We start from the raw sequence: 54,876 nt of genomic DNA, 5'->3' as shown, positions 1-54,876 counted from the left end.
AGGTGGTGTTGGTAGATCGTTGATTTCATTGACTTTCCTGTTCACTTTCAAATCTGCGATTCGTGGCGTCAAACCGTGGTCGGTTTCATCCATTGGTGCCAGTTATCGATGCATTTGGCCGCGAAGGCAGGATTTGGTCAGCATAGCGGTCAACCGGGAAGCGAAACACACCCCGCAAGTTGATGCTCTCCAGCCTGGTGGGCGCAATCTTCCCGATCAGTTCCGGTGGAATGACCTGGCGGCGGTTCGACCAGCGATCCAGGACCGCCTGCATCTGTGAGGTATTCCACGCCATCACGATGTTGGCCATCAGGCTCAACGCATCGGCCACAGCCTGCATTTCATCGACACGTTTGGCCTGCGCCGGGCTGATCCGGCCGGTATAAATGGCGCGCTTGAGGGCGTTAACAGCCTCGCCCCGATTGAGCACCCGGCGCAACTCGTTCCTGAAAGCGTCCTTGACAAAGTAGTCAGCCAAAAACGCCGTACGCAGCAACCGCCCCAATTGCACGCCAGCCTCATAGATTGGATCGCCCTGGGCGGCAGAACCGAACCGCGCAAGAGCTGCCACCGCACTGGCATGTCCGCTCATGACCGAGGCTGCCAGGTGCACCAGACTATCCCAATGCTTTTCGATCAAAGCGACGTCGACATTGGCTTCGCACACCGCAGCGATTTCTGCGGGCACTTTGGTGCCGCGTGGCACAAAGAGGTGGCGCTGTTTGAGTTCCTTCAACCGCGGGCAAAGATCAAAACCAAGCAAACGGGCATGTGACATGGCAAAGTCGGTGTAGCCATGGGTATCCACAGCAAGCTGGCTGGTCTCCAGCTTTTCTTGGCGGATGACACCTTCAATGGCCACGCCCGCCTGGCGCTCATTGAGCACAAAGGGCTGCGCATGGAAGATGCCCCACCGGTCTTTTACATGGGAGTAGATTCCAATGGAAGGTGTGTTGCGCCGAGGATCAAGCCGGGCTTGCCACACCCGTTTGGTGGTCTCCATGCTCATCATGTCAGAAGATGCCAAATCGGACCGCCCCCAGGTGGCGGCAATCGGGTGTCGCTGCATGAATTCCAGCACAGCCTGGCAGGCCTGGCTCAGACGCCGTTCGTCCCGCGCCCAGCGCATGGCCTGGCGAATGCTGGTGGCAGACAATTGCGGAATCATGCGCGCGCATTCGACCGCAGTCAGACTGGTGCCGTGGGCCATGATGCCGGCATAGACCATCAGCAGCTCGTCGGTAGAGCGCGGCTCACGTCCGAGCATGATCCAGCTAAAGCGCACCTGGGCGTCAACGGCCAGAATCACTTCCGGCAATTGAACCTCACCGATGCGGTGATCCAAAGCCGCGCGCAGCTTGGTCACTTCTGGGTCTTCGTCCTCTGCGGGCAATGGCGACAAATGGAGTTCATCATCCACGCGCAGTACGCCACTGCGGGCTGCAGCGGCCACCGCATCGACACCGGCAGTTACTCTGGCCAGCAAAGGCTTCAAGAAAGTGGCAGCCTTGCTGGGTAACGATAGACGGGCATAGTGTTTCTTGGACTCTGCCTGCCAACGCTCGTCCGTGAAGAACAAGCGCGCACGACCCCGAAAGCTCAGGCTGTGCTCAATCCAGACCGAGCCATTGCGCACCGCGCGGCGCAGGGCAAACAGGGTGGCCACCTCCAACGCCTGAAACGCCCGTTCCCGGTCTGGGCTGGAGATCGAAACCTGCCAGATCATTCCCAGACTTGGTGCCACCACTTCAACTGGCAGCTTTCTGGATCCTTTGAGATATAAAGCTTGCAGCTTGGCAAGGTACTCGATGGCAGGATGCTCGCCGGTGGCCTGCCAGGGCAGCTTTGCAATGGCGACGAGCAACGACCGCACGGGGCGAATTCCATCAATCAATCCCTCGCGGACCAGGGAGGCCCTGCTCGGTGGTTTGCGTTTCTGGGTTTCGGTGATCAAGGCTTCAAGACGGGCACGCAACTCAGCATCTGGCACCGCACCTTGCGCGCTCAAGGCAACAAGTTCGCCGAGCAGCGTTTTGTACATTGCGGCCCAATTGACGGTAGCGGGGACATCGGCGGCAGCCTGACGCCACAGATCGGCGATCCGGCGCTGCACCATAAGGATCAACTGGTCTGTGGTGGTGAACAGGCAATACCGAAGAAAGCATGCGACCTCCACGGTGCGCGCTGGCTCTTTGATCTTGGCTCCGGCTGAGGGCGGCCTGGAGACAAGTCGGCGCGCGTAGCGGCGCAAGATGAGATCGGGGATGTCTGCCAGGTGCTTATGAACGTCCAGCGTGTAAAGCAGGTCGATGCGCTCCAGTACCTCGCTGATTTGGCGGGTTGAGTGTTTCGCCGGTGCAGCCCATAGCCAACTCTGCTGGGTTTGTCCATCTGGGCGCAGCTCTGAAACTGAGGCTCGCCAGCGATCAAGTGTTGCTGGATCAACGCTGGCGGCGATGGCGGTGCCTGTTTCAACTTCAAGCTGGGCAAGTGCCGCCGCAATCAGTGTCCGAATTGCCCGCTCGTGCACGATCACCAGCTTGTTCTTGTACAGCCATTGACGCGCCCGCACGAGTACTGGAATTACCCGAAAGGCACCGAGCAAACGCCCACTCATGCGCAGGAAACCAATATGGAGCGCCAGACCAAGCTTGTGGGAATCACCTCGGCGTGCATTGATTGCGTCGCGCTCGGCACCATCGAAGGTGAAAAATGCCTTCATCTCGAAGTCGCTGATATCGCGGGGGAGCCCACGCATCCCCAAAAACGTTGTGTGCCAACCCTGCATCGTGAACCTCAAAAGTGGGAGGCCACCATACCCGTTTACAAAGCGAACAGGAAAGTCAATGAAATCAACGGTCTACCCAGACCACCCCCGCGCCAGTGCTAGCTTTGCGTACCGTCACTTATTGCACTGAAAACGAGGAGACCCCGATCCTGAAGATTGCTTGCGCCTTGAACTTGGAGGAGTCGACGAGGACATTGACGGACTGGGCCGCGTCCACGAAGGCTCGATTCATCGCTGACTCCTCGGGCGTCAGCATGCCGATGCCCCCGGTCGCGGAGATCCCGTGGACGCCCAGGAAGGCCGCTCTGACCGTGATGTCCTCGAATGCACCTGTTTCGAGGCGGCCCACACTCGTCATCTTCTGAAAGTCCACGGTGCCCTGCAGGAGATGGACAGTGGCGTTTCTGCTCTTGGCCAGCTCCATGGCGACGGTCAGTCCGTTGGTGACGACATGAAGGTGGTGATGACCTCGCAGAGCTTCCGCGAGGTGCCTGCACGTGGTACCGCCGTTGATGAGGATGCAGTCGCCGTCCGACACTGATTGCGCGGCCAGCTCCGCGATGGCTCGTTTCTCGCGGTAGTTTTCCCTCTCGCGCTCCGCGTAGCTAACACTCTCGTACCGCGCCCAACCCTCTGCATACACCTCATTGCCGGGAATCGCGCCCCCTCGCGTGCGGGCCAGCACGCCACGCTCCTGCAATTCGATGAGGTCACGGCGGACAGTGATCGGCGATGTCTGAAAACGCTCCGCCAGCACGCTGACTTCGACGACGCCGCCCCCTTGCAAAAGGGCGACGATTTCTTTCTGGCGAGCTGCTTTGAGCATCTGTTTTCTTGCATTTCAGGACGGTTGACGCGCCACGCGCGCACGGGATCGATGCGGAAACTGTACCGCCCGTATTTGTCATGAGTTTGACTCATCATGTTCGTAGCATTCAGGACATGAACACTAACGATCAAATACGAACAGTCGTCTTTGATGTCGATGGAACCCTTTTCGACACCTTGCCCACCCTCGCAGCCGCGGCCAATGAGGTGCTTGTGCTCGCCGGATTGCAGGCCGTCGAGCCGCAGCATCTTCGTCCTGCCTTGAGCCAGGGCATCACCGCCCTCTTCCAGAGCGCGCTCCGGCTTCAGGCGGCGTCTGTGCCGCTCGCGCTGGCCTCGCGACTCGAAGATGCCTTCGCGCACCGCTACGCATCGCACTGGCTGCACCAGGCCGTGGTGTACGACGGCGCTCTCGATCTGCTGTCGATGCTTCGTTCGCAGCGCATCGCCCTGGGCATCTGCACGAACCGCGATCAAGACTCCACACGCACGCTGCTGGACAAGGCAGCACTGACCGGCTTCTTCGACGCGATCGTGGGCCTGGGCGACACCGAGCATCCCAAGCCGGACGCCGCGCCGTTGCACCTCGCACTGACCCAGTTGGGCGCGACGCCGCAGACAGCGCTCTTCGTCGGGGACTCCGGCATCGACGCGGCATGCGCTCAGGCGGCTGGCGTACCGCTGGCGGCTCACCTGGGCGGCTACGCCGCGGACCCTGACGACTTGCGCCCCTGCACCGTGGCGTTTTCAGACTACGCAGAATTCCACAGCTGGATGGCCGCCCGGACATCGACTCAGTCAACGACGGAGACGAATCACCATGTCTGACATCCAGATCTCGGGCCTGACCAAACGCTACGGCAACGCGGCCGTTCTTCAGGAACTCGACCTGACCGTGCGCGACGGCGAGTTCCTCACCTTGCTGGGCGCGTCCGGTTGCGGCAAGTCCACCTTGCTGAAGCTGATCGCCGGCCTGGACACGCCCGACACCGGCACGATCCGCATGGGAGACCGCGACCTGCTCGCCCTGTCACCCAGCGCACGGGACTGCGCGATGGTGTTCCAGTCCTATGCGCTGTACCCGCACATGACCGTGCGCGAGAACATCTCGATGCCGCTGGTGATGCGCGGCCTGGGGTTCTGGGGTCGCCTGCCGGGGGCACGCCTGGTATCCCCCGGGGTGCGCCGCCGGCTCGCCGACATCCATGCCAGCGCACATGAAGTGGCCCGGCGACTCACCATCGACGGGTTACTCGATCGTAAGCCGGCGCACCTGTCGGGCGGCCAGCGCCAACGCGTCGCCCTGGCGCGCGCGATGGTTCGCCACCCCTCCGTGTTCCTGTTCGACGAGCCCCTTTCTAATCTGGACGCCAACCTTCGCCATGCGCTGCGTGCCGAGATCCGGCAGCTTCACGACCAGTTGGGCGTGACGTTCATCTACGTCACGCACGATCAGCACGAAGCCATGTCCATGTCGGACCGTGTGGCGGTCATGCGCGAAGGCCGCATCCTTCAGGTGGCGCCACCCGAAGATCTGTACATGCGGCCACAAAGCCTCGAGGTGGCTCGATTCGTCGGCGCACCGCGGATCAACGTCGTGCCGGGCGACATCCTCGCCAATGGCGAGATCCATTGCCTGGCGCAACGCATCGCAGATACCGCGGGGAACGGCGGGCCCTGCCGTGTCGCCTTCCGGCCGCAGGCTGTCACCTTGGCAAAGGCGCCGGGCCTCACCGTGCGCGGCGTGGTTGGCCATGTGGAATACGCGGGTGCCGAATTGATGGCCACGCTGACCCTGCCGAGCCAGGGGGAAGCCTGCATCGTCTGCCTCCCGGCTGGCACGGCAGCGCACGCAGGGGCCGAGTTCGAGGTCACGGTCCCGTGGGAAGCCCTGCATGTCTTCGACGCCGGCGGCCAGCGCATGTCGATCGGTCGATGCGACACCCTGAAGCGAGTGGCCTGAAAGCCGAGCATGCGCGCCCATCCTCTTTCCACCGTTTCACTTCTCGCGCCCGCGGGCCTTCTTGCGACGCTTCTGCTGTTCATACCCGTCCTTGCCGTATTTCTGATGTCGCTGACCGATTGGCAGTTCGGCGCCACCACCCTGAACTGGGTCGGCCTGCAGAACTACGCCGAACTCTGGTCGGACGCGGTGTTCCGCAAGTCTGTGGCCAACACCCTTGTCTACCTCGTCCTGGTCACCGGGGGATCGATCACGCTGGGCCTGAGCCTCGCCTTGTTGATCGAATCCGATCGATCGGGACGCGGCTTCTACCGCACAGCCTTTTTCATGCCGGCCGCATCGACGCTGATCGCAATGGCGTTCGTGTGGGAGTTCCTGCTGCATCCGAGCGCCGGGCTCGTCAATCACCTGCTCCAGCAGGTCGGCGTCGCACCCCAGAACTGGCTCAACGACCGCCACCTCGCGCTGTACTCGCTCGCCGCGATCGGCATCTGGCAGATGTCGGGGCTTGCCCTGGTGTTCTTCCTGGCCGGGCTGCAAGGAATCCCCCGCGACGTGCGCGATGCGGCGGAACTCGACGGCATCGAGCGCCCCTTCGATCGATTCCGCTTCGTCACCTGGCCGTTGCTGGGCCCCACCACCCTGTTCGTCATCACCGTGTGCGCCATCCGCGCCCTGCAGGTCTTCGACACCGTGCATGTGCTCACGAAGGGCGGGCCGAACAAGGCCACCGAGGTGCTGCTCCACACGATCTACACCGAAGGTTTCAGCTTCTTCCGCATGGGCTACGCCAGCGCCATGACGGTCGTCTTCATTGCAGGCATCTTCCTCTTGACCCAGATCCAGCACGCCGCGCTGGAGCGCAGGACGCACTACGCATGAAACGTCTTTCCCCTTCCTTTCGGATTCTTCGCCACGTGGTGCTGATGGTCGTGGCCCTGGTCTTCCTGATGCCGTTCATCTGGATGGTGCTGACCTCGCTCAAGCCTGCCGACGAAATCTTCGGCAGCGAGATTCATCTTTTTCCGACGCGCTTCGCTGCAGTGGAGAACTACACCCTCGCGCTAACCAAGGTCCCCTTGCTGCGCTACCTGTGGAATGGCGTGCTCGTCTGCGCGGGCATCCTGGTGCTGCAGATCCTGGTGGCACTGCCTGCCGCCTACGCCTTTGCCAAGCTGTCGTTCCGTGGCAAGCCGTGGGCTTGGCGCTTGGTGATGCTGGCGCTCATGGTGCCATACCAAGCCACGGCCATCCCCCTCTACGTAATGCTGTATCACGCCGGTCTGCTCGACTCGATGGCCGCGCTCATCCTGCCTTTCAGCGTGTCCGCGTTCGGCATCTTCCTGATGCGGCAGTTCTTTCGCACCGTGCCCGACGACCTGATCCACGCCGCGCGGCTCGACGGCATGGGTGAGTTGGAGATCGTCTGGCGCGTGATGCTGCCCACGGCCATGCCTGCCTTGCTGGCGTTCTCGATCTTCTCGGTGGTCTGGCATTGGAACGACTACTTCTGGCCACTGCTGGTCATCAATTCACCCCATCTGGCGACGCCGCCGTTGGGAACCATGTTCTTCCGCAATGAGGAAGCAGGCAGCGCGTTCGGTCCGCTGATGGCCGGCACGGTGCTGATCACGGCGCCGCTGGTGCTGTTGTTCGTCGTCGCGCAAAAGCGCTTCATCGAAGGTGTGACGCTCACCGGCGTCAAAGGTTAAACCGCAAGGAATCAAGCAATGAAACAACTGTTTAAGAAAACCGCCGCACTGGCCGTGTTAATGACCACCGGCCTGGCACAGGCTCAGCAACCGACTGAGATCGTGATCGACTACGCGTACGCTGATCTCTTCAAAGAGGTCCATGAATCAATCGCAAAAGACTTCATGGCGAAGTTCCCCCAGTACAAGGTCACGTTCCGTGCGCCCACGTCTGACTACGAGGTCGCGGCACAACAGGTTCTGCGCCAGGCCGTCACGGGCCAGCTCCCCGATGTGTCTTATCAGGGCCTCCATCGTCTGCGCGTGTTTGCCGACCGTGGGCTCGCTGTCGACCTGACGCCCTTCATCAAGGCGGAGAAGGGCTGGGCGGGGATGGGTTACGACCAAGCGTTGCTTTCACTGGGGCAAGTCAAGGGTCAGCAGGTCGGCATCGGCTTCGCGCTGTCTACACCCGTCATCTACTACAACGCCGACCTGATGCGCAAGGCGGGCGTGGAGCCCGATCGCTTTCCCATGAACTGGGATGCCATCATGAACGCGGCCAAAAAGTCGAAGGCGGCAACGCCCGGCACCGAGAGCCTTCACGTCGAGTGGGACATCACGGGCAACTGGATGTGGCAGGCGCTGGTCTTCAGCAACGGCGGCACCATGTTGACCGCCGACGAGAAGAAGGTGGCCTTCGACGGCCCCGCAGGCAAGGCCGCCATCCAGACACTAGAACAGCTCGTCAAGCAGGGTGAGATGCGCAACATCTCCTATTCGGCCGCCTCGCAGGACTTCGTGAGCGGCAAGCTCGCGGTACTGGCGACAACCACTGCGCGCCTGGGCAGCATCACGAAGCAGGTGGGAGGCAAGTTCGAGATTCGTACCGCCCGCATGCCCGTTGCCAAGGACGGCCGACTGCCGGCCGGCGGCAATGCAGCGATGATGTTTTCCAAGGATCCTGCCAAGCAGGCCGCTGCTTGGGAATACATCAAGTTCGCCACCGGCCCGCTGGGCGCGACGACCATGGTCAAGGCAACCGGCTACTTCCCGGCCAACACGTTGCCAGCGACCGACCCGAACCTGCTTGCGCCCTTCTACAAGGCAAACCCCAATCATCTGACCGCCATCGCGCAGATGCCGGTACTCACCGGCACGTACGCGTTTCCGGGTGACAACGGCTTCAAGATTACCGACGTAATCAAGGATCACCTCCAGACCGTGGTTTCGCAAGAGGTGCAACCCGCCGTTGCCCTTAGCGAGATGAGCAAGGCCGTCCAGGCATTGCTGCCGCGCTGAGTGCAAGGCACGACCATGCACAAGTTCATCCACATCACGGACATTCATCTTGTCGAGCAGGGTCGCGCCCTCTACGGCCATGACCCCGGCAAACGGTTCGAGCGCTGCATCGACAGCGTGATCGCCGAGCACGCGGACGCAGCGTCTTGCGTGATCACGGGCGACCTCGCACATGTCGGGCACCCGGACGCCTACCGCCAGCTGTCGGAGCAATGCGCGCGGTTGCCAATGCCGGTTCATCTGATTCTCGGCAACCACGACAGCCGGACCAACTTCCGCGAGCGCTTCCCACAGGTGCCGGTGGACAGCAATGGGTTCGTCCAGTACGAGCAGGCCATCGGGAGGTTCAGGGGTCTGTTTCTGGATACCAACGAACCGGGAACGCATTGCGGCGTCTTCTGCGAGCAACGGGCAAACTGGCTTTCCCAGCGCTTGGCGGAGGATGATTCACCGGTGCTCCTGTTCATGCATCATCCGGCATTCCACCTTGGCATCCCGGTCGCGGATCGAATCGGATTGGTCGACAACGAATGGTTGCTGACAGCACTGAAGGGCCACGCGCATCGCATCAAGCACCTGTTCTTCGGCCACATCCACCGGCCCATCTCGGGCACCTGGCGCGGCATCCCGTTCTCGACATTGCGCGGAACCAACCACCAGGTGGCGCTGCACCTTCGGGAATCGGAAGACATCCCGGGCAGCTTCGAGCCGCCACAGTACGGCGTCGTGCTGCTCGACGAGGATTCGGTGCTCGTGCACCTGCATGACTTTCTCGATCGCAGCGAGCGATTCTGGTTGGGCGCATAGCCCAAATACAGGGCCGGCATGCTCAGCGTCAACGGCCAGCAACCGAAGCTGGCGCCTTGGACGTTGCAGTGCGCCAGCGCACAGACCCACGCTTCATGGCTTTGTAAAACCGCGTTGAAGCATCTCAACCAACGAAAGAAGTCCATGAAGAAAACTCTCCTGTTCGCAGCGCTCGGCATTGCCGGCATGCTCACGACACTGACCGCCGCTACCGCCCAGGTCGCAGGTTCCACGACCACCATCGGTGTCACCATCACCGAGACCGATCACCTCGCACTTGGATGGAGCGTGAAGAAGGGGATTCTCGGCAAGACGGTCTACAACGATGCAGGCACCAAGATCGGAAAGGTGCAAGACCTGATCATCGACCCCGAGCGCAACGTGTCGTACGTCATCATCGGTGCGGGTGGGTTCGTGGGCCTGGGACAGCACGACGTGGCCGTGCCGATCGCGCAGATTCGCGACGAGGCCGGCAAGATCGTGATGCCGGGCGCCACCAAGGAGGCACTGAAGGCGTTGGCGCCCTTCAACTAGGGGTCTCCTCGTTTTCAGTGCAATAAGTGACGGTACGCAAAGCTAGCACTGGCGCGGGGGTGGTCTGGGTAGACCGTTGATTTCATTGACTTTCCTGTTCGCTTTGTAAACGGGTATGGTGGCCTCCCACTTTTGAGGTTCACGATGCAGGGTTGGCACACAACGTTTTTGGGGATGCGTGGGCTCCCCCGCGATATCAGCGACTTCGAGATGAAGGCATTTTTCACCTTCGATGGTGCCGAGCGCGACGCAATCAATGCACGCCGAGGTGATTCCCACAAGCTTGGTCTGGCGCTCCATATTGGTTTCCTGCGCATGAGTGGGCGTTTGCTCGGTGCCTTTCGGGTAATTCCAGTAGCCTTGTGGCGCCACCTTGGCAACGAGCTTGGCATTGCAGCACCAGAAGTCGCCTCGCTGAGAGCCATGTATGAACGCGGGCGCACGCTATTCGATCACCAACAAGTAGCCTGCACGGTCCTTGGATTCCAGTGGATGAGCGAGCACCAGCGCCGCTCACTGGTACGTGAACTGCGCGACGAAGTGGCGCGCTGCGCCGACCGCGATCAGCTACTCGTGCGGGCGCGTCAATGGCTGTACAAGGGGTCTCCTCGTTTTCAGTGCAATAAGTGACGGTACGAAAAGCTAGCACTGGCGCGGAGGTGGTGTTGGTAGATCGTTGATTTCATTGACTTTCCTGTTCACTTTCAAATCTGCGATTCGTGGCGTCAAACCGTGGTCGGTTTCATCCATTGGTGCCAGTTATCGATGCATTTGGCCGCGAAGGCAGGATTTGGTCAGCATAGCGGTCAACCGGGAAGCGAAACACACCCCGCAAGTTGATGCTCTCCAGCCTGGTGGGCGCAATCTTCCCGATCAGTTGGTAATCCCCCCGAAAAACCAAAGTTCCCAGAAGTAGAATTTTCCAAGAAGGAAGTTCTACGTGAAGAAGTCGAGATTTACCGACAGCCAGATCATGGCTGCCTTGAAGCGAGTTGAGGCCGGTCTGGCGGTGCCAGAGATCTGCCGGGAGGTGGGGATCAGTACCGCTACTTTTTACAAGTGGCGTGCCAAGTTCGGCGGTATGGACACCTCCATGATGGCCCGCATGAAGGAGCTTGAAGACGAGAACCGGCGCCTCAGGAAGATGTATCTGGAGGAGAAGCTCAAGGCTGAAATCGCCAACGAGTACCTCGCAAAAAAGTAACACGGCCATCTCGTCGGCGCGAGATGGCCAAGGAAGTCGTGCAGCAGCGTGCCGTCGCCATACGAGTCGCCTGTGCGGTGTTCTCGATCAGTGAATCCTGCTACCGCTACGAGTGCAAACAAAACGCCGAGAACGAGGAGATTGCCAACTGGCTGATGCGCCTGACGGACAACCACCGCAACTGGGGATTCGGCCTGTGCTACCTGTACCTGCGCAACGTGAAGAATTTTGGCTGGAACCACAAACGGGTCTACCGCATTTACCGCGAGCTGGAGCTCAACCTGCGCATCAAGCCACGCAAGCGGCTGATGCGGGAGAAGCCGCAACCATTGGCCGTGCCGCAGGCTATCAATCAGGTCTGGTCCATGGACTTCATGCACGACAGGCTGGAGGACGGCAGGAATCTGCGCTTGTTCAACGTGATCGACGACTTCAACCGTGAGGCGCTTGGCATTGAGGTGGACTTCTCGCTGCCCAGTGAGCGGGTGATCCGGGCGCTGAAGCAGATCATTGCCTGGCGAGGCAAGCCGCTGGTGATTCGTTGCGACAACGGGCCGGAGAACATCAGCGGCACCATTCAGAACTGGGCCAGTGAATGGGGCATCCAGATCGAATACATCCAGCCTGGTAAGCCGCAGCAAAACGCCTACGTTGAGCGGTTCAACCGGACGGTGCGATACGAATGGTTATCCCAGTATCACTGGTCAAGCCTTGAAGAGGTTCAGGACTTCGCCACGCAATGGATGTGGTCCTACAATCACGACCGCCCGAACATGGCCCTGGGCGGATTCACCCCAAAGCAGCATCTGGCCATGGCTGCATAACCGTTCTACTTCTGCGGACTGTGGAAATTGGGGGGATTACCAGTTCCGGTGGAATGACCTGGCGGCGGTTCGACCAGCGATCCAGGACCGCCTGCATCTGTGAGGTATTCCACGCCATCACGATGTTGGCCATCAGGCTCAACGCATCGGCCACAGCCTGCATTTCATCGACACGTTTGGCCTGCGCCGGGCTGATCCGGCCGGTATAAATGGCGCGCTTGAGGGCGTTAACAGCCTCGCCCCGATTGAGCACCCGGCGCAACTCGTTCCTGAAAGCGTCCTTGACAAAGTAGTCAGCCAAAAACGCCGTACGCAGCAACCGCCCCAATTGCACGCCAGCCTCATAGATTGGATCGCCCTGGGCGGCAGAACCGAACCGCGCAAGAGCTGCCACCGCACTGGCATGTCCGCTCATGACCGAGGCTGCCAGGTGCACCAGACTATCCCAATGCTTTTCGATCAAAGCGACGTCGACATTGGCTTCGCACACCGCAGCGATTTCTGCGGGCACTTTGGTGCCGCGTGGCACAAAGAGGTGGCGCTGTTTGAGTTCCTTCAACCGCGGGCAAAGATCAAAACCAAGCAAACGGGCATGTGACATGGCAAAGTCGGTGTAGCCATGGGTATCCACAGCAAGCTGGCTGGTCTCCAGCTTTTCTTGGCGGATGACACCTTCAATGGCCACGCCCGCCTGGCGCTCATTGAGCACAAAGGGCTGCGCATGGAAGATGCCCCACCGGTCTTTTACATGGGAGTAGATTCCAATGGAAGGTGTGTTGCGCCGAGGATCAAGCCGGGCTTGCCACACCCGTTTGGTGGTCTCCATGCTCATCATGTCAGAAGATGCCAAATCGGACCGCCCCCAGGTGGCGGCAATCGGGTGTCGCTGCATGAATTCCAGCACAGCCTGGCAGGCCTGGCTCAGACGCCGTTCGTCCCGCGCCCAGCGCATGGCCTGGCGAATGCTGGTGGCAGACAATTGCGGAATCATGCGCGCGCATTCGACCGCAGTCAGACTGGTGCCGTGGGCCATGATGCCGGCATAGACCATCAGCAGCTCGTCGGTAGAGCGCGGCTCACGTCCGAGCATGATCCAGCTAAAGCGCACCTGGGCGTCAACCCTGCATCGTGAACCTCAAAAGTGGGAGGCCACCATACCCGTTTACAAAGCGAACAGGAAAGTCAATGAAATCAACGGTCTACCCAGACCACCCCCGCGCCAGTGCTAGCTTTGCGTACCGTCACTTATTGCACTGAAAACGAGGAGACCCCTACCTCCTCTCCGCTATCCAACGACGAACCTCCTCTGCACGCCATGCAGTGATTCCGGGTGAGATAGGAACAGGCGCAGGAAACAGGCCTGCATTGACTTGGCGCCAAAGAGTCGACTTGGAGAACGGGATAAAGTGAAGCAACAGTTTCTGTCGCACAAAGCCGCTGGTAGGCAGCACCAGCGATTCACCATGTTGCTCGGATGTAAGGCCGGGCGGTAAAGATGACGTGTCTTGCATGATCATTCCTTTCCTGGATAGACGTCCAAGAGGCGAGGGCATGACCAGCTCTGTCGCAGCGGATGTGGTCTGAAAGAAATCCGCTGCCGAGGAACGCAGAACTTCCTTTCCCTTCAGCCGGCGTTCCAATCGGCTAGAGGATGATGTGTACACCGACGTGCAGTCGCGCATCGAAGCGCCACGTCAGAATGGCAGGGTCACGTTGCCGCAACGGCCCAAAATCTGAGACCGAGTTCTATGCTAAGTGTTTCTAAATTGAACCAGCAGGCAGGTAACGACTGCGACGCGTACGGCAAGCCGGACAGAAGATGAGCGACGATGCGATCGCACACCCTTCAATGAAACTCTACTCCGCACTTGCCTGCTGTGCGTCTTGGGCCGAACGCCTCGCGAACAATCGACGGCGCAAGCGCGTGTTTTCGCGTGGAGATGCAGTAGTACTACACGGAACGTGCTGAGACGGCGTCATCCTCGGGCATCTCTACCGTCTGAGTGCCATCGGCGAAGCCCCTGCTTGCACTATCCTCAGCGCCGGGAACTGCCTTCGCGCTACCACCATCGACTTCGTTGCCGGAAAGTTGCGCCACATCCGCGGCAATAGACACGACCGCGCTCTTTCGAGCGTCCAGAGCGTTCATCTCCCGTCGCAACCGGCCAGCAAGGTTTCGCGCGCCGTTCGCTACGTCACGCACGCGGCGCTTGAGCGCAGCCCGCTCGATGTCGACTGCCTGCGTGGTGATGACCTCATGGATTTCCAGGGTCTGCAGCAAAGGCATCAGTTGATCAAGCTTGCCCAAGATCTCCAGATATCTGCGGCTACTCGAAGACAACACACCGACCTCCAACTCCAAGGCAATCGTGTCATATGTAGCGACACTGGTAATGCCGTTGGCCTTGAAGAGCGCCTCCGCGCCATCAATAGCCTGGTTCAGTTGCTCGGCAACTTTGTCCATCTGCTCGCGAATGAGCCCTTCTACTTTCGCGACATCTTCATGATTGAGCTTGGTTCGCGAGATCACCGAGATGAAATGGATGCCCAGCTGAAAGGTATTGAAGTACCGGATGAACAGGCGCTTCCCCTCGGCGCTCGCAAAGCTGGCCTTAATTTTCAGGCTCGCAGCCTCCACTCGCCGGAAGTCGGCTTTGGTTTCCCGGGCAAGGATGCGGGCATTGACACCCCCCTGGTCGTGCTTGACGAAATCGAGGTCAGCCATAGTCATCTTCTCCTGGTACAACGAGCTTCGGAGAAATGATCGGCAAGACCTTGGCGCATCGCCACGCGAAACGGCCACGAAGTCAGGCTGCTTTCGGCATCGGGGCAGACTGATGGCGCTTCGGGCATTGACGCATAAGGGTTCGGCCTCTACCGTGGGAGGCATGCAGTAGCTGGCCCTGCACCCCTGGCAAGCCCTGGAGTTCCGTCGGCACGGTCTGAGCGCGACATGCTCTGGATCGCTGTCTCTACCCAATGCTTCCCGTCGGCGGCTTTCGAGGCCAGCCTGGGGGCAGTCACGCCCTCGGCCTGGCGCCGAAAGCTTTCTCCCTGCCGGTCGCTGGCGCACCGGCCCCATGGCACATCGATCCGTGCCCAAGCCAGCCTTGAAATCCCCGATCCGCCACACGGATCCGTTCATCCATCCACCCCCTGGGGGCTAACAGCCCCCAGACAGGCGCGTTGGCTCCTGCCGCTATCCCAAGGAGCCAACCATGCTGAGCCACAGCATCTCATCCGAGATCCGTCCTTGCCCGCCGATCGGAATCATGTCCGAAAGCGAGCACGCCGAGCGACCGGTCTTCCAGGTCCTGCTCGAACGACTGCAGACGGGGAATGCACACATCGTCCCGGCTGCAACTGCTGCGGCGATGCTCGACGCCACAGACGACAGAGCTCCCGTCGAATGGAGCGAGGAGGACATCGTGCTGCTGCACTGGCGGTTGCTCAAGGAGATCGGTCGACTGGCCGATCCCGAGACACCGCTCGAAGAGAAGTTCGACACGCTGCGCTGGGTGTTCACCGAGCGCGAGAAGGATCGCAAGCCGTTCAGCTTCGTGTCCTGCCTTCGCGTGGTGGGCTGCAGCCCTTTGTCGCCCCTGCCGTACTGCGGCTTGGTCGACGTCGAAGAAGTCCGGGACGTCATCCGCTGCGCCATGCACAGCTGGCTACGCGAAACCCTGATGCGCTACCCAAGCTGGGTGCGCGAGGCCATCGTTGACCACCCCGAATGGGTCGAGTCCCGACTTGCCCGCAACCCTCAGTGGATCAACGAAGCGATAAGGCGCACCGCACTCGAGGGCGATCTGTTCGCCTGACTGCTCCGGCCTGACACCCCCAACCGAGGGAGCGCTCCCCGCCCCACTCTGCAACCTTGAAAGGAGTCCACCAATGACCGATTGGAGGGACGTTCTCTGCCTCCTGGCGATCTTCGTGGCCTACGGCTTGACCGGCCACCTGGACTACCAGGATGCCATCGCCATGGAAGAAGCCATGCGCGAGGAAACGCTACCGCCCTGCTTTGTGCCGCCCGGTACCACGGCAGAGCACGCGCCCCTGTTTTTCGTCGATCCGATGCCGGTGCGCCGTAGCGCACCGGCATCCATCTCTGCACCAGCCTGCGTGCCGGACCACGAATGAGGAGTCGAACCATGCAACACACCGCACATCAGCCGCGTCGCGTGGAGGCCCTGCTTCCGGTGCGCGATCTCGGCGACATCGAGTTCCTCGTGAAGGAAAGCGAAATCCTGACCGGCCGCGCCGGCCGGGGCTTCGTGATCGCCGGCGCCGACCGCCTGGTCTACCGGGTGCACTGGCACCTGCTGGGCTTCAAGGTCGAGCGCCTGGACGCGCGCGGCCAAGTCCTGGACTGTCGGCACTTGTTGCCCTGGGAGTTCGAGGAACACGGCCTCGCCCAGGCGCTGGCCTGCGGCCAGCTGTTCACAGCATCGGTGCCCCGCGACACGAGCGGACGCGCCTGATACCCACCACCCCGTCAGCGGGCCGCCCTCGTGGGAGGTTCACTGGCATTCAGGAGATCTCCATGAAGATCCAGGTTCACATCAACGAAGAAGGCGCACTACGCAACCAGCGCTACGCCTTCACCGACCGCTTCACGCTGGTCAGCGAGCTGCTGCAGAACGCCCGCCGTGCGGGCGCGCTGCACATCGTCATCGACCACCAGGTCGATAAGCAGATGTTGCGCGTGCAAGACGACGGGCTCGGCATCGAAGACTTCCAGAAGCTGCTGAGCTTCCATGAGTCCGGCTGGGACGGCGACACCATCGCCCAGGAACATCCCTTCGGGATCGGATTCACGAAGTGCCTGTACGCCGCGGCGCGCGTCGTGGTCCTTTCGGGCGACCGGTGCGTGGACATCGACACGGTCGCCGCGCTGCGGCGCGAAGCGTTCGAGGTCCAGACCGCGACACAGGCGATCAGCGGGACCGTCATCGAACTGCACGGCGTCGACATCGCCGACCTGGCGCAGCGTATGGAGGAGCTGTGCGAGGGCTTCCCCGTCGACGTGGTCTTCAATGGCCAGTCGCTGGAACGGCGCTACGCCGAGGATCGCCTGCCGTTCATGGCCACGCCGATCGGCGCCGTGCACGTCGCGGGCAACCGCAGCGGCAAGGCCGCGCGGAACTCGCTGGTATTCCTCCAGGGCTTCTGCGTCAAGCGGCCCACGTACTACAGCGCGGGCGAGATCAATGTCGTCCACCTGGATCCGCAGCAGTTCATGGCTCGCCTGCCCGACAGGGACACGCTGATTGACGCAGACCAGCAGTTGCGCCGGGTCGAGGCCCAGTTCAAGCAGTCCTGGCGGACGGTGCTGGAGGTGGCCCGCACGCAGTTGGAGACATCGTGCAGGCCGGCATCGCCATCTCGAACTCCGAGGTCGGGCAGGGCACCCTGTCGGTGCAGCCCCTGCTGTTCCGGCTCGTGTGCCGCAATGGTCTGATCGTGGCGGACCGCACCTTGCGCAAGACCCATGTGGGCCGCGCACTGGCGCTGGAAGATGAAGGTGTCACGGTCTACCAGGACGACACCCTGCTCGCCGACGACAAGGCGTTCTTCCTCAAGGTGCGCGATGTGGTCCAGGCAGCCGTGTCCGACGTGACCTTCCGGCAGGCCGCCGCCAAGATGCAGCGGACCATGGGCATCCAGATCGTTGGCAATCCTGTGCAGAGCGTGGAGGTGCTGGCCCAGCGCTACACGCTCAACGATGCGGAGCGCTCGGGCGTGCTGCGTCATCTGGTGGCAGGAGGTGACCTGTCGGGCTATGGCCTAGTCAACGCGGTGACCCACTACAGCCAGGAGGTCGAGGACTACGACCGAGCCACCGAGTTCGAGGTGCTGGGCGGCAAGCTCATCGAGTTGTCGGCATCCGAGTGGAAGCCACTGGCCGAAGCCGCCTGATAAACGTGTCGCGGCTGCAGGAGGGGCAATCCCTCCTGCAATCCGCCATTGATCTGAACGACTTTCCGTCAGAACAACTGCACGCTGATCCCGCCATGAACCTTGCCAAGCAGACTGACGCCCGAACGCTTGGCCGCAGCGGCCCCTGTCCATTCATGATCCCGGTAGGCCTTGTTGTCGCATTGGAGCACGATGCTCTTGTCAATCCGCTGGTCAACGCGGCGGATAAGAACTTCGTTGTCGCGGGTGAACGCGTATATCCCATTGCCTTCGATACGGGTGATGGCCGTGTTCACAAACACGATGTCCCCAGTCCGCAAGCGTGGTGCCATCTCGTCGCCAAGCACACGGATCGGAATTCCCAGTTCACCCCGCCACACCAGAGAATCGGTGATCGCGCGAATGCAGTTGGCCATTTGGACAATTGGAGTGCCGTGATCGGAATCGCGCACCTCGCGATGAAGGACACCGATGATCTCGTCCGCGCTGCACCCCAGGCCAACGCACAGTCGCGCAAAGGATTCGAGATCCGGCAACCCGGGCTCCTGGATGTCAAACCAACGACGCACGCTCTGCGCCGCCCGCTGCGTGATGCCGGCCACAAAGGAAACCTCCTTCGCGGCGGGTATGCCCATGGCCACTAGTCTGGCATGCAGGCGGTCGCGCACACCAGGAACCAGGTCGAGATCACCCTCCTCTTCGGCATTGCGGCCTGCATGCCCAGCCCTGGCACGTTGTCCACCTACAAGCCCGTTCCTTCGAGGGGGACGCACATGCCTTGCGGGGTAGCGCGCCGGAGTTTTTGTGGATGTCACGCTTGTCTCCTTGCCTATCGGAAACCGCGTGTTGTACTGCTACTTTTGTTACCGGATGTGCGCGATTGCGAAATCAGTCGCCATAGCCGTCATTTGTCCGTGGCGAGTTCAGCCAGTCGTCCGTTAGCAGCTTTTGATGTGGGGTTTTCCATAACCCGCAGCATATGCTGTACCCCAAAAAGCCCCATCAACCCGATCCGAGGACGTCGTGAAACATCGTTGAGCCACCCAACAGGGATATGAGGAACCGATCATGCGCCACCTGCATCTGTCCGATGTGCAATCCACCAACCTGCAATTGCTCCACGTGATCCTCGTGGGGGCGCAGCGAGACTTGGTGGAGACCTGCCGCAAATTCCATCTGCACACCACCCAGGCCGAGCGCCTGCGTACGATGCAGCCCTCCGAGATCTGGTCTCTCGTGCATGCGGTCGGCGACACCTCGCTGTTCGTGCCCAGGAACGACTTTCTCGCCTTGATCGACTCGCCGCCCGCATTGGCCGGCACGCTCGCAGCAGTGCGCCCGCCCTTCCCTCCTTCGCTGCATCCCATTCAGGTGCCCCGCTGAATGCCGGGAACCAAAGTCGGCCAGCGCCTGCGGATGCTGGCGCTGGCCCGAGACTGCGCCAGCCTAGGAGCGCGCATCCGGACCATTCATCACCTCACCGGCCTGCGTCCGCAGGAGCTGTTGCACCTGCTTTTCAGCGGGCAAGTACTTCCGCCACGCGGCCGGGCACCGGACTCCCGTGAGTGGTATCACGGCGCGAACCTGCTGCACCGGATCGAAGCGTCCGTCATCGTCGCCAACTTCCGTCGGCTGCGCCAACTGGGATGCCCTGCGGCCGAAGCCCTCGTGGAGGCGTACCGCTATTACCAGTCGATGCATCGGCAGCCGTTGCGAATCAGCTTCGATCGCGCCTTCGACCTTGCTGCCCATACTGAAGGGCTATGGATAGCAAAGGCGGCGAGCTTTCAGCTGGCATCGTGCCCCCGTTGCGGCAGCGAGTTCCTCGACACGCTTGGCGGCATGGATACGGCATCACGATCCTGCCCGTTCTGCCAGTTGCTGGACCGGTATGACCGGGATCCAAGATTGATCACGTCGTATGTCGTGCCACCCCCAATTTCCGCGGACATCATCGTTCACCTCGCCCCAATTCGTGGTGCATCCCCATCTCCCGATGGCGAAATCCCCGTCACTCCGGCCCCATTGCCACCGGCCAAGCCATAGCCATCCCTGAACAATGGATCTCCATCCGCCCGCACAGGCACGGAGATTCTTCGATGGCTCCAAGCCCTTCGCCACCAAGTACCGCAGCGCATTCGTTTTCATCCTCGGATCCCGGCTTCGAGGCACTGCCGCTGATCCAGGTCCTCGCGCTCCACCAGGGACTGCTGGCACGCATCAAGCTATGCTTCGGTGCGGATCGCGCGACCTTCGAACGCGATCTGCTGCCGCTGATCCAAGGATACGCAGGCTTCGTGCATCTGCTCCCCGCGACGGCAGGCAACTACTTCCACACGCCAGGTGGCCTGCTGCAACTCGGACTGGAGGCTGCCTTCTTCAGCCTGCAGGGCACCGATGCCCACATCTTCTCAGGCCGCTCGACGATTTCCGAGCGCCGCGAGTTGGAGCCGCGCTGGCGCGTCGCAACCTTCATCGGCGGCCTGTGCTGCGAACTGCATCGGGTGCTGTCGCACTTGATCGTGACCACTGCCGATGGCGAGGAATGGCCTGCATTCCTGGGAGGACTCCCTCGGGTGGACTATCCACGGTATGCCGTCAAATCCGCGATACCACGGTGCTTGGCATCGTGCTCATGTCCACGCACGTCGAAGGCATCGACCAACATACCTTCGCCCTTGCCAACGCATCGGAGTCCACGGGCCCGTCTGGCCCACGCACGGGACACGGGAGTCGATGACATGCTCGTCCGCCGCTACGAAATGCCATGGCGCCCCGCTTTCGAGGCACACGCCGGCCTATCCTGGCTGGCCACGGCCTGCTACTTCACTGGCGTGGCCGCCACGGGAGCACTGCCACTACTTCCATCGCTGGCGCTCGCGGGTGCCTGCGCGACCATGGCGCTGCGCCGCTTCGGCCAGGCCGCGCACGTGCTGCGCCTGCGCGGTTCACTGAGCGGTCGGCGTATCCAGGTCATTAGCACGCGCCAGCTCGCGCGCCTGAACGAAGATCCTGCCCAGGTATTCCTCGGCTTCGGCTTCGAATGGCAACCGGTTCATGCGCAGCGCCTGTACGAACTCTCGAAGGTGGACTACCGTGAGTTCGCCGTCCCGCATTGGCTGCAGCGCCTGCTCGGTCAGGGGCAGGCCGCCCAGCCCGACGCCGAGATCGGTCTTCCGTACATCCACGGAGTGGAGCCCGTCGAACACCCGCTGCATCGGCCACTGCAGAACTTCGAAGGTGGGACCTTGCTGGTGGGCACCACGCAATCCGGCAAAGGCGTGGCGCTGGCCAACCTGATCACCCAGGCCGTGCGCCGGGGCGACGTCGTGATCGTGATTGACCCGAAGAACAGCCGACGGCTCAAGCGCATCGTCGAACGCGCCTGCGCGGACTACCGCGAGCCGGACACCTTCATGGAATTTCACCCCGCCTTCCCCGACCGAGGCGTACGGCTGGACTTCACGTTCAACTGGCAGAAGCCGACCGAGATCGCGTCGCGCATCCAGTCGATCATGCCGCCGGACACCGCCGGCGCATTCTCGGCCTTCGGGTGGGATGCGGTGAATGTCGTAGTACAGGGTCTCGTCGAGCTCGAAGAGCGCCCCAACCTCATCAAACTCACCAAGTACATCGAAGGCGGCATCGAGCCGGTCCTCGAAGCATCGCTGCGGCGCTTCTACGAGCAACTGCTCGGCAACGGCTGGCGCGACCAGCCCGAGATGCGCAAGCTGCTGCACGACGCGCACAAGGGCAACATGCGCCGCCCCTCGGAAGCGGCCAGCGCTGACCTGATGGCATTCGTCGCCTACTACGAGCACCACGTGTCCCAGAACCAGCGCAACAAGACGCTCGACGCCCAGGTCCGCACGTTTCGCCACAACAGGGAGCACTATCAAAAGATCACGGCCAACCTGTTGCCGGTCCTTTCGATGCTCACCTCCGGCGACCTGGGCCGCAGCCTGTCACCGGACCCGTTCGATGCGAACGACGAACGCCCGATCATGAACTTCGAGAAAATCGAACGCGGCGGCCACGTCCTCTACATGTGTCTGGATTCGCTGCCGGACCCTTCGGTGGCCTCCGCCATCGGTGCGCTGGCCCTGGCCGACCAGGCCGCCCGCGCGGGCATGCGCTACAACCTCGGCACCTACCAGCGCATCTCGCTGTTCGTGGACGAGGTCTCGAACGTCATCAACCAGCCGCTGATCGAGATCCTCAACAAGGGTGCCGAGGGCGGCATCTTCACGACCTGCGCGATGCAGACCCTGGCCGACCTGGCCAAGCGCCTCGGCAGCGAGGACGCTGCGCGCATGGCGGTTGGAAACCTGAACAACCTGATCGCCCTGCGCACCAAAGACCGGCCGACGCAGGACTTCGTCACCGAGACCTTCGGCAAGACTGCCATCCATACGCTGCGCGTCGGCCTGAGCCACGGCGCCGACGCGCACCTGGGAGATTTCTCGTCGAGCTACTCGACCCAGCTCACCGAGAGCTTCGAGGAGGTGGTGCCCGCCGAAGTGCTGGGCAAGCTGCCCAACCTGCAGTATTTCGCATCGGTGTCTGGCGGACGCATCATCAAGGGCCGCTTTCCGATCATCGACCCCGATGCCGATGACCGCGTCGAAGAGGTTGCCGCATGATCAGGGCGGTCGCGGTGGTCTCCCTGGTGCTGCTGCTCGTGCTGGTGCTCTACGTGCCTGCGGCGCATCCGCCCGAGCGATTCCTGGGTCAGTTGCGCAGCGAGCACGAGGCGGCCGTCGCGTTCTGGGGTCCGGAGCCTGCCTACCGCATGCTGGACCGGGCGATGCGCCTGCAGTCCGGTGCGGCCGAGGCCAGCCCGCTACCAGCGGCGAGAGACATGCCTCGAACACCCGGCATCAACGGCGCGGTGGCGATCGAGATGGCCTCTGTCAACCAGCGCCTGTTCAACAATGCGTACTTCCGCTCGGTGGACGCCCTGCTCATGCTCGCAAGCTACCGCCTGTCGAGCCTGCTCGAATGGCTGCCGTGGCTTCTTCCCCTGGTGCTGGTCGCGGGCACCGACGGCGCGCTGGTGCGCGTCATCCGGGCCAAGGAATTCCTGCAGCACGACCCCGAGATGTTCGCCGTGTGGTGCTCGCTGCTGATCATCACCGCCTGCGCCAACGTCGTCGCCTTTGTCTTGCCGGTGCAACTGCACCCGACATCGCTGGCGGGGTTTCCCATCGCGATGGCCGTGCTGCTGGGCCGCGCCATCGCCCACTTCCACCAGCGCGCCTGAGCGGAGCGGCGCCCGCTACAACTCCGCCTCTGCCATCAGTTCGGTGACCGTCATGTCCATCGCGCGCGCAATGCGCACGATGGAGACGAGGCCGGCATTCTGGACTCCGCGCTCGATGCTGCTCATGTAGGAACGGTCCACGGCGCTGATGTGCGCGAGATCCTCCTGGGAGATGCCTCGCGCGCGCCGACTTCGGCGAATGGCATCGCCCAGTGCGGTGAGCACAGGGTCGCGGGCGTGCCGTGGCGAGGAAATAGGCATTTCCGCATAGTGGATTTATGATGGCAATCGCACCACGGACGATCACCCACAGGATTTTTGGCAAATCTTCCTGGCGCATGGGTTTCATCCTCGAATCACATCATCCTTGCGAAGGCCCAAGCATGAACACTGCCGGCATCGGCCGCCTGCGGGAACTGGCCGAGACCATTGCCGTCCTCTCGTTGTCGCATCTGCAACCCGCCACGCGCGCGAAGCTGCAGGCCAATGCCCTGTCCGTGAACGCCTATCCCACCGAATTCGGCGGGCTGGTTCATGTGGGAACGACGCCGCACCGCGTGCCGGTCGAGCACGATCTGGCCGTGATCGGTGAGCTGGCGACGCAGGCGGGAATCGAATGGCTGCTCTTCGACGCGGAGGCCCCGATCCTCGACGAGCTGCCGCTGTTCGGGCCGCAACCGCCCGAGGCCTGACCGCGCGACGCGGCACGCGCCAAGAGGGCCCTCCGTCTTCACGCACCGGCCACTCCGGGTGTCGTGGGACGCTGATTGCGAAACACCCCTCAGAAGAGCGGCATTGCGAGGCGACGTCCGCGCCATCCGCTCCTACTCTACGTCCATGCGCCCATGAGCGTGTTCATTGCACTCCGGGACACAAGGACCGACGCCATGCTGACTGCCATGCCGAACATTCACCTTCCAGACCTGCCATCCGCGGGCGGGATTGACGCCACCGACGTGGTCGAAACCCGCCTGTGGACGGAAGAACACAACTGGCTGTATGCGCTGCTGCGCAGCGGCGACAACGTATCGCCCACTTTCCGCATCCCGGATCTGCTCAGTGCCTGCGTGGCCATCGTCTTCACCCGTGACGACGCCGCCGAACGCATCTTCGGCTTTCTCGGGACGGATCTGGTCATGCGCTCGCCGACCACGCCGCGTCGGCGCGAATCGCTATGGCGGCCCCAGTACGAGTTGCTGCACGACCTGCAGTGTTCGCCGGTGAACAAGCATCCGAACCCCAAGTTCGGACTCGACCAGATCACCACCGCCTGCGTGGCGCTGTGCCAGCAGGATGATCCATCCGGAGCAGCAGTACTTGGCCAGGCGCGCCGCAACATGGTGGAGCGCCATCTGGTTCAGCGCGCGCCGCGACATCGGCGCTGACCCCGCGGCGCCACGCCGCCCACCCGCACCGACCCCGCCGGGCTGAGGCTCCCGCCAGCCGCCTCCCCCGCCCCACCCGCACATGACCCTGACCGGCCCCGCCGGTCCTCACCCCGTGCCCGCCCTGCGCTCGTCCAGTGGCGGGTTGGTCCTGAACACCCAGGGGGTCTTCGATGCGTCAGGTTCTCGTTTTCGTGGGGACGATCGCGTGTGCCATGCCGGTGCTGGCGACGCCGTGCTGGGACACCGCGGCCCAGCGCTACGGCGTGGCGCCGGAGTTGCTCTACGCCGTTGCCCGTACCGAGTCGAACTTGAACCCGAAGGCGGTGAACCGCGGCCACGCGCAGCGCACTGGCAGCTACGACATCGGCCTGATGCAGATCAACAGCCGACATCTGCCCAAGCTGGCCGGCTTCGGTATCCGCGAGGCGGACCTCTACGACCCGTGCATCAACCTGCAGGTGGGCGCATGGCTGATGGCCGACAGCTTCGCCCGCCACGGCGTCACATGGAATGCCGTGGGTGCCTACAACGCAGCTTGCAGCCAGCTCAAGGGCGACGCCTGCACCAAGGCGCGCGCCACGTACGCCTGGAAGGTGTACCGGCACCTGCCAGCGGCGCGTCAGAGCGGCACGCCGCTGCCTGTCCGGTCGGCTACGGCCCCGTCGCAGCACCGCGGCCTGCATGTGAGGGTCGCGCCATGAAGCGCAGGACGCACATGCCATGGTGGCGCCCGAGCGGGGCCGCATCGTGCCTGGCCATCGCGGCGTGCGCGGCGACACCGCCCGCGTCGATCGACCCGCCCGCGCCGAAAGCGACCACCGCACAGGCACGGTTGGCGCAGCGCGGGCATGGCGTCGAGGCGGCATTCGCACTGTGCCATGGCGACGCCTGTCCGCAACGCACGCCCAAGACCCTGGCGTCGGTCTCTGCACATCCCACCACCGCGGCCGAGCCGGCAGTACCTCCCTTGCCGAGGAACGCCGGCGTGGAGTCCGACGAACGCCCCCCGCCGCTCATCGCATCGACCTCCTCGAAGGCACCCGAAGCACCGGTCTTCGAGCAGGTCTCCGTGCACTTCCCGTTCGCCAGCGCGCAGCTGGGACCGAGCGCCCGCGCGGCGCTGCGCGAGGTAGCGCCCCGGCTGGCCCAGGCGAGAGAAATCACACTCAGCGGCCGCACCGACAGCACCGGCCCTGCGGCCACGAACGACGGCCTCGCCAAGGCCCGAGCCCAGGCGGTACTTCGTCAACTCCTGGCCCTGTCGCCCGCCATCGCACCGCGCGTGAGCGTCGACGCGCAAGGCGCGTGCTGTTACGCCGAACCCAACAACAGCCCGGCAGGCCGGGCAAACAACCGCCGCGTCGAGATCCGCTACCGCATCGACGGTGACGACCCGCCCTGAGCGGTCGACAGCCTTTACCAGCAGTGGACCCCGATCCACCACCCCGCCCACGCGCCGACCCGTACTGACACCCGATCCCACCCGTCGTCTCGTCCTTTTTGCTGGAGCCCTTTCCATGAGCACTGCCATCCTGTCCACTCCCTCCCCGGCCGTCCTGCGCTCGCCCGCAAGAAAACTCGCCGGCTTCTTCTGCCTGATGGTCATCGCCCTCGTCGGCCTGGCCATCGCATTCCCGAGCCACGCGCTGGATCTCGTGGCCTTCACGGGCATTACGGGTCCGTTGACCAGCGCACTGACGCAGATCGCCGAACTCGGTCCGGGCATCAAGGCGCTCGTCGGGTTCGTCGGCTTCGTCGTCGCGCTGATCTCGCTCTCCGCGCTGCGCAATTTCGGGCCCGTGCTTTTTTATGTCGGCCTGGCCATTTTTGCGGCGGTGGGCTTGGTGATCGCCGGCGCGATCATGGGCGCGGTCGTCTGAGCCCCGGCGCGTCGATATCCCGGAGGCCCACATGCAAGCGGACACCTATATCCCGCGGCGCCTGGACGATCAATGGAAGATCGGCTTCTGGGATGTCGACGTCGCCGTGCCCATCGTCCTGGCGTTCTTCATCGGCTACCTGTCCTCGAACAAGGCGGCGTTCGCCGCCTGCATGGCCGCAGGCATCGCCGTCTCGCGCTGGATCTCGCGCCTGAAAGCGGACAAGCACCCCGCCTTCGCGCTGCACTGGCTCTACTGGCATTTGCCGACGAATCCCGCGACGTCGATGCGCGCGACGCCGCCGTCGCACATCCGCCGCATGGTCGGCTGAGCCGGAGTACCACCATGGACTTCGACCGACTCTCCGGTGATCTCAAGGATCTGCGCCGTCGCAACCGGGGCCTCGCCTTGGCCGTCGGGGCACTGGCCACGGGCGTGGTGCTCGCGCTCGTCGTCATCATCAACCTGTTGGGCACGGTGCGCACGGTGGTCGTGCCGCCATCGCTCAACAAAACCTTCTGGGTCAGCGGCGACAAGGCATCGAGCGAGTACCTGGACCAGATGGGCAGCTTTGTCGCCTGGCTGATCCTGGATGTCACTCCCAGCACCATCGATTGGAAGAAGGACATCCTGCTCGGCTACGTCGATCCCGCGCAATACGGCGCGCTCAAGACGCGGCAGGAGGTGGAGGCAGAGCGCCTCAAGCGGATCAACGCCTCCACGGCCTTCGCGCCACAACAACTCGTGTCCAGCGAGGACACCCAGTCGCTGGTCGTGCGCGGACGCCTGCGCACCCTCGTCAACGGCTACGAGACCGCGAACGACCTCAAGGCCTACCGCATCGACTTCGGCCACGCCGGAGCACGCATGCACGTCATCGGATTCAAGGAGGTGCCCTATGCGGTCAAGTGACATCGCATTCACGCCGCCGCGCCTGGTCGGCCCCGCGCCCGCCGGACTCCGGCCCGCCCAGTCCAGGCTCGCCGCCGCAAAACCATCGCCCCTGCGCGGCGCGCCGCCGCGTCGGCACTGGGATGGTCTGTCCCCGGCGGCGCGGCGCATCCTCGCCGTCACGGCCCTGTCCTTCGGACTGCAGGCGCATGCGCTGCAGGTCGTGGAGGCCAGTGACGGCGTGGCCGTCGAGGCTATTGTTTCCCTGAAGGAACCCACACGCATCCGCATCGAGGGCACGCCGATCACGGACGTGTTCGGCAACATCCATTCGAGCCATTGCGGCGGCTCGCCCTTGCCGACCGCCACGGCTTCCCCTGGGGTGCCCTCCACCACGCCCGGCCTGGCCGCGCCGACCGCCCTGATGCCCTCCACGGTCAACCCGTCCGGCGACGTCATCGTCGAATGCGACCGCGACAAGGGCGAGGTCTACATCCGCCCGGTCGGCGATGCGACGCGGCCGATCAACCTCTTCGTGTCCTCGGCCGCGGCCACCTACACGCTGCTGCTGCGGCGTTCGGACACGCCCGCCGACACCATCGTCATCCGCGACAAGACGCCCCGAGCCCTGCGCCCGGCCACGCCCGACGCGGCGCCGTCCGGCCCGGCCCCCAGCCACGTGCGCGCGATGAAGGCGCTGCTGGTGGCTATGGCTTCGGACCGCGTGCCGCCGGACGTCCGGGTCGAGGAGACCTACCGCCCCATCCAGCTCTGGGCCGACGCGCGCTTCACGCTGCTGCGCCAGTACGAGGGCCGCGGCCTGACCGGCGAGAAGTACACGCTGCAGAACACCAGCACGGTGCCGATGGTGCTGGCCGAGCAGGAGTTCGACCGCCCGGACAGCCGCGCCGGCGGCGAGATCGTCGGCATCGGCATCGAGTACCACAACCTGCGGCCGGGCGAGACCACCAGCGTCTACGTGATCCGGCGGGGAGGCACGCGATGAGCACGCCTTCCATGCCACCGGGCGGGCGCCCGCCCGGCTATGCCGTGCGCGGGCTGCTGGATCACCTCTCACCGCGCCAGCGGCAGTACGCCCTGCTGGCCGCCATCCTGGGCGGCGGCATCGGCCTGCTGTGGCTGATCTTCAGTTTCTCAGCAACGAACCACCAGCCGCACGGCCGCGCCGCCCAAACGCAGCCCAGCGACGTCACCAACATCGGCGTGCTGCCGCCCGGCGGCCAGGTGAATCCGGTGGACCAGTGGGTCGGCACTGCGGGCCGCAAGCTGGCCCAGTACGAAACCGAGCGCGAAGAACAAAGCCGCCTCAACAAGGAGCGGCAGGCCTTCGAAGGCCGGACGATGCAGCGCTTCGCCGAATTAGAGCAGCGCCTGACCGCGAGCCAGCAGGCAGCCGCGCCGAAGCCCGCCGCACTATCGCCACCGACGCCCGCGGCTCCGGAACCCAGCCCCACGGCCATGCCGCCCGCGGCCAGCCTGCCGCCCGCGCCGCCTCCTGGTGCCGCCAGCGTGGGCGCAATGCCGGCCGGACCGCCCAGCCTGCAGCCCCCTTCGCCGCCCGCGCCACCCGTGCCCGTGATCTCGCGGGTGACGCTGGCGGACCGATCCCCCCCGGCAGGCACCGGAGGTAGCGGCAGAGATGGCACGCCCGCCGCGTCGTCCAGCGCGCCCAGGACCGTCGCCACCTTCCTGCCTGTCAGCTTCACGCGAGGCATCCTGCTCGGCGGCCTGGACGCCCCCACGGGCGGGCAGTCGCAATCGAATCCGCACCCGGTGCTGATCCGGCTCTCCGACAACAGCGTGCTGCCCAACCAATTCCGCGGCGAGTACCGCGAGTGCTTCGTCATCGCGGCCGGCTACGGCGACATCAGCTCGGAACGCGCCTACCTGCGCACCGAGAACCTGTCGTGCGTGCGCGCGGACGGCGCGACGCTCGAAGTGCGCATCCAGGGCAGCGTCTACGGCGAGGACGGCAAGGTCGGGATGCGCGGCAGACTGGTGACCAAACAGGGGCAGATGCTGGCGAATGCGCTCCTGGCCGGGGTGGTCAGCGGCATCGGCCAGGGCCTATCCACCGCCAACACCACCTACAGCACCTCGGCACTCGGGACCATCGCGAGCGCGGACGGCAATGCCGATGCGTACCGCGCGGGCCTCGGGCAAGGCGTGGGCAAGGCCTTGGACCGCCTTGCCCAGTACTACATCAAGCTGGCCGAGAACACCTTCCCCGTCATCGAAGTGGACGCCGGCCGCCAGATCGACGTCGTGATCACCAAGGGCGTGCGCATCGACGTGCCGATGACCGCCATGGCCGAACAGGCCACCCGCCGAACCACTTCTCCCGAAACCCGCTACCTGGAGGTCACCGATGATGGCAACTACTGAACCGGTGCGCGCGCAGCACTCCCGTTTCGCCGCAAGGCATCTCCCGGCGGCGCTGTGCGCGGTGTTGCTGGCCGTCGGCATCCCCGGCCAAGCCGCGACGTCCGACGAATCCCGGCTGCTCTCCGTGCTACGCAAGGCCCATCCCGGTACCCAGTTCACGGAAGTGGCGCGCACGGAGGTCGAGGGCCTCTACGAGGTCTGGATGAACGGCAACGTGGCCTACGTCACGGCCGCCAACCCGCGCTTCTTCGTGTTCGGCCGCCTCTTCGACACGGCCAGCATGCGCGACATCACGGGCCCCAGGATCGCACAGCGCAGCGCTGCCCAAGGTGCTCAACTCCAGTCGGAGTCGACGTCGGCAGCACCCGTCTCGATCGACCAGTTGCCGCTGAACGACGCGATCAAGACCGTGCGCGGCAATGGCCAGCGCAAGGTCGCGGTCTTCAGCGATCCGAACTGCATCTACTGCAAGCAGCTCGAACCAGAGCTCGCCGGCATCGACAACGTCACCGTCTATACCTTCCTCGTGCCCTTCCAGGGAGAGGCCCGTCCGGTTGCGATCTGGTGCGCCGCCGACCGCGAGCGCGCCTGGCGGTATTGGATGCTGCAGGCGGACGCAAGCATGCTGCAGTCGGCAGCGAACTGCGAGCATCCGATCGCGCGCAACCTCGAGTTGGCCCGCAGGCTCGGCGTGCAAGGAACACCCACGTTGATCTGGGCCGACGGCGCGCGCACCAATGGCTACGTCGGCCGCCAGGTTCTGGAAGCCAGGCTCGCGGAAGCCGCCAAGGTCGCATCGCAATCGGCCGCCTCGGGGAAACGGCCATGAGCACAACAACACTGCGCCTCTGCGCCATGGCCCTGCTCTTGCCGCTGGCCGCCTGCGTCAACATGTCCGGGCTCAGCGGCGGGTCCAAATACGCCTGCACGGCACCCGAGGGCGTGGCCTGCGACTCGGTGTCGGGCACCTACGCCAACGCGCTGCACGAGAACCTGCCCAGTCAGCGGACGTTGGGCACCGCCGCGGCCAATTCGGCAGCGCCCCCGTCGAGGGGCGCTGCGCCGGCCGCATCGGCTCCGGGTCGGATGCCGTTCGCGGCTCCCGCGACAGGGAGCGCGCTGGTCGGCATCGGGGACGCGCCCGCCCTGGAACTGCGCTCCCAGGCACGTGTCCTGCGGCTGTGGACCAAGCCCTGGGAGGACGCCGACGGCGACCTGTGGGACCAGGGCTACGTCTACGTCCAGGTGGACACCGGGCGCTGGCAGATCGACCACGTCCGCCAGCGCATCCGCGACCAGTACGCGCCGCTGCGCCCACCGCCCGCGGCCCCCTCCCCCGCCCCATCCTCGTCCGGCCAGGTACCCACCGAGACCGACGCGCCCGCCCCCTCCGAGGGCGCGGTGCAGCGGCCCACGTCCCTCAATCCCTTCCCTTCGCTCAGTCGGCCCCCGGCGGGCCTGGGCACCCATCCGCAGTGAGGCCACCATGCGCATACCCTCCACCGAAGCCCCGTCCGGCGAGTTCCGCGCGGCGCCGCTGTTCCCCTTCGCACTGCCAGCGGACACACCGGCAGAACAGTTCGCCGGCTGGCTGCCCTACTCGGCCTACCTCGCCGAAGAGAAGCTCTTCGTGAACCGCGAAGGCATGGGCTTCCTTCTGGAAGTGATGCCGCAGTCGGGCGCCGACGAGCGCATGGCCGAAGTGCTGGTCTCGCTCTACGCCAACTGCCCGCCGGACACGGGCCTGCAGTTCCACCTGTTCGCCTCGCCGCACATCCGCCACCAGCTGCGCCAGTACACCAACCTGCGCGTGGAGGACGAGGACCAGGCCGAGAAGGCCCGCCCCTTCGGGCGGCCCGTGCCCAACGAGAACCTGTTCCGGAAGCTCGCGCGCCAGCGCGTGCAGCATCTGCTGCGCGGCACGCAGACCTCGCTCACCGCAGGCTTCCACTACACCTTGCGGGACTTCCGGCTGATGCTGAGCGTGTCCTTCCCCGGCGATGCAGGGGACCTGAACAGCCGCGAGGCGCTGCTGACGCTGCGCGACTCGATGGCCGCCACGCTGCGCGCAGCCATGCTACCCAGCCGCGTGTGCGACGCGGCCGACCTCATCAACTGGTGCGCCCTCTTCACGAACCCCGACCGCATCGCGCATTCGGACGCCGAAGACCTGCAGTTCGATGACGATCGGTGGCTGCACTACGACGACGGCCGGGAGATCCGCGACCAGATCGTGGACTTCGACACCATCCAAGACCCGCATCCTTCGGGCATCACGCTCTGGAAGGAAACCAGCGCCGAGGTGCTGGAAGCACGCTTCTATTCGATCAAGAGCTTCCCGGAGCGATTCGCGCTATGGCAGATGGGCTCGCTGATCGGCGACCTCATGCAGCCGGCGCTGCAGTACAGCGCGCCCTTCCTCATCACGCTGGGCGTGCACATCCTGGACCCCAACGCCACCAAGTCCATCGTCACCGCGAACCACGTGCGCGCGACGCAGAACGCCAAAAGCAAGATGGCGGACGTGATGCCGGATGTGAGGAAAAAGCTCGACGACTGGTCCGCTGCGGCCAACGCCATCGACACCGGAGGCAGCCTCGTGAGCCTGTACCACCAGCTCGCGATCTTCACCCACCCGGACAAGTCCGCCTCGGCGCACGAGGCTGCCAACGCGATCTGGCGCGCGCGGGGTTTTCAACTCAATTCCGACGCCTACATGCACAGGCAGGCCTTGCTCGCGAGCCTGCCCATGACGCTGACGCCTAGGATGCACAAGGACCTCGGCAAGATGCGCCGCGTCACGCGCAAGACCATGTCGAACGCGATCCACATGGCGCCGCTCATCGCGGAATGGCGCGGCACGCGCACACCGGCGCTGGTCTTCGGCGGCCGCCGCGGCCAGGTCATGACGCTCGACCTCTACGACAACGATCTCGGGAACTACAACTTCGCCATCATCGGCGCCCCCGGCAGCGGCAAGTCGGTGCTGATGAACGAGCTGGCCTGGTCCTACCGCGCGATCGGCGCGAAGGTCTGGATGCTGGACCTGGGCCGCAGTTTCGAGAAGCTCTGCAGAAAGGCGCAGGGCACCTACATCGAGTTCCGCGCGGATTCCAAGATCTGCCTGAACCCGTTCACGATCGTGCACGACATAAACGAGGACATCGACATGCTCGTGCCGGGCATCGCCAAGATGTGCTCGATGCAGCACACGCTGGAGGAGGTGCAGTACAAGGCGATCTCCGCGATGGTTCTCAAGCTCTGGCGCGAACACGGCCAGGACCTCACGATCACCGGCCTGCGCGACGCCTTCAAGACCGGGACCATCGAGGAGCTCGGCGTCAACGGCGACCAGCGCATCCGGGACCTGGCGATCATGCTCAACCCCTACGCCAAGGGCGGGCAGTACGAGCGCTTCTTCGAGGGCCGTTCCAACGTCGATTTCAGCAACGATTTCATCGTCATCGAGAATGAGGAACTCAAGCGCCGCCCCGATCTTCATGCGGTAGTCAACATCCTCCTGCTGCACCAGATCACCGGGGAGATGTACCTCACGCGCAACCGGCGCAAGGTGCTTTTCATCGACGAGCTGAAACAGCAGTTGGGGGACATCGGCGCCGACGATCCCGTCAAGGCGGCCGTGGTGGAGGAGGCAGCACGCCGTGCGCGCAAGTACGGGGGCGCGCTCGGCACTGCAACCCAAAGCGCCGACGACTACTACGGCAGCGCCCAGATGGAAGCGGCGTTCAACTGTTCCGACTGGGTGTTCCTGCTGCGGCAGAAGCCCGAATCCATCGAGATGCTCGATCGCAAGGGGCGCCTGTCGATGGACGAGCCCAAGAAGCGCTTGCTGAATTCCCTGCGCACGGAAGCCGGGGCATATTCCGAGCTGTACATTTCCTCGCCCGTCGGCGAAGGCGTCGCCCGCAACATCCTCGACCCGGCAACCCATCTGCTGTTCTCCAACAAGCTGGAGGACAACGCCCCGATTGACGAACTGCGCGCCCAGGGCCTGTCGATCGACGAGGCCATCACCGAACTGCTGCGGCAGCGGGGGTACGCGCTATGAGGGCGCTCCTGCTGCATGCGCTCGTCGCCGCGCTACTCGCCGCTGCCGGCATCGCCGCCTACGACCGCTGGGTGCTGCGGCCCACACTCGTCGTCGGCGTGGTGGACCTGTCGGAGGTCTACCGCGCCAAGGAAGCCGAGTTCACGCAGATGCTCACGAGCACCGGCACCGAGGCCGAACGCGAACAGGCGCTCGCACTGGCTCGCCGCTTCTCGCAGCGCCTGCCCGCAGCGCTGGAGGAATTGCCGCGCGAGTGCGGCTGCCTGGTGGTGATCAAGAGCGCGATCGCCGGTGCGCCCAACAGCCGCGACCTCACGCCGGTGCTACGCAGAAAGGTAGACCAGCCATGACCGAACCCGTCTCCACCAATGCGGCCATCCAGACGTCTGGCTGGTGGCATCTCCACGTCCGATCCTTCGCCGAGTTCCTGCGCCACATACGGCGGCGCTGGTATCTCTACCTGCCGGTATTCGCGATCTGGGGCTTCGCCTACGTGCGCCTGTTCGTCGACCCAACGCCGCGCGTGCCGCTGCTCGTGAACTGGACACCAAGCCTGCCGTACCACGTGGCGCTGATGCAGTTCCAGCAGCGGCCCGTGCGACGCGGCGACCTGATCGTCTTCGCCTTTGCTGGCGAGGCACAGGCGCACTACCGCGGCCTGCGTGGCCAGCCTTTCTTCAAGCGGGTGCGCGGCGTGCCTGGCGACGTGGTCACGGTTTCGGATCGCACCGTCTTCGTCAACGGCGAGGCCGTGGGCCGGGCCAAGACCCACGCCTACGACGGCCATCCGCTCGCGCCCATCGCCCCGGTGGTGATCCCGCCGGGCCACTACTACGTCCAGGGCATCGGGCTCCACAGCTTCGATTCGCGCTATGCCGAGAGCGGACTGGTACGCGATGGGCAGGTGCTGGGCATCGTCCAGCCGATCTTCTGAGGAGTCGGACATGCCCCGCAAATCCAGCATCGCCCCCCGTGTCGGCGCCAGCCTCGGCCTCCTGCTGGCTATTCTGGCGGCGGCCTCGAATCCCGGGCGGGCCCAGACCAGCCCGGCCTTCGGTCCGGTGAGCACGCCTTCCACGGCCGCGCCTGCCGATGACATGCCGCTGGCCGACTACCTCGGCCTGCTGCGGCAGATCGCCCCGGCCGCCGAGCAGGGAGCCCGCACCTACCTCGCCGCCGCGCAACTGCGCTGCGGCCGCGCGCCGACCACGGCCGAGCTGCGGCAGGCCCTGTCCGAGGGTGACGGCCACCCGGCGCTGATGGGGCTGATTCGCGCCGCCCACCAGCAGGACAAGGCGGCGCGGGACCGGTGGATCGCACAGATCCCGTGCCCGCGGGGAGCTGCGCGATGAAGCGCACCGCCTCTTTCGCCATCGCCCTGCTGGCCGGAACCGGCCTGCCCACGCTCGCCACCGACCTCGGCACCCTGGGGCCGACCTACGAGATCGCCGAGTCCCACCTTCTTCGCATGATCGAGGAGCGCCTTCGGGACAAGGAACGCTCGGGCGAACTGGCCCGCATCGAGCAGGAGGCGCGCGCCCGCGGCACCGACATCGTCAGGAATCCCGTGCCGGTAGCCGGCGTGCGAACCACCGCCGCGCCGCGCACCTTCTACTTCAATCCCACGTACACGCTCGACCGCAACCTCCTGGGCGCCCAGGGCGAGCTGCTGTTCGCCGCTGGCACGAAGGCCAATCCGCTGGACATCGTGTCCCTCTCGCGCCACCTGCTGTTCTTCGACGCACGCGACAGCCGCCAAGTCCGCCGCGCACGCGAGCTGATGGCGCACTACCAGGGCAAGGTGAAGCCAATCCTGACCGGCGGCTCCTACCTGGATCTCATGAAGTCCTGGCGCGTCCCCGTCTACTACGACCAGCAGGGGATGCTCACGCGGCGCCTGGGCATCACACAGGTGCCCGCCCTCGTCTCGCAGGAGGGCAAGCGGCTGCGCATCGACGAAATGGAGGTAACGCAATGAAGCACCCCTGGTTCACCTCCTTGCTCCGATGGCTCGCCGGGCTGGCCCTGGCTGCAGGCGGCGCTGCCGCAGGCGCGACCACCTGCACCGGCAAGTTCCCCAACCCCATCACGGACATCTGCTGGAGCTGCATCCTGCCGCTGAGCATCGGCAGCGCCCGCATCGGCGACTTCGGTTCACAGGAAGACATCGAAAACCCCGGCAGCCCGCTTTGCACCTGCGGCGTCAACCCAGTGATCGGCCTGTCGGTCGGCTTCTGGGAGCCGGCCCGGCATGTAGAGGCGGTGCGCAAGCCCTTCTGCCTGACCTCGCTCGGCGGCATCGACCTCAATCCCGGCATCCCGGCACCGGAGGCCGCGCGGTTCACACGATCCGAGGGCGATGGCGACGGTGGCAGTTTCTACCAGGCCCATTTCTACGTAAACCCCGTCCTCTACTACCTGGAGGTGGTTACCGATTTCCCCTGCCTGGAAAAGGGCAGCTTCGACCTGGCCTACCTCACGGAGGTCGACCCGCTCTGGGCCGACGACGAACTCACGCTGATCATCAACCCGGACGCCGTGCTGTTCGCCAACCCGGTGGCCATCGCGGCCTGCGCCGCGGACTGCGTGGCGGCCTCGCTGGGCTTCGGGATCCGGGAGATGTTCTGGTGCGCCGGCTGCCAGGGCGGCCTTTATCCCATGAACGGCCATGTTCCGTACCACTTGGGCGGCGTGCGCACCGCCGCGCTGATGGCACAGCGACTGACGGCCAAGATGCACCGCGAGCTGATCGCCTGGGGCTGGCACGGCACGCCGGGCCTGTGCGGCCCGTACTTCCTGCCCGTCATGGACAAGGCCGCCTACAAGACCCAGCTCACCCACCCGATCCCGTCCACGTCGAAGGAAGTCGGCAAGTGCTGCCAGCCCTTCGGCCGCCAGACCGTCACCTGGGGCGCCGGCAAGGAGTACCCGGTACGAGGCGAGGACTTCAGCTTCATCTTGTTCAGAAAGAGGAACTGCTGTGTGGGCTACTGACCTTCTCTCGCGACACCCGACCGCCCCGGCCTTGGCGCTGGCGCTGGCGCTGCACGCGACGGCGGCAACGGCCGCCGGACCCGACATCACCGAGGCCGACCTCGAGCGCGTGCGCCGCGAGCAGCCCACCGTCACCGAGCAGGACATCGAGCAGGCGCGGCGCAGGCATCGCGCGCCGGGCGAGGCCGAGCTGAAAGCGGCACCCGTGCCGTCGGCGCCGGCCATCGAGGCCCTGCCCCAGCCGACGACGCGCACGCCGATAGACCTCGAAGCGCTGGCGCGGGGCTACGCCTCGCAGGCCGACGCGATGCAGGCCGCCGAAGGGCTGGCGCGCGGGCCGGGCCTGTTCGTCTTCGTGAGCCTGTCGATGCCACGGCCCGCCCTGCAGCGCCTGATCGACCAGGCCGCGCGCGCCCGCGCCTCGGTCATCCTACGCGGCCTCGTCAAGGGATCGCTGCGCGAAACCGTGGCGCAACTGCAGCCGCTCATCGGCACGCGCCAGGTCGCGGTGCAGATCGACCCCCCGGCATTCGACCGTTTTTCCATCGTGCGCGTGCCCAGCTTCGTGCTCGTGCGCGACGGCACGCGGCCGGTGTCCTGCGCCAGCGGCACCTGCGCGCCACCCGAGGCCTTCCTGCGCACGGCGGGCGACGTGAGTCTGGACTACGCGCTGGAGCACATGGTGCGCACCGCCCCGGCATTCCAGGGCGATGCCGCAGGTTTCCTGCAGCGGCTAAAGGAGTAGGAGCCCGCCATGCGCCCCGCCCTCGTCCTCCTCCTGCGCCGTGCCGTGGTCTGGTTCACGCTGGCCTGCTTCGTCACGACGCAGACGGCCGCGCAAACCGGACCGCATGCCGAGGGCACAGCCGCAGGCCAGGCCGCCAACCCGGTGATCCGCGGCACGATCAACGCCCCCGACGCCTCAGCGGTGGTGCCGGGCTACACCACGACGCCGCCCGAGCGCGGCTACTACGGCCAGCCCAACCTCTCGGGCCAGACCAGCGCCCGGCTCGCGGCCTGCGCGACCACCCCGAACGATCCTGTGTGCCAGGCGCTGCTGGGCGCGCGGGCCTCGGCCAACACACCGCGCGAGCCCGTCTCGCCCTACGACCCGGCTGTCCTCGACGCGCGCCGCGTGGCGGCCAACCCCTCGACGGCCCTGGAGGACATCGCGAGCTACTACAGTGGTTGCCAAGTGGACACCGTGGCCACGCCCGCGACGGAGACCCGCGTGTGCCGGCAGTACAGCGGCGCGACCGCCCAGTCGTGCGCCCGCACGCTGTCTGTGTCGATCTCGCGCACCAGCAGTTGTCCGCCGGGCGAGTGGTTCGCCCAGGCTGCCTCCGGCAGCGTCGCACTGGCCGTGCAGTGCAAGCCGGACCAGCCGGCCTCGGGGCAGCGCTTCCGGGTGACCAGTGCCGGTGTGCCGGTGGCCTTCTTCGACGTCGATGTGGGCTCGGGACTGGTGTTCCCTCAGATGGTGGCCCCCCTGCCCAACCCCGCGTGGCCGCCGGGCGGTCAGAACGGGGTCTGGGTCGTCAACAACCGCTGTGAAGGCGATGCCTGCCGGCTGACCGGCTTCATCGCGCAGGAGTACCGCCAGGTATGCACGGGCGGCGGCGGCGATGCGGGCGACATGAGCTGCACCAACGAACGCCCGTTCCTGGAGGTGTATGGCGCCTGCCCAGCGAGCACACAGAGCGGCGATCGGATCGCCCACACGACCGGCTCGGGCGGTGATGCCGGGGACATCCAGACCACCTACCTCGACGAGGGCCGCTGCTATGCCCCCAGCACCGATCCGAACGACGCGCCGGGCCAGGACGTCACGGGCACCTACTCAGCCTCTTACTGGCGGTTTAGCAGCAACCGCCCCATCGTGGGCTTCCGGCTGAACGCGTTGTACGGCCCGATCCCGCAGATGACGCTGAGCTTCGAGCGGCCCCACACCACGGTGACCGAGTCGGACCAATGGGATGACCAGTGCCCCGCACTCGACAGCGACGGCCGCTGCGCCGTCACCAGCGCGGCGCGCTGCGTCGACGGGCCGGCCACCAAGGTGATCGACGGGGCTTCGGTCACGCGCGCGTGCTGGCGCTACGAGACCTCGCTCTCCTGCCAGAACGGGACGCCCACCGACGAGTGCGCGTCAGTGGCCGCGGCAGGCTGCACGCCATCGGGAACCGTCTGCCGCCAGATGAACCCGGCCACGGGCACCTGCGAAATCGCGGAGAACACCTACAGCTGCCCGGTGGCCCCGGGCTCGGCGGTGACGGCGCGCAACTGCCCGACCGACGTCTTCTGCATCGCGGGCAGCTGCTTCAACACCACGTACACCAACGACGCCGACTTCGCGAGGGCCATGTCCTTCCTGGAAGCGGGACGCGAGGCGGGGGTCTACCTCGATACGGACAACCTCCAGGTGTTCCGGGGCGAAGCCAACCGATGCCGCGACCGCCTGCTCAACAACTGCTGCACGTCGGACGCCTCGGGCCGGGGCATGAGCAACCAGAGCCTGTTCGGGGTGGGTTCGCGACTGGTTTTCGATGTGTTGATGAATTCCGGCAACCGCGACTTCCTCTACCACGGAATGCAGGCGCTGCTGATGAGCGGCGGATTCTCAGGCAGCTTTACCACCTATGGCGTCACGGTGGCTATCAATGGCACGGCCCTGCCTGCCGGCTCGTCGGTGCTCTATGCCGGAGAGAGCGTGGTGGTGGCCTTCGACCCATGGAGCCTGGTCATCGCGATCGTCATCTACGTGGTGATGTCTGCGATCTCCTGCGACGAAGAGGAAGGCAAGCTGGCGATGAAGGAAGGCGCACGGCTGTGCCATACGGTCGGCACCTACTGCTCATCCTGCATCCGCATCCTGGGCAAATGCGTCTCCTGCATCACGCACACCACGACCAAGTGCTGCTTCAACTCGGTCCTGGCCAGGATCATCAATGAGCAGGGTCGGCTGCAGGTCGCGAAGTGGTGGGGCACGGCCGAAGCGCCGGACTGTTCGGGCTTCACGATCGCGCAGTTGCAGAGCCTGAACTTCGCGCAGATGGATCTCACCGAGTTCTACGCGTCGATCGTGCCAAACCTTCCTAGCGCAGGAGCGATGCAAGGCGGCGCCGTCGGTCGCGCGAACAACTGCTACTACGGCGAAGGAAGATGCCAATGAAGAATACCGCCACCCGCGCCAGATCCCGCTTCGCAGGTATCGTCCTGGTCCTCCTTCTCGCCACACGAGCGCATGCCGAGCCGATCCGCACGCCCGTGACCGATGCACGGCCCGTCCTGCTGGCAGCCTTGCAGTCCACGGACGGGACAGCCCACGGCGTACTCATCGGCAAAGTGGCGGATGCGATCACCCGGCATTTCCAGGCCACCTCGCCGATCTACATCGATGTGTCCACCGTGAAGCGCTACCGGGAGACGGGCTGCAGCCGGCTCAAGGTGCTCTTCTGGCAGGAGGACGTAAAGCTGCCCGACGTTGCGGTGCCGCGCAAGCAGACCATCGAATTCGGTATCAACTACTGCCTCGACGGCCTGCCGCCGAAGTCGCTGCTGTGAGGACGCCATGATGAGCTGCCCCACTTACGCGTGCCTGCGGTTGTTGCCGGTCCTGGCACTGGCAATGGCGCTGGTCACGGGCGCGGCCCAGGAAGCAGCCCCTGCCGCTGGGCAGGTCGAGCCCCGCTCCTACTGGTCCGACCGCTGGCGCGGCTGGCACTTCTACGAAGACCCTCCGCTGGAGGAGCCCGCGCCGCCACGCGCGCAGGCCGTCCCGGCAAGGCCAATCAAACCGGCAGATCCGCCCCGCCCGCCCGAGCTGGTGGAATTCGAGCGGCTGCAAAAGTCCCTCGAAGACCTGCGCAACATCGCGATCATGCGACCGACCGAGTCCAACGTGCGGCGCTACATGGAGCTGGAGATGCAGGTGGTGAACCGCGCCTCCTACTTCGCCGACGTGGCGCAGCGCGTGGCCTGGGCCACGCCCGAACTCGATCCGACATTGCAGGGCCGGCCCGTCAACGCCCAGGCGCTGGAAGTCTTCGAACGCCAGCAGCGGACCGACCGCTCCGCCTCGGTCGCCGCGCTGGGCCGCGACCACGTGCTCATCTTCTTCTACCGCAGCGACTGCCCCTACTGCCACGCCTTCGCGCCCACCCTGCAGGCATTCGAGGCGCGCCACGGCATCCAGGTCGTACCCGTGAGCGTGGACGGCGGCCCGATGCCGGGCTTCCCGCGCGCCCGCCCCAACAACGGCATCGCCACGGCTCTGCAGGTGACCCAGGTGCCGGCCGTGTTCCTGGCCCAGCCTGCCACCGGAAAGATCACCCCGATCGGCTCCGGCGTGCTCTCCGAGTCGCAGCTGCTCGAGCGCATTGCCATCGTCTCCTCGCCCACGGGCGAGGCCATGCTGCCCGGCGCGACCCAGCACCTGGCCCTGCCATAGGAGGTTTCCATGTCCCGTCCCTCCCGCCCCATCCATGCCCGCAAGGCCGTCGCGCTGGCCGCTGCCCTGGTCGTGCTATCCGCCTCGCTGCCCGCGCGCGCCGACCTCAACAGCGAGGTCAACGACATGTTCAACAACCTGGGCGCCATCGGCAACTACACCGCACCGGGAGCATTTCGCGGGCAGACCTACAACACCTACACCGGCGGCTCGCTCATGATGCGATCGCCCAACAAGGTCTATCAGCTCGCGGCGATCCAGTTTCCGAGCGTGAAGGCGGGCTGCGGCGGGATCGACGTGTTCGGCGGCTCGTTCTCGCACATCTCCGCACAGGAGTTCAAAAACCTCTTGCGCAACATCACGGCCGCGCTGCCCGGCATTGCGTTCCAGCTCGCGCTTGAGGCCGTGTCCCCACTCCTCGGGGGCCTGACCAAGTGGGCGAAGGGGCTGGAGACCTGGATCAACAATGCCCGCATCAATTCTTGCGAGACCGCGAAGGCGATCGTCAGCAGCGCGGCCGAGGCTGTGGGCTACAGCTCGCAGGAAACCTGCTCGGACCTGGCGATGGAGATGGGCCTGGAGAGCGACCGGGACGCTGCCCGCCGCCGCTGCTCGACCGACCGGCCCAGCATCCTGTCTTCCGCCCGCTCATCGGGCGATGCCAATGTGCGCAACAAGGCGCCTTTCGTGGGCAACCTGACCTGGAAGGCGCTGCAGTACACCGGCTCCTCCCTCGACGACGCGGGGCGTGAATTGATCATGAGCATGGTCGGCACCGTCATCTATTACCCCGAGGAATCGGGACGCGACCCGGAGCCGATCGCCCCGACCCTGACGTCGATCAGCCAGTTGCTCTACGGCCAGGCCGCCGGATCGGGCAACAACGTCATCCAGCACCTGCTGCGCTGCAATGACTATTCGGCCTGCGACGTCGTCTCGACCAACACCGCCTACGACCACGTGCCCTTCACGGCGCGCGTGGAGACCATGATGCGCTCGATCGCCGACCGCATCGCCACCCGCACGGCCATCCCCAACAACTCCGCCGAGGTCGGTTTCGTCAACCAGACCACCGAGCCGGTCTACAAGATGCTCTCGGTGGGCACCAGCATCCCGGGCTCGGGCCTGGCCGATAGTCTGATCGGCCAGTACCGCGACGTGATCGCGGCGGACTATGCCTATGTCTTTCTCGAAAGGAACCTGCGCCTGGGCATGGCGGCCCTGGCGAAGGACTACACGCTGCAGCAGACGCAGCGCGACCAAGCCAACCAGATCCGCCAGCGGGCCCAGGCCATCCTGCTGCTGATCTCCCAGGAAAAAAACCTCTTGTACGCGAAGGTCGGCTCCTACCGCGCTGTCGCCAGCCATCTGGAGCAGTTGGAGCGCCAATTGCGCTCGAGCATGCCCCAGCATGTGATGGACATGCTGGGCCAGCAGGCGGCCCACCTGTCGCGTTGACGCCGATGGTAGGGCACGGCCATGTGGGAGATCTACGCCTACCAGAACGCGGACAGCCTGTTCGGGGTATTCAACGCGTCCGCCGCGATTCACGCCTCCGGCGACTACGCCTCAGCCGTCGCGGCGGTGGCCTTCTGCGGCTTCGTCGCCGCGCTCATCGCCTACGCGTTTGCCCCTGAAAAGCTCCAAGGCTGGAAGTGGCTCGCCTCCGTGGTGCTGGTCTTCGGCATCCTGATCGTGCCCAAGGTCACCGTGGGCATCGTCGACAAGACCGGCGGCTCGCCGGTCAAGGTCGTGGACAACGTGCCCTTCGGGGTGGCGCTGCTGGGCAGCCTGACCAGCACCATCGGACACACCCTCACCGGGCTATTCGAGACCGCCTTCCAGGTGATCCCTGGAGCGGGGGCCTTGCCGTCGGAGCTCTCATACCAGCAGAACGGTTTGATGTTCGGCAACCGCCTCGTCAGGGAGACCGGCAACGTGGTGTTCCAGGATCCCGCCTTCCGCACGGACCTCGTGAACTTCATTCACAACTGCGCGATGTACGACCTGATCGACGGCTCGCTCGATCCGGCCACCTTCTCCGCCTCCGACGATGTCTGGCCGCTGATGGCCTCACCCAACCCTGCGCGGTTCAGCACGCTCACGGGCGCAGGCGGAGCCGTGGGCGTGGACACCTGCCCGAACGTGTACCAGAGCCTCAATGGCCGGCTGCCGGCACAGTTGCAGCGCATCCAGGGGCGCCTGGCCTTCCAGCTCAACCCGACGCTGCCCGGCACCGCGGCGGCGGCCGCGATCGCAGGCCAGATCCAGCAGGCCTACCTCAAGAACAGCATCGCCAACGCATCGGCCACCGCCGCGGACATCATCCGGCAAAACGCCATGCTCAACGCGCTGGAGGACACCGGCAAGATCGTCGGGCAGAAGGTCAACGACCCGGCCTCCATGGTGCTGGCCGTGGGGCGGGCCCAGGCCGTAGCCCAGATGAACGCTTCATGGCTGAACTACGGCAAGGTGGCCGAGCAGGCGCTGCCCGTCTTCCGCAACGTGATCGAAGCGGTGACCTACGCAATGTTCCCGCTGTTCGTGCTCCTGCTGCTGCTCACCAGCGGCCGCGAGACGATGATGGCGTTCAAGGGATATGCGTCGATCCTGATCTGGATCCAGCTCTGGCCGCCGCTGTATGCCATCCTCAACTACATGGCCTCGATCTACGCGGCCTACGACCTGGCAGCCGCGGCGGACCTGGGTACCGGCGCGAAAGCGCTGGCGCTGCAGACGGCCTCGGTGATTTACTCACGTGCGCTGTCGGGAGAGGCCATCGTCGGGTACCTGGCGATCAGCATCCCGTTCGTGGCCTGGGCCGCCTTGAAGAGGATGGAGAACTTCGGCACGGCGCTGGTGGGCGGGCTGTCGGGGCTGCAGGCCACGCTGTCGGGTTCGACCTCGGCAGCTACGGTGGGCAACACGTCGCTCGGCAACGTCTCCATGGACCAGATGCAGCTCGCGCCCAACCGCACCTCGGCCTTCATGGGCAGTTGGCAACACGACCTGAGCGGCAACACCTTCTCGTCGAACGCTCTCACGGGCAAAACGGCAGTTAGCCTGCTGCGCAACCAGGGCTACGCCTCGCGGGTCGTGTCGATGCGGGTGTCCGAACAGGACGTGCAGGACGCCAGCCGGCAGGTGGATGCCGCTCGCAGCGAGGCTGTGGCAGCCAGCAGCGAGCGCTCGTCCGTGCTGGCGGAGGCATTCACGAAAGGCGTGGCCAAACTGCGGTCGTCGCGCAATAGCAGCGGCTCCACGACGAGCAGCTTCGAGCAGTTCGGCGAGACGCTCAACCGGCTCGACCAGATCAGCAAGAGCGTGGCGGATACCACCGGCCTCACGCAATCGCAGGTTGCGCGGATTGCTCTTGGCGCATCGGGCCGCCTGGGCGTCAACACCCCCATTGCCAGCCTCAACGGCACAGCCTCAGCCGACAAGAACTACGTCTCGGGTCTATCAGCAGCCGAACAAAAAGTCCTCTCGTCAATGAACAGCGAGCAACTCGCCGAGTTCAAGCAGTTCGGCGACCGAGCCTCCCAGGACAGGAGCTTCATGAACGTCATCGCCAGCGATGCACGCGAAGCGCATGATCTTTCCGCCCGCCTTTCCTCGACCGCAGCACGGTCGGAGCGTGCAGACGCCAGCTTCGCGGAGCGAAGCGCTTTCGCGGAGCGCGTTTCGACCGCCTACGAGCGGGGCGAGACTATCGCCATCGACATCGCCCAGGATCCGCACAACCTCGCTATGTTCACCCGCTACGCCGAGCAGTACGGCGGCAACAGCGCCTCGGCGCGCGTGCTTATGGAAGCGGAACTGGCCCGGCAGTCCCTGCGCCCCCATAGCGTGTTCTCGGACGGCACTGCGGTGCCCACGGCCTTTGGGGACCTCCAGGCCCAGCACTTGCGGAACTCCGGCGATCCGGCATTGGCACCCGACCTCGCAGGGCGCCACCAATCGAATCAGGGTGACGTGCGCCGGTTCGGTGGCGGTGCCACGCCACCCGCGCCGACGGCGGGTTCGCCTTCATCGATGCGCAGCACGGTTCGGGAGGAAGGCGAACGTATCCGGGCAACCACTTCGGCCGATCAGGGAGCATTCGACCGCAAGGCACAGATCACGAGGACGCCCGACGGCACCCTGGCGTCCGAGCGCTCCCTGATGATGCAAACGGGTAAGCAGGTCAAGGAGGATGCCGCGCCGCTGATCGACGACGCGAAGGAAGCTGTCAAGAATGCCCTCAGAAAGTAGTTGGTCAGAGGTTCTTGTCCGCGTCGAGCATGTGGTTCCCATACTCGGGCCGAGGCGGCTTCATGAATTGTGGATGGCCTTCATCGCGCCAGTAGTTGGCTGCGAGATCTCGACCTGACATGCCCACGCCCGGAATCGACTCAATTTCCTCCTCGGTGTCGAGCAAGTGACGAGGCTGCTGCTTGCCAATCCGCGACAGACCGCCACCGATCGCCCCACCGAACAGTGCGCCCACGGCCATCATGACGATGCGCAGGCCCCAGTCGTCGTTGCGTGCAGGCAAGTACCCGGCACCGACGCCCAGCAGCAGGAAGAAGACAAAGATGGCTTTTCGCATAGCGCCTCCACGACTACACCCTACCAGCGATACCTCCGCCGTCAAGTCCGTCTGAAGGCCGTCATCGTCGTCGACATTCATTGCTGATGACACACGTTCTAGCATGCGCCTTCTGCGAGGATGCAATTGAGCCCAGAACCCTAGCGAGCAGTACGTCCTTCATGCGACGCAAAGGACTCCATGACTGCCCAACCTCAGGCGAGTCGATAGAGCACTGCGCCGTCTTCGTCCTCTGTCGACACGATTTCCCCACGTTGGTTGAGATAGTTCAGGTGGGCGAGCGTCTCTCCGGTCGCAAGGTTGAGGTGCATCTGCTCTGCAACAACGGACGAGCGGTACAGGGCGCGAACCAGGTCGATGACCCTCGTAGGCTGTACGAGTTGCTGCCTGACGCGGTCGGTGCCTCTCACGGTGCTCGCGCGCAGTTGCTCCAACCGTGTGTGCAGACCAGTGAAAGGTTCGTTGTGGGCAGGCAGGACCAGAGCACTCTCCGGCACGCGCTGCATCAGCCGGTCGATGGAATCGAGCCAGCCCTGCAGAGGATTCGCGTGTGGCTCGGTGGGGTACACGGAGGTATTGGAGCTGATCCTGGGAAGCACCTGATCCCCTGATATCAGCAAATTCAGTTCGTGCGAATAGAAGCACGCGTGCTCGGGAGAATGTCCCGTGCCAACGATGACTTCCCATTCCTGGTCCCCGATCCGCAGCATCTGGCCATCCGTGAGCCGAACGAAGCTGTCAGGCAGAGGATGGATCATCTTGCCGAAGTCACCGAACCGTGTGCGGTACTCATCCACCTCGATATCGCTCCATCCGGCCCTGCGATAGAAGCGAACACCATCGACCGGTGCTTCCCGCCCCGTATCGGCAAGCATCACCCGGCAGCTCAAATACTCGTCCCGTGTCATCCACAGCGCGCATTCGAAGCGACGCGTCAACCAGCCCGCCATGCCCACATGGTCGGGATGCATATGCGTCACCATCACGCGGGAGATGGGACAGCCGGCAAGTGGCCCCTGCGGCGCGAGCAACGCGAGCCAAGCGTTCCTGATATCCACACTGCGCATGCCCGTGTCCACGATCGTCCAGGCAGAACCATCTCTCAATGCCCAGAGGTTGATGTGATCCAGGGAAAACGGCAGCGGCATGCGAAGCCACAGCACACCTGGCTTGATTTCCGTGGCCTGGCCGGGGAGCGGAAGATCTGGGAACGGATACGACAGTGCTGGGGCTGCGTCAGTCATGATGCTCAATTTACACCGCGTTGGTTGTCCTTCCGGTATTTTCCTTCACGAGCCTTCGCAGCACCTTGCCGACATACGACAGGGGCATTTCCTGCACGATGGCCCCAGTCTTCGGCGCCTTGTAGCCCAGGTTCTGTTTGCTGAAGGTCATGAACCATCTTGTCAATGCCCTTCCATGAGTCCCCGCCGCTTTGACGGGAGTGTCAGCTCCAACGGCAATAGTCAACGAGAGTTGCCTACGGCTACGACCTGGCCCCCACCGCAGATCTGAGGAGTGGCGCGAAGGCACCGGCACCGCATACGGCCTCGGTGATCTATTCCTGCGCACTATCGAGTGAGACGATAGTGAGGTACCTCGCAATCAGCATTCCCTCCGTGGCCTGGGCCGCCTTGAATAGGATGGAGAACTTCGGCACGGCGCTGGTGGGCAGGCTGTCGGGCTCGACAGCAGGCTCCACCAGCGGTGATCATGATGTCCTTTTCACGCGTTGAGCAGAGTTGCCTGGCCCAGACACTCACAGAACTGGCCCCAGACGCACGAAAGCTCTCTCTACGCCGAACAACGCACCACCGACACCTGCTACCCATACATGTTTTCAGTAAAATCGATGCGCTTGATCTAGCCACAGATGGGATGACGCTCCACCCAGCTTCAACCGAGCGCAATCAATCGCATGCTTGGTGATGGGTTCATAGGTGGGTTCGCGTCGGGGCCACGTCCATGAGATCGTTGAGAATCAACCATTTAGATGCTCTTGTCGAGCTTCAAGTTCAGAACATTGAATGACCCTATGGAATACCCAGGCAACCTGTTCGTCGTCGCAGCCCCCAGCGGGGCTGGCAAATCCAGTCTGGTCAAGGCGCTGATGGAGCTGGACTCCCGCGTCGTGCCCTCGGTCTCGCACACCACTCGTCCGCCACGTGGTCAGGAGCTGCATGGGCGCGAGTACTACTTTGTAGCCAGGGAAACCTTTGACCAGATGGTCATCCAGGGGGCTTTCCTGGAATGGGCCATGGTGCATGGCAACCGCTACGGCACGTCCAAACAGGCGATCGAGCAGCGCATGGCCCAGGGGGCCGACGTGGTGCTGGAGATCGATTTCCAGGGCGCGATCCAGGTCAAACGCATCTTTCCCAACGCGGTGCTGATCTTCATCCTGCCGCCGAGCTGGGAAGAACTGCGATCGCGGCTGGAGCGGCGCGCCGAGGACAGCGCCGAAGTCATCGAGCTGCGGCTGCAGAATGCCGCGTCGGAGATGATGCACGCGCGGGAATTCGACTTCGTTATAATCAACGAGTTGTTCGAGCGGGCCCTGTTTGACCTCAAGGCCATCGTCCATGCCCAGCGGCTCAAGTTCGCCGCCCAGCGTATCGCCCGCAGCGATACCTTCAAAGCGCTCAACATCCACTGACTCACCGCACACTACCGAGGCCCGCACATGGCACGCATCACCGTCGAAGACTGTCTGGAAAAGATCCCCAACCGCTTTCAGCTCGTGCTGGCCGCTACCTACCGTGCACGCATGCTCAGCCAGGGCCATGCCCCCAAGATCGAGAGCAAGAACAAGCCCGGCGTGACCGCGCTGCGTGAAATTGCCGAAGGCAAGATCGGCATCGAAATGCTCAAGAAGGTGCCACTCTGATTCTTCAGGGTGCCCATGAAGAGCCCGCTCGCAAGCGGGCTTTTTTTCGCCTGTCGCTCTTGAGGCCGGATCGGTCCTTCAGGCCGCGCCAATGTTCGGCACCAGCGCTCCGGCATTCTGACCACTGCGCAGTGCGGCGGTGAACGCCAGCATGCGGTCGATCGGCAACCGGGCGCGCGGGATCAGCGCCGGATCCACGTGGATCTGGTTCAGGCCCTTTTCCAGCACCTGCGCCACGCCGGCCAGGCCGTTCATCGCCATCCAGGGGCAGTGCGCGCAGCTCTTGCAGGTGGCGCTGTTGCCCGCGGTCGGTGCCTCGATGAACACCTTGCCCGGATTCTGCTGGCGCAGCATGTGCATCATGCCGTTGTCGGTGGCGATGATGAACTCGTTCGCGTCCAGCTCCCGTGCCGCCTTGAGGATCGCCGAGGTGGAACCCACCGCGTCGGCCAGTGCCACCACATCGGCCGGGCTTTCCGGGTGCACCAGCACCTTGGCACCCGGGTGCTCCTTTTTCAAGGCTTCCAGCTCAAAGGCCTTGAACTCGTCGTGCACGATGCAAGCGCCGTTCCACATCAGCATGTCGGCGCCGGTTTCGCGCTGGATGTAGCCACCCAGGTGCTTGTCGGGTGCCCACAGGATCTTGTGGCCCTTGTCCTTGAGCGCCTTCACGATATCGAGTGCGCAACTGGACGTGACCAGCCAGTCGGAGCGCGCCTTCACCGCGGCACTGGTGTTGGCGTAGACCACCACGGTGCGGTCCGGGTGGGCGTCGCAGAAGGCGCTGAAGTCGTCGATCGGGCAGCCCAGGTCGAGCGAGCAGTTGGCGTCCAGATCGGGCATGAGCACCGTTTTCTCCGGGCTCAGGATCTTGGCCGTCTCGCCCATGAAACGCACGCCCGAGACCACCAGCGTCTGCGCGGCGTGGTCGCGGCCAAATCGCGCCATTTCCAGAGAATCGCTCACGATGCCGCCGGTCTCGATCGCCAGGTCCTGCAGATCGGGGTGCACGTAGTAGTGCGACACCATGACCGCGTTGCGTTCCTTGAGCAGGCTGCGGATGCGCTCCTTCAACTCGGCGCGCTGCTTCGGGCCGGGCTCGACCGGCACACGCGCCCAGGCGTGCTTCGTCGGGCAGGCCGGCTGTTCGTATTCGACGTCGATGATGTCTGTGTTGCTCATGTCAGTTGCTCCATCCGCATCGAGAAATCGATGGCTTTCACGTCTTTGGTCAAGGCTCCGATGGAAATGCGGTCCACCCCGGTTTCTGCAAGGGTCCGCACCGTCTGCAGGTTCACGCCACCCGAAATTTCCAGGATGGCACGGCCCGCATTGCGGTGCACGGCCTCCTGCAGCGTCGGAATGTCCATGTTGTCGAGCAGGATCATCCTGGCGCCACAGGCCAGCGCTTCGTCGAGCTGCGCCAGGGTCTCGACCTCGATCTCGACAAAACGCGCCTGGGGCGCGGTTTCCTGAACGCGCTTCAACACGGCCGCCACGCCACCCGCGGCGGCGATGTGGTTTTCCTTGATCAGCACCGCGTCGTACAGACCGATGCGATGGTTCACGCCACCGCCGGTTTTCACCGCGTATTTCTGTGCCAGCCTCAGCCCCGGGATGGTCTTGCGCGTGTCCACGATGGCCGCGCGCGTGCCTTTGACAGCGTCAACGAACACCGCGGTCTTGGTTGCCACGGCCGAGAGCAGTTGCAGGAAGTTGAGCGCGGTGCGTTCGGCGGTCAGCAGGGCCTGGGCGTTGCCCGCGATTTCCAGCACCACCTGATCGGCGACACAACGCTGGCCCTCTGACACATGCCAGGTCAGGCGGGCCTTGGGGTCGCAGGCCAGCACGGCCGCCTCCACCCACGGCACGCCGCAGATCACGGCCGGTTCGCGCGCGAGGATGCGTGCATGGGCGCTGCGCGAGGGGTCTACCAGGGCCCCGGTGAGGTCGCCGCCGGCCACGTCCTCGGCCAGTGCGCGGGACACATCGGCGCCCGCCAGTTCGGCCAGATCGGCGTCCGTGAATTCAGAGAGGTGTTTCATGGGTTGCAAGCATAACGGGATCGCATATAGTGCCCCCCATCCAAAGCCCACGCAAAGGGGAACCCCATGAGTCCACAGAAATCTGCCGCTCCGACCAGCGGAACGCCCTACGGCACCCTGCCGTCGGCATCGCCCATGCCGCAGCGCAAGCCGGTCAGCCTGCCTCGGTTGCAGGAGATGCGTGAGCGCGGTGAAAAGATCACCATGCTCACGGCCTACGACGCGACCTTCGCCGCCGTGGCCGACGCCGCGGGTGTGGAGTGCATCCTGGTGGGCGACTCGCTGGGCATGGTCTGCCAGGGCCTGTCCAGCACCACCGGCGTGACGCTGGACACCATGCGCTACCACACCGAAAGTGTGGTGCGTGGCTTGCAGCGCGTTCAGGCCACCGCCTGGGTGATCGGCGACCTGCCCTTTGGCAGCTACCACGAGAGCAAAGAGCAGGCCCTGCGCAGCGCCGCGGTGTTGATGCACGCCGGGGCCCACATGGTCAAGCTCGAAGGCGGTGGCTGGACCGCCGACACCGTGCGCTTTCTGGTGGAGCGCGGCATCCCGGTCTGCGCCCACCTGGGCCTGACACCGCAGACCGTGCACGCGCTCGGTGGCTACCGCGTGCAGGGCCGTGGCGACGCCGCTGCGTTGCAACTGCGCCGCCACGCCATCGAACTGCAGGACGCCGGCGCCGCCATGCTGGTGCTGGAGATGGTGCCCGCGGTCCTGTCGACCGACATCACCACCGAACTCAAGACCTGCCACACCATCGGCATAGGCGCCGGCAAGGGCACGGCAGGCCAGGTGCTGGTGATGCACGACATGCTGGGCATCAACCTCGGCAAGAATCCCAAGTTCGTGCGCAACTTCATGGAAGGCGCCAGCAGCGTGCGCGATGCCATGGCCGCCTATGTGGCGGCCGTGAAGGACGGCAGTTTCCCGGAGGACAGCCTGCACGCCTGGTGATCAAGCCCCGCCCCGCGGCGCCCCTCGAACAGACACCTCTTCTCTCATGAAACTCGTTCACACCATCGAAGACCTGCGCACTGCGCTGCGGCCTTTCAACTCCCCGGCTTTTGTGCCCACCATGGGCAACCTGCACGATGGGCATCTGGATCTGGTGCGCACGGCCCAACCGCTGGGTGATGTCACGGTGTCCAGCATCTTCGTCAACCGGCTGCAGTTCGCCCCCCACGAAGACTTCGACACCTACCCGCGCACCCTGCAGGCCGATTGCGCCCGGCTCGAGCAGGCGGGTTGCGACATCGTGTTCGCGCCGTCGGAAAAGGAGCTGTATCCCGCCCCCCAGGGGTTCAAGATCCAGCCGCCGTCGGAGCTGGCCGACATGCTGGAAGGGCATTTCCGACCCGGCTTCTTCATCGGGGTCTGCACCGTGGTGATGAAGCTGTTCCAGTGCGTGTTCTCGGAAGCCAAGGGCCCGCGTTATGCCCTCTTTGGCAAGAAGGACTATCAGCAGCAGATGGTGATCCGTCGCATGGTGCAGCAGTTTGCCCTGCCGGTTCAGATCGTGGCCGGCGAAACACAGCGCGCCGCGGACGGCCTGGCGCTGAGTTCACGCAACGGCTATCTGAGCGAGAGCGAGCGTGCCGAGGCGGTGCAGCTGTCGCTCGCGCTGAGGGGTCTGGCGCGCGATGCGCTGGCCGCTGCGGCGAGTTTGCCCGACCACCGGTCCACCCTGGAGGAGAAGGCCATGAGGGCATTGGCAGGACGCGGCTGGCAACCCGACTACCTGACGGTTCGCCGCCGACAAGACCTGCAGGCGCCGACCAATGCCGACGCGACCACACCCGGCGCCCTTGTGGTGCTGGGCGCTGCCCGCCTGGGCAACACCCGATTGATCGACAATTTCGAGATCTAGACCCACCCCCGCGCCGAGCTTCGCTCGTCACCCCCTCACGGGGGCCGCTCGCATCGCCCCCTGGGCCGGGGGGGGGGGACACGTGCCCTTAGGCGCGGCGCGGGGAGGGGGTAGCCTCGTCCTTCGGATCACGCCCCATCAACGCGGCCACCGCCTGGGCAGGCTGCAGCTGGCCGTCCAGCAACGCCACCACACCCGCCGAAATGGGCATGTCCACACCCAGCATCTGCGCGCGCTGCACCACGGTGCGCGCGCTGTAAACGCCCTCGGCCACGTGGCCCAGCGAGTCCACCGCCTGCTGCAGGCTCAAGCCCTGCGCGAGCAGCTGACCCACCTTGCGGTTGCGTGAGAGATCGCCGGTGGCGGTCAGCACCAGGTCCCCCAGGCCGGAAAGACCCATGAAAGTTTCGGCCCGGGCTCCCAGCGCCAGGCCCAGGCGCGTCATCTCGGCCAGACCCCGCGTGACCAGTGCGGCTCTGGCGTTGAGTCCGAGGTTCAGGCCATCACACAGGCCGGTGGCGATGGCCAGCACGTTCTTCACCGCGCCGCCCACCTCCACGCCCACGATGTCTTCGTTGGCGTAGACCCGCAGCGTGGGGCTGTGAAAGGCGGTCACCAGCGCCTCGCGCACGCCGGCGTGCTCGCTGGCAGCCACCAGGGCGGTGGGCTGACCACGAGCCACTTCCTGCGCAAAGCTGGGGCCGCTCAGCACGCCTGCCTTCAGCCCAGGGGCCACATCGGCCCGTATTTCGTGGCCCAACAGGCCATGGGTGCCGCTGCCCGCGCGTGCAGCCTCAAAGCCCTTGCACAACCAGGCGACGGGCGCCGCCAGCCCGTTCAGGTGTTCCAGCATGCTGCGCAGGGCGACCATGGGTGTGCCTACGACGACGAGGTCGGCACCGGCCAGCGAAGGCCACTCGCCCCCCCAAATCTGCAGCGCGGGCGGGAACGGTATGCCAGGCAGGTAGCGCCGGTTTTCCCGGGTGGCCTGCATGTCAGCCACCTGCGAACCATCGCGTGCCCAGAGGCTGACGTGATGCGGCTGGCTGGCAGCGCTGATGGCCAGCGCCGTGCCCCAGGCACCTGCCCCGAGAACGACGATCTTCATGCGGTGCGGCTAACCTGACCGGCTTACTGCGTGACGATACGCGGCGCGTCTTCAGCCGCCTGCGCCTGCTGCTGCTCGTACATGGCCTGGAAGTTGATTTCCGCCAGGTGCACCGGCGGAAAGCCGGCGCGCTGGACCAGGTCGGCCACGTTGCCGCGCAGGTAGGGATAAACGATCTGCGGACAGGCGATGCCCATGATCGGACCCATCTGTTCCTGCGGCAGGTTGCGGATTTCAAAGATGCCGGCCTGCTTGGCCTCAACCAGGAACACCGTCTTGTCCTTGATCTTGGTCTGCACCGTGGCAGTCACGCAAATCTCGTACACGCCATCAGCCACCGGGTTGGCTTCCACGCCAAGCTGGATGTCCACCGAAGGCTGTTCCTGCTCCAGCAGGATGCCGGGCGAATTGGGCTGCTCCAGCGAAGCCTCCTTGAGGTAGATGCGCTGGATCTGGAAAGTGGGATCTTGGTCGGCCATGAGGGTCTTTCAGGAAGTCAGAAATAACAAAACCCGCCGGGGAGAAAACGTTCCCGCAGCGGGTACAGCGCCGATTATCTCAGCAGCGCCAGGGGTGGGCTCAAGATTGCAGCAATGGCGCCAGACCACCCCGTCCATCCAGCGCATGCAGGTCATCGCAACCACCGACGTGCAGGTCACCGATGAAGATTTGCGGCACGCTGGTGCGCCCGGTCAACTCCGTCATGCGGGCGCGCACATCGGGTTTGCCATCCACCACGATTTCTTCGTAGTTGGTCACCCCCCGCTGCTGCAGCAAGGCCTTGGCCCGGCTGCAAAAAGGGCAATAGTCACTGGAATAGATTTTGACGTGGGCCAATTAAAAAACTCCTCATACAAATATGAACCAAGAACTTCGCCGGAGCGCGTGACCGAGGACCAGCACACGCCGAGGATCCGGCTGTGCCGGTCCAAGGGCTTGGTCCCCCTGGGGGGGGGGAAGACGCGAAGCGGCGCAGGGGGGTGACTATTTCTCCACCGGCATGCTGGCCGCGCGCCAGGCGCTCAGCCCACCGGACAGGGAGTGGGCGTTTTCGTAGCCCAGCTTCTTGGCCACCGCCACCGCCCGGCGCGAACGCATGCCCGAAGCGCAGACCAGGATCACCGGCGTGGCCTTGTTTTTCACCAGGCCGGGCAATTTGGCTTCCAGCTCG

59 protein-coding genes and 2 pseudogenes (1 of these 61 only partly in view) are annotated in these 54,876 nt (G+C 64.6%); 45 read left to right on the top strand and 16 right to left on the bottom strand.

Features of this window, described 5'->3' with window-relative positions:
* Positions 1 to 85 precede the first annotated feature (85 nt).
* Positions 86 to 2,788: a Tn3 family transposase gene (locus AC23D4_RS19650; RefSeq protein ID WP_196996221.1), complete on the bottom strand. Its 2,703-nt coding sequence runs from the start codon at positions 2,786 to 2,788 to the stop codon at positions 86 to 88.
* A 118-nt stretch (positions 2,789 to 2,906) separates the two neighbouring features.
* The gene (locus AC23D4_RS19645) at positions 2,907 to 3,614 is read right to left on the bottom strand and encodes a DeoR/GlpR family DNA-binding transcription regulator (protein ID WP_274923534.1); all 708 of its coding nucleotides are present in this window, start codon (positions 3,612 to 3,614) and stop codon (positions 2,907 to 2,909) included.
* 116 nt (positions 3,615 to 3,730) lie between these two features.
* Between AC23D4_RS19645 and AC23D4_RS19640 the strand changes: the two genes are divergently transcribed.
* The 9 genes and pseudogenes from AC23D4_RS19640 to AC23D4_RS19600 all read left to right on the top strand — a co-directional run bounded on the left by AC23D4_RS19640 (position 3,731) and on the right by AC23D4_RS19600 (position 11,941).
* Positions 3,731 to 4,444, top strand: a complete 714-nt coding sequence (locus tag AC23D4_RS19640) for an HAD family hydrolase (protein ID WP_487623654.1) — start codon at positions 3,731 to 3,733, stop codon at positions 4,442 to 4,444.
* Positions 4,437 to 5,579: an ABC transporter ATP-binding protein gene (locus AC23D4_RS19635; protein ID WP_487623653.1), complete on the top strand. Its 1,143-nt coding sequence runs from the start codon at positions 4,437 to 4,439 to the stop codon at positions 5,577 to 5,579. The genes AC23D4_RS19640 and AC23D4_RS19635 overlap by 8 nt, the downstream gene beginning before the upstream one ends.
* Positions 5,580 to 5,588: 9 nt before the next feature.
* Positions 5,589 to 6,461: a carbohydrate ABC transporter permease gene (locus AC23D4_RS19630; RefSeq protein ID WP_031942802.1), complete on the top strand. Its 873-nt coding sequence runs from the start codon at positions 5,589 to 5,591 to the stop codon at positions 6,459 to 6,461.
* A gap of 44 nt (positions 6,462 to 6,505) precedes the next feature.
* Positions 6,506 to 7,291: a carbohydrate ABC transporter permease gene (locus AC23D4_RS19625; RefSeq protein WP_199731507.1), complete on the top strand. Its 786-nt coding sequence runs from the start codon at positions 6,506 to 6,508 to the stop codon at positions 7,289 to 7,291.
* Positions 7,292 to 7,309: 18 nt separating this feature from the next.
* A complete protein-coding gene (locus tag AC23D4_RS19620; RefSeq protein ID WP_487623652.1) occupies positions 7,310 to 8,572 on the top strand; it encodes an ABC transporter substrate-binding protein in 1,263 nt (420 codons plus the stop codon).
* Positions 8,573 to 8,587: 15 nt separating this feature from the next.
* The gene (locus AC23D4_RS19615) at positions 8,588 to 9,379 is read left to right on the top strand and encodes a phosphodiesterase (protein WP_487623651.1); all 792 of its coding nucleotides are present in this window, start codon (positions 8,588 to 8,590) and stop codon (positions 9,377 to 9,379) included.
* Positions 9,380 to 9,523: 144 nt separating this feature from the next.
* Entirely contained in the window at positions 9,524 to 9,913 is a 390-nt protein-coding gene (locus AC23D4_RS19610; RefSeq protein ID WP_487623650.1) for a PRC-barrel domain-containing protein, read from the top strand.
* 144 nt (positions 9,914 to 10,057) lie between these two features.
* Positions 10,058 to 10,513: pseudogene (locus tag AC23D4_RS19605) on the top strand (DUF4158 domain-containing protein); the annotation flags it as partial.
* 340 nt (positions 10,514 to 10,853) lie between these two features.
* Positions 10,854 to 11,941 (top strand): IS3 family transposase gene (locus tag AC23D4_RS19600; RefSeq protein WP_472887725.1). Its coding sequence is split into 2 segments (ribosomal slippage): positions 10,854 to 11,106 and positions 11,106 to 11,941, totalling 1,089 coding nucleotides; the frame shifts between segments, so codons are not numbered across the junction.
* A 37-nt stretch (positions 11,942 to 11,978) separates the two neighbouring features.
* Here the strand turns inward: AC23D4_RS19600 and AC23D4_RS19595 are convergent.
* The 3 genes and pseudogenes from AC23D4_RS19595 to AC23D4_RS19585 all read right to left on the bottom strand — a co-directional run.
* Positions 11,979 to 13,061: pseudogene (locus tag AC23D4_RS19595) on the bottom strand (Tn3 family transposase); the annotation flags it as partial.
* Positions 13,062 to 13,212: 151 nt separating this feature from the next.
* On the bottom strand, positions 13,213 to 13,452 hold the full coding sequence (locus AC23D4_RS19590) for a helix-turn-helix transcriptional regulator (protein ID WP_162018120.1): 240 nt from the start codon (positions 13,450 to 13,452) through the stop codon (positions 13,213 to 13,215).
* Between the two features lie 440 nt (positions 13,453 to 13,892).
* A complete protein-coding gene (locus AC23D4_RS19585) occupies positions 13,893 to 14,666 on the bottom strand; it encodes a nucleotide exchange factor GrpE (protein WP_242455378.1) in 774 nt (257 codons plus the stop codon).
* A gap of 493 nt (positions 14,667 to 15,159) precedes the next feature.
* Here AC23D4_RS19585 and AC23D4_RS19580 point away from each other — a divergent pair, with 493 nt between their 5' ends.
* The 5 genes from AC23D4_RS19580 to AC23D4_RS19560 all read left to right on the top strand — a co-directional run bounded on the left by AC23D4_RS19580 (position 15,160) and on the right by AC23D4_RS19560 (position 17,863).
* Entirely contained in the window at positions 15,160 to 15,762 is a 603-nt protein-coding gene (locus tag AC23D4_RS19580) for a hypothetical protein (protein WP_162016975.1), read from the top strand.
* Positions 15,763 to 15,835: 73 nt separating this feature from the next.
* Complete coding sequence (locus tag AC23D4_RS19575; protein WP_162016976.1) at positions 15,836 to 16,084, top strand: hypothetical protein; 249 nt, start codon at positions 15,836 to 15,838, stop codon at positions 16,082 to 16,084.
* A gap of 11 nt (positions 16,085 to 16,095) precedes the next feature.
* A complete protein-coding gene (locus tag AC23D4_RS19570; protein ID WP_162016977.1) occupies positions 16,096 to 16,425 on the top strand; it encodes a hypothetical protein in 330 nt (109 codons plus the stop codon).
* A 62-nt stretch (positions 16,426 to 16,487) separates the two neighbouring features.
* The gene (locus AC23D4_RS19565; RefSeq protein WP_472889228.1) at positions 16,488 to 17,405 is read left to right on the top strand and encodes an ATP-binding protein; all 918 of its coding nucleotides are present in this window, start codon (positions 16,488 to 16,490) and stop codon (positions 17,403 to 17,405) included.
* On the top strand, positions 17,309 to 17,863 hold the full coding sequence (locus tag AC23D4_RS19560; protein WP_472889227.1) for a DUF932 domain-containing protein: 555 nt from the start codon (positions 17,309 to 17,311) through the stop codon (positions 17,861 to 17,863). Before AC23D4_RS19565 ends, AC23D4_RS19560 begins: the two co-directional genes overlap by 97 nt.
* A 68-nt stretch (positions 17,864 to 17,931) precedes the next feature.
* On the opposite strand, the gene AC23D4_RS19555 is transcribed toward AC23D4_RS19560, so the two are convergent.
* On the bottom strand, positions 17,932 to 18,678 hold the full coding sequence (locus AC23D4_RS19555) for a S24 family peptidase (RefSeq protein ID WP_242455379.1): 747 nt from the start codon (positions 18,676 to 18,678) through the stop codon (positions 17,932 to 17,934).
* 253 nt (positions 18,679 to 18,931) lie between these two features.
* On the opposite strand from AC23D4_RS19555, the gene AC23D4_RS19550 reads away from it, so the two are divergent.
* Genes AC23D4_RS19550 through AC23D4_RS19535 form a run of 4 tightly spaced genes read left to right on the top strand, consistent with a single transcriptional unit; the run spans position 18,932 to position 23,126 of the window.
* The gene (locus tag AC23D4_RS19550; RefSeq protein WP_162016981.1) at positions 18,932 to 19,246 is read left to right on the top strand and encodes a hypothetical protein; all 315 of its coding nucleotides are present in this window, start codon (positions 18,932 to 18,934) and stop codon (positions 19,244 to 19,246) included.
* The gene (locus AC23D4_RS19545; protein WP_472889226.1) at positions 19,247 to 19,909 is read left to right on the top strand and encodes a FlhC family transcriptional regulator; all 663 of its coding nucleotides are present in this window, start codon (positions 19,247 to 19,249) and stop codon (positions 19,907 to 19,909) included.
* A 53-nt stretch (positions 19,910 to 19,962) separates the two neighbouring features.
* Positions 19,963 to 22,506 (top strand): conjugative transfer system coupling protein TraD, encoded by a 2,544-nt coding sequence (traD, locus tag AC23D4_RS19540; protein WP_472889225.1) that lies wholly within the window; start codon positions 19,963 to 19,965, stop codon positions 22,504 to 22,506.
* A complete protein-coding gene (locus AC23D4_RS19535) occupies positions 22,503 to 23,126 on the top strand; it encodes an IncC plasmid conjugative DNA transfer DtrJ family protein (RefSeq protein ID WP_472889224.1) in 624 nt (207 codons plus the stop codon). The genes traD and AC23D4_RS19535 overlap by 4 nt, the downstream gene beginning before the upstream one ends.
* Positions 23,127 to 23,141: 15 nt before the next feature.
* On the opposite strand, the gene AC23D4_RS19530 is transcribed toward AC23D4_RS19535, so the two are convergent.
* Positions 23,142 to 23,387 carry a helix-turn-helix domain-containing protein gene (locus tag AC23D4_RS19530; protein WP_162016985.1) on the bottom strand — a complete coding sequence of 82 codons (246 nt, stop codon included), beginning with the start codon at positions 23,385 to 23,387 and terminating at the stop codon, positions 23,142 to 23,144.
* Between the two features lie 122 nt (positions 23,388 to 23,509).
* On the opposite strand from AC23D4_RS19530, the gene AC23D4_RS19525 reads away from it, so the two are divergent.
* The 23 genes from AC23D4_RS19525 to AC23D4_RS19415 all read left to right on the top strand — a co-directional run bounded on the left by AC23D4_RS19525 (position 23,510) and on the right by AC23D4_RS19415 (position 45,458).
* Positions 23,510 to 23,818 (top strand): DUF5983 family protein, encoded by a 309-nt coding sequence (locus tag AC23D4_RS19525; protein ID WP_472889223.1) that lies wholly within the window; start codon positions 23,510 to 23,512, stop codon positions 23,816 to 23,818.
* Positions 23,819 to 24,013: 195 nt separating this feature from the next.
* Complete coding sequence (locus AC23D4_RS19520) at positions 24,014 to 24,511, top strand: hypothetical protein (protein ID WP_472889235.1); 498 nt, start codon at positions 24,014 to 24,016, stop codon at positions 24,509 to 24,511.
* 173 nt (positions 24,512 to 24,684) lie between these two features.
* Positions 24,685 to 25,215 (top strand): lytic transglycosylase domain-containing protein, encoded by a 531-nt coding sequence (locus tag AC23D4_RS19515; protein WP_472889222.1) that lies wholly within the window; start codon positions 24,685 to 24,687, stop codon positions 25,213 to 25,215.
* A 284-nt stretch (positions 25,216 to 25,499) separates the two neighbouring features.
* Positions 25,500 to 25,916, top strand: a complete 417-nt coding sequence (locus tag AC23D4_RS19510) for an OmpA family protein (protein WP_472889221.1) — start codon at positions 25,500 to 25,502, stop codon at positions 25,914 to 25,916.
* A 115-nt stretch (positions 25,917 to 26,031) separates the two neighbouring features.
* The gene (locus AC23D4_RS19505; protein ID WP_162016989.1) at positions 26,032 to 26,394 is read left to right on the top strand and encodes a hypothetical protein; all 363 of its coding nucleotides are present in this window, start codon (positions 26,032 to 26,034) and stop codon (positions 26,392 to 26,394) included.
* 31 nt (positions 26,395 to 26,425) lie between these two features.
* Positions 26,426 to 26,725 carry a type IV conjugative transfer system protein TraL gene (gene traL, locus AC23D4_RS19500; protein ID WP_472889220.1) on the top strand — a complete coding sequence of 100 codons (300 nt, stop codon included), beginning with the start codon at positions 26,426 to 26,428 and terminating at the stop codon, positions 26,723 to 26,725.
* A 14-nt stretch (positions 26,726 to 26,739) separates the two neighbouring features.
* A complete protein-coding gene (gene traE / locus AC23D4_RS19495) occupies positions 26,740 to 27,306 on the top strand; it encodes a type IV conjugative transfer system protein TraE (protein ID WP_162016991.1) in 567 nt (188 codons plus the stop codon).
* Positions 27,293 to 28,291 (top strand): type-F conjugative transfer system secretin TraK, encoded by a 999-nt coding sequence (locus AC23D4_RS19490; protein ID WP_162016992.1) that lies wholly within the window; start codon positions 27,293 to 27,295, stop codon positions 28,289 to 28,291. Before traE ends, AC23D4_RS19490 begins: the two co-directional genes overlap by 14 nt.
* Positions 28,288 to 29,691: a TraB/VirB10 family protein gene (locus AC23D4_RS19485; protein WP_162016993.1), complete on the top strand. Its 1,404-nt coding sequence runs from the start codon at positions 28,288 to 28,290 to the stop codon at positions 29,689 to 29,691. The genes AC23D4_RS19490 and AC23D4_RS19485 overlap by 4 nt, the downstream gene beginning before the upstream one ends.
* On the top strand, positions 29,675 to 30,520 hold the full coding sequence (locus AC23D4_RS19480; RefSeq protein ID WP_162016994.1) for a DsbC family protein: 846 nt from the start codon (positions 29,675 to 29,677) through the stop codon (positions 30,518 to 30,520). Before AC23D4_RS19485 ends, AC23D4_RS19480 begins: the two co-directional genes overlap by 17 nt.
* Positions 30,517 to 31,170 carry a TraV family lipoprotein gene (locus AC23D4_RS19475; protein ID WP_162016995.1) on the top strand — a complete coding sequence of 218 codons (654 nt, stop codon included), beginning with the start codon at positions 30,517 to 30,519 and terminating at the stop codon, positions 31,168 to 31,170. Before AC23D4_RS19480 ends, AC23D4_RS19475 begins: the two co-directional genes overlap by 4 nt.
* Positions 31,171 to 31,177: 7 nt before the next feature.
* Complete coding sequence (gene traC, locus AC23D4_RS19470) at positions 31,178 to 33,760, top strand: type IV secretion system protein TraC (RefSeq protein ID WP_472889219.1); 2,583 nt, start codon at positions 31,178 to 31,180, stop codon at positions 33,758 to 33,760.
* Positions 33,757 to 34,110 (top strand): hypothetical protein, encoded by a 354-nt coding sequence (locus AC23D4_RS19465; protein ID WP_063460689.1) that lies wholly within the window; start codon positions 33,757 to 33,759, stop codon positions 34,108 to 34,110. The genes traC and AC23D4_RS19465 overlap by 4 nt, the downstream gene beginning before the upstream one ends.
* A complete protein-coding gene (traF, locus tag AC23D4_RS19460; protein WP_162016997.1) occupies positions 34,107 to 34,694 on the top strand; it encodes a conjugative transfer signal peptidase TraF in 588 nt (195 codons plus the stop codon). The genes AC23D4_RS19465 and traF (AC23D4_RS19460) overlap by 4 nt, the downstream gene beginning before the upstream one ends.
* 10 nt (positions 34,695 to 34,704) lie before the next feature.
* On the top strand, positions 34,705 to 35,112 hold the full coding sequence (locus AC23D4_RS19455) for a hypothetical protein (RefSeq protein WP_162016998.1): 408 nt from the start codon (positions 34,705 to 34,707) through the stop codon (positions 35,110 to 35,112).
* Positions 35,109 to 35,738, top strand: a complete 630-nt coding sequence (gene traW / locus AC23D4_RS19450) for a type-F conjugative transfer system protein TraW (protein WP_162016999.1) — start codon at positions 35,109 to 35,111, stop codon at positions 35,736 to 35,738. The genes AC23D4_RS19455 and traW overlap by 4 nt, the downstream gene beginning before the upstream one ends.
* Positions 35,735 to 36,754 carry a TraU family protein gene (locus AC23D4_RS19445; protein ID WP_472889218.1) on the top strand — a complete coding sequence of 340 codons (1,020 nt, stop codon included), beginning with the start codon at positions 35,735 to 35,737 and terminating at the stop codon, positions 36,752 to 36,754. Before traW ends, AC23D4_RS19445 begins: the two co-directional genes overlap by 4 nt.
* A complete protein-coding gene (gene trbC / locus AC23D4_RS19440; protein ID WP_472889217.1) occupies positions 36,741 to 37,499 on the top strand; it encodes a type-F conjugative transfer system pilin assembly protein TrbC in 759 nt (252 codons plus the stop codon). The genes AC23D4_RS19445 and trbC overlap by 14 nt, the downstream gene beginning before the upstream one ends.
* A 9-nt stretch (positions 37,500 to 37,508) precedes the next feature.
* On the top strand, positions 37,509 to 39,926 hold the full coding sequence (traN, locus tag AC23D4_RS19435; protein ID WP_487623649.1) for a conjugal transfer protein TraN: 2,418 nt from the start codon (positions 37,509 to 37,511) through the stop codon (positions 39,924 to 39,926).
* Positions 39,923 to 40,318: a hypothetical protein gene (locus tag AC23D4_RS19430; RefSeq protein WP_472889215.1), complete on the top strand. Its 396-nt coding sequence runs from the start codon at positions 39,923 to 39,925 to the stop codon at positions 40,316 to 40,318. The genes traN and AC23D4_RS19430 overlap by 4 nt, the downstream gene beginning before the upstream one ends.
* 7 nt (positions 40,319 to 40,325) lie before the next feature.
* Positions 40,326 to 41,204, top strand: a complete 879-nt coding sequence (traF, locus tag AC23D4_RS19425; protein WP_472889214.1) for a conjugal transfer protein TraF — start codon at positions 40,326 to 40,328, stop codon at positions 41,202 to 41,204.
* A gap of 9 nt (positions 41,205 to 41,213) precedes the next feature.
* Entirely contained in the window at positions 41,214 to 42,662 is a 1,449-nt protein-coding gene (locus tag AC23D4_RS19420; protein ID WP_472889213.1) for a conjugal transfer protein TraH, read from the top strand.
* A 21-nt stretch (positions 42,663 to 42,683) separates the two neighbouring features.
* Positions 42,684 to 45,458 (top strand): conjugal transfer protein TraG N-terminal domain-containing protein, encoded by a 2,775-nt coding sequence (locus AC23D4_RS19415; RefSeq protein WP_472889212.1) that lies wholly within the window; start codon positions 42,684 to 42,686, stop codon positions 45,456 to 45,458.
* 4 nt (positions 45,459 to 45,462) lie between these two features.
* On the opposite strand, the gene AC23D4_RS19410 is transcribed toward AC23D4_RS19415, so the two are convergent.
* The 3 genes from AC23D4_RS19410 to AC23D4_RS19400 form a co-directional block, all read right to left on the bottom strand.
* Positions 45,463 to 45,795 carry a hypothetical protein gene (locus AC23D4_RS19410; protein ID WP_162017007.1) on the bottom strand — a complete coding sequence of 111 codons (333 nt, stop codon included), beginning with the start codon at positions 45,793 to 45,795 and terminating at the stop codon, positions 45,463 to 45,465.
* 194 nt (positions 45,796 to 45,989) lie between these two features.
* Complete coding sequence (locus AC23D4_RS19405; RefSeq protein WP_197905019.1) at positions 45,990 to 47,039, bottom strand: MBL fold metallo-hydrolase; 1,050 nt, start codon at positions 47,037 to 47,039, stop codon at positions 45,990 to 45,992.
* A gap of 10 nt (positions 47,040 to 47,049) precedes the next feature.
* Positions 47,050 to 47,190 carry a hypothetical protein gene (locus tag AC23D4_RS19400; RefSeq protein ID WP_162014697.1) on the bottom strand — a complete coding sequence of 47 codons (141 nt, stop codon included), beginning with the start codon at positions 47,188 to 47,190 and terminating at the stop codon, positions 47,050 to 47,052.
* Between the two features lie 640 nt (positions 47,191 to 47,830).
* Here AC23D4_RS19400 and gmk point away from each other — a divergent pair.
* Both gmk and rpoZ read left to right on the top strand, forming a co-directional pair.
* Positions 47,831 to 48,451 carry a guanylate kinase gene (gmk, locus tag AC23D4_RS19395; RefSeq protein WP_177138905.1) on the top strand — a complete coding sequence of 207 codons (621 nt, stop codon included), beginning with the start codon at positions 47,831 to 47,833 and terminating at the stop codon, positions 48,449 to 48,451.
* 27 nt (positions 48,452 to 48,478) lie between these two features.
* Entirely contained in the window at positions 48,479 to 48,682 is a 204-nt protein-coding gene (gene rpoZ, locus AC23D4_RS19390; protein WP_177138906.1) for a DNA-directed RNA polymerase subunit omega, read from the top strand.
* A 78-nt stretch (positions 48,683 to 48,760) separates the two neighbouring features.
* On the opposite strand, the gene nadA is transcribed toward rpoZ, so the two are convergent.
* Complete coding sequence (gene nadA / locus AC23D4_RS19385; protein WP_472889211.1) at positions 48,761 to 49,864, bottom strand: quinolinate synthase NadA; 1,104 nt, start codon at positions 49,862 to 49,864, stop codon at positions 48,761 to 48,763.
* Complete coding sequence (nadC, locus tag AC23D4_RS19380; protein ID WP_472889210.1) at positions 49,861 to 50,727, bottom strand: carboxylating nicotinate-nucleotide diphosphorylase; 867 nt, start codon at positions 50,725 to 50,727, stop codon at positions 49,861 to 49,863. Before nadC ends, nadA begins: the two co-directional genes overlap by 4 nt.
* A 66-nt stretch (positions 50,728 to 50,793) precedes the next feature.
* Between nadC and panB the strand changes: the two genes are divergently transcribed.
* Both panB and panC read left to right on the top strand, forming a co-directional pair.
* On the top strand, positions 50,794 to 51,684 hold the full coding sequence (gene panB / locus AC23D4_RS19375) for a 3-methyl-2-oxobutanoate hydroxymethyltransferase (RefSeq protein WP_472889209.1): 891 nt from the start codon (positions 50,794 to 50,796) through the stop codon (positions 51,682 to 51,684).
* 46 nt (positions 51,685 to 51,730) lie between these two features.
* Positions 51,731 to 52,597 carry a pantoate--beta-alanine ligase gene (gene panC / locus AC23D4_RS19370; RefSeq protein WP_472889208.1) on the top strand — a complete coding sequence of 289 codons (867 nt, stop codon included), beginning with the start codon at positions 51,731 to 51,733 and terminating at the stop codon, positions 52,595 to 52,597.
* 88 nt (positions 52,598 to 52,685) lie between these two features.
* Here panC and AC23D4_RS19365 read toward each other — a convergent pair whose 3' ends face one another.
* The 4 genes from AC23D4_RS19365 to AC23D4_RS19350 all read right to left on the bottom strand — a co-directional run.
* Positions 52,686 to 53,705, bottom strand: a complete 1,020-nt coding sequence (locus AC23D4_RS19365; RefSeq protein ID WP_472889207.1) for an NAD(P)H-dependent glycerol-3-phosphate dehydrogenase — start codon at positions 53,703 to 53,705, stop codon at positions 52,686 to 52,688.
* Positions 53,706 to 53,728: 23 nt separating this feature from the next.
* On the bottom strand, positions 53,729 to 54,184 hold the full coding sequence (gene secB, locus AC23D4_RS19360; RefSeq protein ID WP_305362133.1) for a protein-export chaperone SecB: 456 nt from the start codon (positions 54,182 to 54,184) through the stop codon (positions 53,729 to 53,731).
* Positions 54,185 to 54,284: 100 nt separating this feature from the next.
* Positions 54,285 to 54,542, bottom strand: a complete 258-nt coding sequence (gene grxC, locus AC23D4_RS19355; RefSeq protein ID WP_472889206.1) for a glutaredoxin 3 — start codon at positions 54,540 to 54,542, stop codon at positions 54,285 to 54,287.
* A gap of 147 nt (positions 54,543 to 54,689) precedes the next feature.
* Positions 54,690 to 54,876, bottom strand: the end of a protein-coding gene (locus AC23D4_RS19350; protein WP_177138914.1) for a rhodanese-like domain-containing protein. It continues 221 nt past the right edge of the window; the window shows 187 of its 408 coding nt (coding positions 222-408); the start codon falls outside the window, past its right edge — the gene reads right to left on this strand; the stop codon is at positions 54,690 to 54,692.

This window comes from Hydrogenophaga sp. L76 (genome assembly GCF_057654755.1).
The sequence above is the reverse complement of the archived record's forward strand: the minus strand, read 5'-3'. Positions and strand labels throughout refer to the sequence as shown.

Excerpts from the sequence above, each read along its gene's own strand:
- AC23D4_RS19650 (WP_196996221.1), bottom strand. The coding sequence starts at position 2,788 with ATGCAGGGTTGGCACACAACGTTTTTGGGGATGCGTGGGCTCCCCCGC.
- AC23D4_RS19645 (WP_274923534.1), bottom strand. The coding sequence starts at position 3,614 with ATGCTCAAAGCAGCTCGCCAGAAAGAAATCGTCGCCCTTTTGCAAGGG.
- AC23D4_RS19640 (WP_487623654.1), top strand. The coding sequence starts at position 3,731 with ATGAACACTAACGATCAAATACGAACAGTCGTCTTTGATGTCGATGGA.
- AC23D4_RS19635 (WP_487623653.1), top strand. The coding sequence starts at position 4,437 with ATGTCTGACATCCAGATCTCGGGCCTGACCAAACGCTACGGCAACGCG.
- AC23D4_RS19630 (WP_031942802.1), top strand. The coding sequence starts at position 5,589 with ATGCGCGCCCATCCTCTTTCCACCGTTTCACTTCTCGCGCCCGCGGGC.
- AC23D4_RS19625 (WP_199731507.1), top strand. The coding sequence starts at position 6,506 with ATGGTCGTGGCCCTGGTCTTCCTGATGCCGTTCATCTGGATGGTGCTG.
- AC23D4_RS19620 (WP_487623652.1), top strand. The coding sequence starts at position 7,310 with ATGAAACAACTGTTTAAGAAAACCGCCGCACTGGCCGTGTTAATGACC.
- AC23D4_RS19615 (WP_487623651.1), top strand. The coding sequence starts at position 8,588 with ATGCACAAGTTCATCCACATCACGGACATTCATCTTGTCGAGCAGGGT.
- AC23D4_RS19610 (WP_487623650.1), top strand. The coding sequence starts at position 9,524 with ATGAAGAAAACTCTCCTGTTCGCAGCGCTCGGCATTGCCGGCATGCTC.
- AC23D4_RS19590 (WP_162018120.1), bottom strand. The coding sequence starts at position 13,452 with ATGCAAGACACGTCATCTTTACCGCCCGGCCTTACATCCGAGCAACAT.
- AC23D4_RS19585 (WP_242455378.1), bottom strand. The coding sequence starts at position 14,666 with ATGGCTGACCTCGATTTCGTCAAGCACGACCAGGGGGGTGTCAATGCC.
- AC23D4_RS19580 (WP_162016975.1), top strand. The coding sequence starts at position 15,160 with ATGCTGAGCCACAGCATCTCATCCGAGATCCGTCCTTGCCCGCCGATC.
- AC23D4_RS19575 (WP_162016976.1), top strand. The coding sequence starts at position 15,836 with ATGACCGATTGGAGGGACGTTCTCTGCCTCCTGGCGATCTTCGTGGCC.
- AC23D4_RS19570 (WP_162016977.1), top strand. The coding sequence starts at position 16,096 with ATGCAACACACCGCACATCAGCCGCGTCGCGTGGAGGCCCTGCTTCCG.
- AC23D4_RS19565 (WP_472889228.1), top strand. The coding sequence starts at position 16,488 with ATGAAGATCCAGGTTCACATCAACGAAGAAGGCGCACTACGCAACCAG.
- AC23D4_RS19550 (WP_162016981.1), top strand. The coding sequence starts at position 18,932 with ATGCGCCACCTGCATCTGTCCGATGTGCAATCCACCAACCTGCAATTG.
- AC23D4_RS19545 (WP_472889226.1), top strand. The coding sequence starts at position 19,247 with ATGCCGGGAACCAAAGTCGGCCAGCGCCTGCGGATGCTGGCGCTGGCC.
- traD (WP_472889225.1), top strand. The coding sequence starts at position 19,963 with ATGGCTCCAAGCCCTTCGCCACCAAGTACCGCAGCGCATTCGTTTTCA.
- AC23D4_RS19535 (WP_472889224.1), top strand. The coding sequence starts at position 22,503 with ATGATCAGGGCGGTCGCGGTGGTCTCCCTGGTGCTGCTGCTCGTGCTG.
- AC23D4_RS19530 (WP_162016985.1), bottom strand. The coding sequence starts at position 23,387 with ATGCCTATTTCCTCGCCACGGCACGCCCGCGACCCTGTGCTCACCGCA.
- AC23D4_RS19525 (WP_472889223.1), top strand. The coding sequence starts at position 23,510 with ATGAACACTGCCGGCATCGGCCGCCTGCGGGAACTGGCCGAGACCATT.
- AC23D4_RS19520 (WP_472889235.1), top strand. The coding sequence starts at position 24,014 with ATGCTGACTGCCATGCCGAACATTCACCTTCCAGACCTGCCATCCGCG.
- AC23D4_RS19515 (WP_472889222.1), top strand. The coding sequence starts at position 24,685 with ATGCGTCAGGTTCTCGTTTTCGTGGGGACGATCGCGTGTGCCATGCCG.
- AC23D4_RS19505 (WP_162016989.1), top strand. The coding sequence starts at position 26,032 with ATGAGCACTGCCATCCTGTCCACTCCCTCCCCGGCCGTCCTGCGCTCG.
- traL (WP_472889220.1), top strand. The coding sequence starts at position 26,426 with ATGCAAGCGGACACCTATATCCCGCGGCGCCTGGACGATCAATGGAAG.
- traE (WP_162016991.1), top strand. The coding sequence starts at position 26,740 with ATGGACTTCGACCGACTCTCCGGTGATCTCAAGGATCTGCGCCGTCGC.
- AC23D4_RS19490 (WP_162016992.1), top strand. The coding sequence starts at position 27,293 with ATGCGGTCAAGTGACATCGCATTCACGCCGCCGCGCCTGGTCGGCCCC.
- AC23D4_RS19485 (WP_162016993.1), top strand. The coding sequence starts at position 28,288 with ATGAGCACGCCTTCCATGCCACCGGGCGGGCGCCCGCCCGGCTATGCC.
- AC23D4_RS19480 (WP_162016994.1), top strand. The coding sequence starts at position 29,675 with ATGATGGCAACTACTGAACCGGTGCGCGCGCAGCACTCCCGTTTCGCC.
- AC23D4_RS19475 (WP_162016995.1), top strand. The coding sequence starts at position 30,517 with ATGAGCACAACAACACTGCGCCTCTGCGCCATGGCCCTGCTCTTGCCG.
- traC (WP_472889219.1), top strand. The coding sequence starts at position 31,178 with ATGCGCATACCCTCCACCGAAGCCCCGTCCGGCGAGTTCCGCGCGGCG.
- AC23D4_RS19465 (WP_063460689.1), top strand. The coding sequence starts at position 33,757 with ATGAGGGCGCTCCTGCTGCATGCGCTCGTCGCCGCGCTACTCGCCGCT.
- traF (WP_162016997.1), top strand. The coding sequence starts at position 34,107 with ATGACCGAACCCGTCTCCACCAATGCGGCCATCCAGACGTCTGGCTGG.
- AC23D4_RS19455 (WP_162016998.1), top strand. The coding sequence starts at position 34,705 with ATGCCCCGCAAATCCAGCATCGCCCCCCGTGTCGGCGCCAGCCTCGGC.
- traW (WP_162016999.1), top strand. The coding sequence starts at position 35,109 with ATGAAGCGCACCGCCTCTTTCGCCATCGCCCTGCTGGCCGGAACCGGC.
- AC23D4_RS19445 (WP_472889218.1), top strand. The coding sequence starts at position 35,735 with ATGAAGCACCCCTGGTTCACCTCCTTGCTCCGATGGCTCGCCGGGCTG.
- traN (WP_487623649.1), top strand. The coding sequence starts at position 37,509 with ATGCGCCCCGCCCTCGTCCTCCTCCTGCGCCGTGCCGTGGTCTGGTTC.
- AC23D4_RS19430 (WP_472889215.1), top strand. The coding sequence starts at position 39,923 with ATGAAGAATACCGCCACCCGCGCCAGATCCCGCTTCGCAGGTATCGTC.
- traF (WP_472889214.1), top strand. The coding sequence starts at position 40,326 with ATGATGAGCTGCCCCACTTACGCGTGCCTGCGGTTGTTGCCGGTCCTG.
- AC23D4_RS19420 (WP_472889213.1), top strand. The coding sequence starts at position 41,214 with ATGTCCCGTCCCTCCCGCCCCATCCATGCCCGCAAGGCCGTCGCGCTG.
- AC23D4_RS19415 (WP_472889212.1), top strand. The coding sequence starts at position 42,684 with ATGTGGGAGATCTACGCCTACCAGAACGCGGACAGCCTGTTCGGGGTA.
- AC23D4_RS19410 (WP_162017007.1), bottom strand. The coding sequence starts at position 45,795 with ATGCGAAAAGCCATCTTTGTCTTCTTCCTGCTGCTGGGCGTCGGTGCC.
- AC23D4_RS19405 (WP_197905019.1), bottom strand. The coding sequence starts at position 47,039 with ATGACTGACGCAGCCCCAGCACTGTCGTATCCGTTCCCAGATCTTCCG.
- AC23D4_RS19400 (WP_162014697.1), bottom strand. The coding sequence starts at position 47,190 with ATGACCTTCAGCAAACAGAACCTGGGCTACAAGGCGCCGAAGACTGGG.
- gmk (WP_177138905.1), top strand. The coding sequence starts at position 47,831 with ATGGAATACCCAGGCAACCTGTTCGTCGTCGCAGCCCCCAGCGGGGCT.
- rpoZ (WP_177138906.1), top strand. The coding sequence starts at position 48,479 with ATGGCACGCATCACCGTCGAAGACTGTCTGGAAAAGATCCCCAACCGC.
- nadA (WP_472889211.1), bottom strand. The coding sequence starts at position 49,864 with ATGAGCAACACAGACATCATCGACGTCGAATACGAACAGCCGGCCTGC.
- nadC (WP_472889210.1), bottom strand. The coding sequence starts at position 50,727 with ATGAAACACCTCTCTGAATTCACGGACGCCGATCTGGCCGAACTGGCG.
- panB (WP_472889209.1), top strand. The coding sequence starts at position 50,794 with ATGAGTCCACAGAAATCTGCCGCTCCGACCAGCGGAACGCCCTACGGC.
- panC (WP_472889208.1), top strand. The coding sequence starts at position 51,731 with ATGAAACTCGTTCACACCATCGAAGACCTGCGCACTGCGCTGCGGCCT.
- AC23D4_RS19365 (WP_472889207.1), bottom strand. The coding sequence starts at position 53,705 with ATGAAGATCGTCGTTCTCGGGGCAGGTGCCTGGGGCACGGCGCTGGCC.
- secB (WP_305362133.1), bottom strand. The coding sequence starts at position 54,184 with ATGGCCGACCAAGATCCCACTTTCCAGATCCAGCGCATCTACCTCAAG.